The 46,823-nt window shown below is 72.6% G+C and carries 43 protein-coding genes and 1 riboswitch; of the genes, 19 read left to right on the top strand and 24 right to left on the bottom strand.

The annotated features are described in order from the left end of the window. The 9 genes from ACFWBT_RS14995 to ACFWBT_RS14955 all read right to left on the bottom strand — a co-directional run. Positions 1–335, bottom strand: a 335-nt coding sequence (locus tag ACFWBT_RS14995; protein WP_385699851.1) for an ATP-binding cassette domain-containing protein, incomplete at its 3' end; no start/stop codon positions are given. A 58-nt stretch (positions 336–393) separates the two neighbouring features. Then, the gene (locus ACFWBT_RS14990) at positions 394–1,236 is read right to left on the bottom strand and encodes a DUF4097 domain-containing protein (RefSeq protein WP_385699848.1); all 843 of its coding nucleotides are present in this window, start codon (positions 1,234–1,236) and stop codon (positions 394–396) included. Between the two features lie 82 nt (positions 1,237–1,318). Further along, positions 1,319–1,837, bottom strand: coding sequence for a hypothetical protein (locus tag ACFWBT_RS14985; protein WP_385699847.1), 519 nt, complete (start codon positions 1,835–1,837; stop codon positions 1,319–1,321). A 507-nt stretch (positions 1,838–2,344) separates the two neighbouring features. After that, complete coding sequence (locus ACFWBT_RS14980) at positions 2,345–2,764, bottom strand: transglycosylase SLT domain-containing protein (RefSeq protein WP_385699844.1); 420 nt, start codon at positions 2,762–2,764, stop codon at positions 2,345–2,347. Between the two features lie 376 nt (positions 2,765–3,140). Then, the gene (locus ACFWBT_RS14975; RefSeq protein ID WP_385699841.1) at positions 3,141–4,001 is read right to left on the bottom strand and encodes an ECF transporter S component; all 861 of its coding nucleotides are present in this window, start codon (positions 3,999–4,001) and stop codon (positions 3,141–3,143) included. After that, entirely contained in the window at positions 3,998–5,779 is a 1,782-nt protein-coding gene (locus tag ACFWBT_RS14970) for an ABC transporter ATP-binding protein (RefSeq protein ID WP_385699838.1), read from the bottom strand. Before ACFWBT_RS14970 ends, ACFWBT_RS14975 begins: the two co-directional genes overlap by 4 nt. Further along, positions 5,776–7,035 carry an energy-coupling factor transporter transmembrane component T gene (locus tag ACFWBT_RS14965; protein ID WP_385699857.1) on the bottom strand — a complete coding sequence of 420 codons (1,260 nt, stop codon included), beginning with the start codon at positions 7,033–7,035 and terminating at the stop codon, positions 5,776–5,778. Before ACFWBT_RS14965 ends, ACFWBT_RS14970 begins: the two co-directional genes overlap by 4 nt. A gap of 145 nt (positions 7,036–7,180) precedes the next feature. Beyond that, a complete protein-coding gene (locus ACFWBT_RS14960) occupies positions 7,181–7,837 on the bottom strand; it encodes an SCO2322 family protein (protein WP_385699835.1) in 657 nt (218 codons plus the stop codon). After that, a complete protein-coding gene (locus ACFWBT_RS14955; RefSeq protein ID WP_385699833.1) occupies positions 7,834–9,075 on the bottom strand; it encodes a prenyltransferase/squalene oxidase repeat-containing protein in 1,242 nt (413 codons plus the stop codon). Before ACFWBT_RS14955 ends, ACFWBT_RS14960 begins: the two co-directional genes overlap by 4 nt. A 133-nt stretch (positions 9,076–9,208) precedes the next feature. Beyond that, a riboswitch (cobalamin riboswitch) is annotated at positions 9,209–9,272 on the bottom strand. Positions 9,273–9,385: 113 nt separating this feature from the next. Here ACFWBT_RS14955 and ACFWBT_RS14950 point away from each other — a divergent pair. Next, a complete protein-coding gene (locus ACFWBT_RS14950; protein ID WP_385699830.1) occupies positions 9,386–10,048 on the top strand; it encodes a phosphotransferase in 663 nt (220 codons plus the stop codon). Between the two features lie 20 nt (positions 10,049–10,068). Here ACFWBT_RS14950 and ACFWBT_RS14945 read toward each other — a convergent pair whose 3' ends face one another. Next, entirely contained in the window at positions 10,069–11,178 is a 1,110-nt protein-coding gene (locus ACFWBT_RS14945; RefSeq protein WP_385699827.1) for a PP2C family protein-serine/threonine phosphatase, read from the bottom strand. Positions 11,179–11,338: 160 nt separating this feature from the next. Between ACFWBT_RS14945 and ACFWBT_RS14940 the strand changes: the two genes are divergently transcribed. Further along, complete coding sequence (locus ACFWBT_RS14940) at positions 11,339–13,417, top strand: ATP-binding protein (RefSeq protein WP_385699825.1); 2,079 nt, start codon at positions 11,339–11,341, stop codon at positions 13,415–13,417. Between the two features lie 17 nt (positions 13,418–13,434). Here the strand turns inward: ACFWBT_RS14940 and ACFWBT_RS14935 are convergent, their stop codons facing one another. Beyond that, positions 13,435–14,514 carry an MBL fold metallo-hydrolase gene (locus ACFWBT_RS14935; RefSeq protein ID WP_385699823.1) on the bottom strand — a complete coding sequence of 360 codons (1,080 nt, stop codon included), beginning with the start codon at positions 14,512–14,514 and terminating at the stop codon, positions 13,435–13,437. Between the two features lie 193 nt (positions 14,515–14,707). Between ACFWBT_RS14935 and ACFWBT_RS14930 the strand changes: the two genes are divergently transcribed. Further along, the gene (locus tag ACFWBT_RS14930) at positions 14,708–16,165 is read left to right on the top strand and encodes an aldehyde dehydrogenase (protein ID WP_356469517.1); all 1,458 of its coding nucleotides are present in this window, start codon (positions 14,708–14,710) and stop codon (positions 16,163–16,165) included. A gap of 2 nt (positions 16,166–16,167) precedes the next feature. Next, positions 16,168–16,401 (top strand): ferredoxin, encoded by a 234-nt coding sequence (locus ACFWBT_RS14925; RefSeq protein ID WP_261708451.1) that lies wholly within the window; start codon positions 16,168–16,170, stop codon positions 16,399–16,401. A gap of 205 nt (positions 16,402–16,606) precedes the next feature. Here the strand turns inward: ACFWBT_RS14925 and ACFWBT_RS14920 are convergent, their stop codons facing one another. Then, positions 16,607–17,308 (bottom strand): TetR family transcriptional regulator, encoded by a 702-nt coding sequence (locus tag ACFWBT_RS14920; protein WP_385699819.1) that lies wholly within the window; start codon positions 17,306–17,308, stop codon positions 16,607–16,609. 240 nt (positions 17,309–17,548) lie between these two features. Between ACFWBT_RS14920 and ACFWBT_RS14915 the strand changes: the two genes are divergently transcribed. From ACFWBT_RS14915 to ACFWBT_RS14905, 3 genes are read left to right on the top strand one after another with little or no spacing between them, the layout of a single operon-like run. Then, positions 17,549–19,021, top strand: a complete 1,473-nt coding sequence (locus ACFWBT_RS14915; protein WP_385699817.1) for a glycosyltransferase family 4 protein — start codon at positions 17,549–17,551, stop codon at positions 19,019–19,021. Beyond that, the gene (locus tag ACFWBT_RS14910; RefSeq protein WP_385699815.1) at positions 19,015–19,785 is read left to right on the top strand and encodes a class I SAM-dependent methyltransferase; all 771 of its coding nucleotides are present in this window, start codon (positions 19,015–19,017) and stop codon (positions 19,783–19,785) included. Before ACFWBT_RS14915 ends, ACFWBT_RS14910 begins: the two co-directional genes overlap by 7 nt. Beyond that, the gene (locus ACFWBT_RS14905) at positions 19,782–20,861 is read left to right on the top strand and encodes a prenyltransferase (RefSeq protein ID WP_385699813.1); all 1,080 of its coding nucleotides are present in this window, start codon (positions 19,782–19,784) and stop codon (positions 20,859–20,861) included. The genes ACFWBT_RS14910 and ACFWBT_RS14905 overlap by 4 nt, the downstream gene beginning before the upstream one ends. Positions 20,862–20,946: 85 nt before the next feature. Here ACFWBT_RS14905 and ACFWBT_RS14900 read toward each other — a convergent pair whose 3' ends face one another. Continuing rightward, on the bottom strand, positions 20,947–21,240 hold the full coding sequence (locus ACFWBT_RS14900; RefSeq protein WP_266758176.1) for a hypothetical protein: 294 nt from the start codon (positions 21,238–21,240) through the stop codon (positions 20,947–20,949). Between the two features lie 161 nt (positions 21,241–21,401). Here ACFWBT_RS14900 and ACFWBT_RS14895 point away from each other — a divergent pair, with 161 nt between their 5' ends. After that, a complete protein-coding gene (locus ACFWBT_RS14895; protein ID WP_385699811.1) occupies positions 21,402–21,965 on the top strand; it encodes a hypothetical protein in 564 nt (187 codons plus the stop codon). Here ACFWBT_RS14895 and ACFWBT_RS14890 read toward each other — a convergent pair. The 5 genes from ACFWBT_RS14890 to ACFWBT_RS14870 all read right to left on the bottom strand — a co-directional run bounded on the left by ACFWBT_RS14890 (position 21,962) and on the right by ACFWBT_RS14870 (position 27,687). After that, a complete protein-coding gene (locus ACFWBT_RS14890) occupies positions 21,962–22,972 on the bottom strand; it encodes an LLM class F420-dependent oxidoreductase (RefSeq protein ID WP_385699808.1) in 1,011 nt (336 codons plus the stop codon). The two genes, ACFWBT_RS14895 and ACFWBT_RS14890, sit on opposite strands and share 4 nt — an antisense overlap. Positions 22,973–23,088: 116 nt before the next feature. After that, positions 23,089–23,898 carry a hypothetical protein gene (locus ACFWBT_RS14885; protein ID WP_385699805.1) on the bottom strand — a complete coding sequence of 270 codons (810 nt, stop codon included), beginning with the start codon at positions 23,896–23,898 and terminating at the stop codon, positions 23,089–23,091. Between the two features lie 173 nt (positions 23,899–24,071). Further along, positions 24,072–25,037 carry an N-acetylmuramoyl-L-alanine amidase gene (locus ACFWBT_RS14880; RefSeq protein WP_385699803.1) on the bottom strand — a complete coding sequence of 322 codons (966 nt, stop codon included), beginning with the start codon at positions 25,035–25,037 and terminating at the stop codon, positions 24,072–24,074. A 22-nt stretch (positions 25,038–25,059) separates the two neighbouring features. After that, positions 25,060–25,710, bottom strand: coding sequence for a class I SAM-dependent methyltransferase (locus ACFWBT_RS14875; RefSeq protein ID WP_385699800.1), 651 nt, complete (start codon positions 25,708–25,710; stop codon positions 25,060–25,062). Between the two features lie 231 nt (positions 25,711–25,941). Continuing rightward, the gene (locus ACFWBT_RS14870; RefSeq protein ID WP_385699797.1) at positions 25,942–27,687 is read right to left on the bottom strand and encodes an MFS transporter; all 1,746 of its coding nucleotides are present in this window, start codon (positions 27,685–27,687) and stop codon (positions 25,942–25,944) included. Positions 27,688–27,985: 298 nt separating this feature from the next. On the opposite strand from ACFWBT_RS14870, the gene ACFWBT_RS14865 reads away from it, so the two are divergent. The 5 genes from ACFWBT_RS14865 (at position 27,986) to ACFWBT_RS14845 (ending at position 34,538) form a co-directional block, all read left to right on the top strand. Next, positions 27,986–30,235, top strand: coding sequence for an acyl-CoA dehydrogenase (locus ACFWBT_RS14865; RefSeq protein ID WP_385699794.1), 2,250 nt, complete (start codon positions 27,986–27,988; stop codon positions 30,233–30,235). A 7-nt stretch (positions 30,236–30,242) separates the two neighbouring features. Next, the gene (locus tag ACFWBT_RS14860) at positions 30,243–31,436 is read left to right on the top strand and encodes a lipid-transfer protein (RefSeq protein ID WP_385699792.1); all 1,194 of its coding nucleotides are present in this window, start codon (positions 30,243–30,245) and stop codon (positions 31,434–31,436) included. Positions 31,437–31,671: 235 nt separating this feature from the next. Continuing rightward, the gene (locus tag ACFWBT_RS14855) at positions 31,672–33,099 is read left to right on the top strand and encodes an MFS transporter (RefSeq protein WP_385699790.1); all 1,428 of its coding nucleotides are present in this window, start codon (positions 31,672–31,674) and stop codon (positions 33,097–33,099) included. A 51-nt stretch (positions 33,100–33,150) separates the two neighbouring features. Then, a complete protein-coding gene (locus ACFWBT_RS14850; protein WP_385699787.1) occupies positions 33,151–33,693 on the top strand; it encodes a SigE family RNA polymerase sigma factor in 543 nt (180 codons plus the stop codon). Further along, positions 33,690–34,538: a hypothetical protein gene (locus ACFWBT_RS14845; RefSeq protein WP_385699784.1), complete on the top strand. Its 849-nt coding sequence runs from the start codon at positions 33,690–33,692 to the stop codon at positions 34,536–34,538. The genes ACFWBT_RS14850 and ACFWBT_RS14845 overlap by 4 nt, the downstream gene beginning before the upstream one ends. Before the next feature lie 18 nt (positions 34,539–34,556). Here the strand turns inward: ACFWBT_RS14845 and ACFWBT_RS14840 are convergent, their stop codons facing one another. The 4 genes from ACFWBT_RS14840 to ACFWBT_RS14825 all read right to left on the bottom strand — a co-directional run bounded on the left by ACFWBT_RS14840 (position 34,557) and on the right by ACFWBT_RS14825 (position 38,248). Next, positions 34,557–35,189: a response regulator transcription factor gene (locus tag ACFWBT_RS14840; RefSeq protein WP_266765660.1), complete on the bottom strand. Its 633-nt coding sequence runs from the start codon at positions 35,187–35,189 to the stop codon at positions 34,557–34,559. A gap of 73 nt (positions 35,190–35,262) precedes the next feature. Further along, on the bottom strand, positions 35,263–36,573 hold the full coding sequence (locus ACFWBT_RS14835) for a sensor histidine kinase (RefSeq protein WP_385699782.1): 1,311 nt from the start codon (positions 36,571–36,573) through the stop codon (positions 35,263–35,265). Positions 36,574–36,587: 14 nt separating this feature from the next. Then, complete coding sequence (locus ACFWBT_RS14830; protein WP_385699780.1) at positions 36,588–37,307, bottom strand: ABC transporter permease; 720 nt, start codon at positions 37,305–37,307, stop codon at positions 36,588–36,590. Continuing rightward, complete coding sequence (locus ACFWBT_RS14825) at positions 37,307–38,248, bottom strand: ATP-binding cassette domain-containing protein (RefSeq protein WP_385699778.1); 942 nt, start codon at positions 38,246–38,248, stop codon at positions 37,307–37,309. Before ACFWBT_RS14825 ends, ACFWBT_RS14830 begins: the two co-directional genes overlap by 1 nt. 297 nt (positions 38,249–38,545) lie before the next feature. On the opposite strand from ACFWBT_RS14825, the gene ACFWBT_RS14820 reads away from it, so the two are divergent. From ACFWBT_RS14820 to ACFWBT_RS14810, 3 genes are all read left to right on the top strand, one after another. Then, positions 38,546–39,403, top strand: coding sequence for a MaoC/PaaZ C-terminal domain-containing protein (locus ACFWBT_RS14820; protein ID WP_385699775.1), 858 nt, complete (start codon positions 38,546–38,548; stop codon positions 39,401–39,403). 34 nt (positions 39,404–39,437) lie between these two features. Continuing rightward, positions 39,438–40,514: a Zn-dependent alcohol dehydrogenase gene (locus ACFWBT_RS14815; protein WP_385699772.1), complete on the top strand. Its 1,077-nt coding sequence runs from the start codon at positions 39,438–39,440 to the stop codon at positions 40,512–40,514. Between the two features lie 158 nt (positions 40,515–40,672). Further along, the gene (locus ACFWBT_RS14810) at positions 40,673–41,629 is read left to right on the top strand and encodes a 3-oxoacyl-ACP reductase (protein ID WP_385699769.1); all 957 of its coding nucleotides are present in this window, start codon (positions 40,673–40,675) and stop codon (positions 41,627–41,629) included. 102 nt (positions 41,630–41,731) lie between these two features. On the opposite strand, the gene ACFWBT_RS14805 is transcribed toward ACFWBT_RS14810, so the two are convergent. Together ACFWBT_RS14805 and ACFWBT_RS14800 are read right to left on the bottom strand one after the other, a co-directional pair. Continuing rightward, positions 41,732–41,905, bottom strand: a complete 174-nt coding sequence (locus tag ACFWBT_RS14805; RefSeq protein WP_385699766.1) for a hypothetical protein — start codon at positions 41,903–41,905, stop codon at positions 41,732–41,734. A 48-nt stretch (positions 41,906–41,953) separates the two neighbouring features. Continuing rightward, positions 41,954–44,350, bottom strand: coding sequence for a hypothetical protein (locus ACFWBT_RS14800; protein ID WP_385699764.1), 2,397 nt, complete (start codon positions 44,348–44,350; stop codon positions 41,954–41,956). A gap of 244 nt (positions 44,351–44,594) precedes the next feature. On the opposite strand from ACFWBT_RS14800, the gene ACFWBT_RS14795 reads away from it, so the two are divergent. The 3 genes from ACFWBT_RS14795 to ACFWBT_RS14785 all read left to right on the top strand — a co-directional run. Beyond that, complete coding sequence (locus tag ACFWBT_RS14795; RefSeq protein ID WP_385699761.1) at positions 44,595–45,446, top strand: Nif3-like dinuclear metal center hexameric protein; 852 nt, start codon at positions 44,595–44,597, stop codon at positions 45,444–45,446. Beyond that, positions 45,443–46,186 carry a zinc ribbon domain-containing protein gene (locus tag ACFWBT_RS14790; protein WP_385699853.1) on the top strand — a complete coding sequence of 248 codons (744 nt, stop codon included), beginning with the start codon at positions 45,443–45,445 and terminating at the stop codon, positions 46,184–46,186. Before ACFWBT_RS14795 ends, ACFWBT_RS14790 begins: the two co-directional genes overlap by 4 nt. A gap of 12 nt (positions 46,187–46,198) precedes the next feature. Beyond that, positions 46,199–46,823 (top strand): reverse transcriptase-like protein (locus tag ACFWBT_RS14785; RefSeq protein ID WP_385699758.1); only part of this gene is annotated, 625 nt, incomplete at its 3' end.

The following is a 46,823-nucleotide window of genomic DNA, read 5'->3' as shown; positions in this document are numbered from 1 at the left end:
TCCTCGCCGGTGATCAGGCCGTCGACGGCGGAGAACTGGCCGGTGACACCGATCGCGGCACGGACCGCCTGGGGGTCGGCGGCGAGATCGTGGCCCGCGACCTGGGCCTGCCCTCCGTCGGCCGAGATGAGCGTGGACAGGATCTTCACGGCGGTGGTCTTGCCGGCGCCGTTCGGGCCGAGCAGCGCGAACACGGACCCGGCCGGGATACGCAGATCGATGCCGTCGAGCACGGCCTTGTCGCCGTACGACTTGCGCAGACCGACCGCGGAGACGGCGGCCGGTGGCTGGGGAGCGCTGGTCCGGCTGGACGTGGGCATGACAGATGAAGGCATGGGGCCCTCCGGTCGAAGGCTGAAGTGGGTGAGGGTGGGCCGGTCGAGGCGGTGACGCTCAGGCCTTGGCGCGGCGGATGTCGATGTTGCCGTGCCGGGTGCGGGCGCGGACCTGGACGGTGTCCTCGCTCTGCTCCGGGGTCTCGGACGCGGTGAGCGTGTTGCGCACCTGGCCGGAGCCCGAGCTGACGTCGAGCCAGGCGGCCGTGCCCTCGCGGACACCGACCTCGATGGCGCCGTAGGAGGTCTCCAACTGGACGGTGCCGCGGGCCACTTCGCCCACCCGCAGGGTGCCGTGGGCGGTGGTGGCGGTGACCGAGTCCTCGGCCCGCCGGATCTCGATGTCGCCGTTGGCGCCGCTCACCCGCAGCTCGCCGGTCGCGGCGCCGACGGTCGTGGTGCCGTGCGAGTTCTTCAGGACGGCCGGACCGTCGACGAGGCCGACGCGCAGGCTGCCGGAGCTGGTGGTGATCTCGGCCATGCCCTCGACGCGGTCCACGGTGATCGACCCGTGCGACGCCTTCAGCTGCAGCGGTCCGGTCGTGTCGAGGCGGACGTCACCGGACGACGTCTTCACCCGGACCTCGCCGAGCCGGCCCTCGCCGAGCACCTGGGCCCAGGAGCCGGTCATGTCGACGCGCGAGCCCGTGGGAAGTTCGACCGTCACGTCGACGGTGCCGGTGCGGCCGAACAGATTGGACTTGGGCGTCCTGACGGTCAGCGCGCCGCTGGTGTACGTGACCTCGGTCTGCTCGGCCGTCCGCACGTCCAGGTCCTTCTTCGGGTCGCGGGGCCGCACCTCGACGACCGTGTCGAGCCGGTCGACCGCGGTGAACTGGATGGAACCGGCCTCCACGTGCGTCGTGGCCGAGATCGCTTCAGGAGTTTCGAAAGAAGGCATGGCTGTCCCGTCCTCTTGAGTCTCTGGGGCGTCCCCGCTGGTGGGACGTGGTGCGGATGAAGTGGAACGGGCGGAGGCGCGGCTAGCGCACCCAGCCCGTGAAGCTCTGTCCGACGGTGCGGGCCTTCTCCGTCGTACGCGGCCTGGTGTCGCCGTCGACCGCGGACGACACGGCGCGCACCAGCCACGCGTTGACCGACAGGCCCTCTCGGTTCGCGGCCTCCTCGGCGCGGGCCTTGAGGTGGGCGGGCAGGCGCAGGTTGACGCGGGCGGTGCCGCCCTCGTCGCCCTCGGCCGGGACCGGGGCCCTGAACGGTTCGACGGGCGGGGCCGGCTCCGCGGGGGCGCCGCCGTCGGTGGGCGGAAGTGTCACCACGAAGTCGGGGTCGAGCCCGCGCAGCCGTACGTCGACCGAGCCGGGGGCGAGTTCACGGGTGATCTCGTCCATCGCGGCGGAGAGCACGTTGAGCATGGTCAGCCGGGTCGCCGACTCCAGGGGAGCGGTGAGCCTCTCGGCCAGCTCGCGGGCTTCGTCGCCGCCGGCCTCGGCAGCCACCGCGAGTTCGCGGCGGAGGGTGTCGACATACGGGGTGAGGTCCATAGCGCCATCATGGCATCACTGTGGTGCCATACGCAAGCCTGAATGGTGCCGCGCGGCGTGAACTCGGGGGCGGTCGTTCTACCTGCGAAAATGCGGAGAGGTGACTCGGTTCGTTGGGGTGTCATGGGTGTGCGCGGGCTTTTGGGTGCGCGGAATGGCGTCAAGTGGCACCCGATGGCACCCGGTGGCACCCGGTGGCGCCAGGTGGTGTCAGATGGTGCCAGTGGAGGGTGTGTGCCATTGGGGGTGTCGCTCGGCTCGTGTGATGCCGCGTGGTGCCAAGTGATGCCGTGTGACGCCAAGTGGTGCCGTGTGACGCCAAGTGGTGCCGTGGGGTGCCACATGCCGGCAGGCGATGGCGGGTGATGGCACCGGAGGTGATCTGGCTCCACCTCGCGGTCCGCCACCGGCACTCGTCCGCCGCGGGGAAGTCCGGGTACGCCGAAGGCGGCGACCCCGGGGTGTGGGGTCGCCGCCTTGTGTGTGGCTGTGAGGCCTGTGGGCTGATCAGTACCAGCCGTTGGCCTGCCAGAAGTTCCAGGCGTCGGCGGGGCTGCCGTAGCGCGAGTTCATGTAGTCCAGGCCCCACTTGATCTGGGTCTTGGGGTTGGTCTTCCAGTCGGAGCCGGCGGTGGCCATCTTCGAACCGGGCAGAGCCTGGACCAGGCCGTAGGCGCCGGACGAGGAGTTCGTGGCGCTGACGTTCCAGCCGCTCTCGTGCTCGACGATCTTGCTGAAGGCGTTGAACTGCGCGGCGTCCGGAATCATCTTGTGCGCGATCGACTTCGCGGAGGAGGCGGCAGTGGGCGTGGCGGCCTGAGCGGGCGCCGCGGCCAGAACCATACCGGTGGTGGCAGCGGCCACGGCGACACCGGCGAGGGCCTTCTTCGGGGAAGTGACGATGCGGCGGATGACAGAGACGGACACGGAGAACCTTTTTCTTCGGGGACATGGAGTCGCTCGCATCCCGTGACCACGTGGTGTGTGGAGGGGGCGTACGTCGGCGCCGCGATCCCGAGTGGGCTCGTGGCGCCTGGCGACTGCTCCAGAGAAACAGGCTTGAGACGCGTCCGCAATGACCCCTTTTACTAGTCGTGGTCGCATTCGAGGCGAAAGCCCCTCATGTGACGTGGCTCTCAAACCCCAGGTCAGAGGGCATGACGACGCGTTCATGTCATGGCGTGAGCTCTACGAAGCCGCTTCGTATGTGACCTGGGTCCTGTGGCCCGGTTCACCCCGCACCTGACGGACGGTGCGGGGCGCCGCACGGAGTGCCGCCGGGCGATGTGACGTGGGTCCCGGATCACCGGGGGTCGAACGTGACCGGGCTCTCGAAAGCCGCCCGGCGCGTGGCCCGGCGCAGCGCCTTGAGGAGGGTTCCGCCGACCGTCAGGGTCAGGAGGACGGTGACGACCGCCCGGCCCAGGTCCCAGCCGAGGGACGTGGCCAGGCAGTACGCGAGGAAACGGGCGAGGTTGGCGGGGACCGCGGAGTGCGGGTCGAAGGCGACGTTCGAGGCCAGCGCGTCCATGAAGGGCCAGCCGGCCAGATTCATGGCGGTGCCGTAGGCGAAGGCGGCGAGGAAGCCGTATCCGGCGAGCATCAGCAGTTCTCCGCGGCCGCGCAGGCGGTCCGCGCCAGGCAGCAGTCCGGCGCCCATCGTGAACCAGCCCATGGCCAGCATCTGGAAGGGCATCCAGGGCCCCACCCCGCCGGTCAGCAGTGCCGACGCGAACATCGTCACGGACCCGAGCACGAATCCGAAGCCCGGCCCGAGGACTCGTCCGCTCAGCACCATCAGGAAGAACATCGGCTCGATGCCCGCGGTCCCGGCCCCGATCGGGCGGAGAGCGGCGCCGGTCGCGGCCAGCACGCCGAGCATGGCGACCGCCTTCGGGCCGAGCCCCGACTCGGAGATCGTCGCCGCGACCACCGCGACCAGCAGGACGAGGAGCCCCGCGAACAGCCACGGAGCGTCCTGGGCGTGCGCGCTGACCTGCGAGCCGGGCCCCGCGAAGAGCGGCCAGGCGAATCCCGCGACTCCGGTGGCGCTGACCAGGGCGAGGGCGGCGACGGAGCGCGGGCCGAGACGGATGGCCCTGGCCTGGGGATGAGGCCGGGAGTGGGGCCGGGAGTCGTGGACGGCGGTTTCGGGGGCGCTCATACGAGGGCCTTCCTGACCTGGGCGACGGTGAGCCACGGCTCGGGGGCCAGGATCTTGGCGACCTGCGGGGCGAAGGACGGAGACGCGACGACCACCTCGGCGGTGGGGCCGTCGGCGACGATCTCACCGTCCGCGAGGATCACCACACGGTGGGCGAGGTCGGCGGCGAGTTCCACGTCGTGGGTGGCCAGCACGATGGCGTGCCCCTCGGCGGCCAGTCCGCGCAGCACGGTGACCAGCCGGGCCTTCGCCGCGTAGTCGAGACCGCGGGTCGGCTCGTCGAGGAGCAGCAGCGGGGGGCGCGCCGTCAGGACGATGGCGAGCGCCAGCGCCAGCCGCTGCCCCTCCGACAGATCACGGGGGTGCGTGTCGTCCGCGATGTCCGGCAGCAGCCCGGACACCAGAGCCCGGCAGGTCCCGGCCTCGGCCCCGGCGTCCTCGTCGGCCGCCGCGCACTCGGCGGCCACCGTGTCCGCGTACAGCAGATCCCGGGGCTCCTGCGGTACGAGTCCCACACGGCGTACGAGGTCGCGCGGCGCCGTGCGATGCGGCACCGCCCCACCGACCCGTACGGATCCGGCCGTCGGCTCGACCAGCCCGACCAGGGCTCCGAGCAGCGTCGACTTCCCGGCGCCGTTGCGGCCCATCAGTGCGATGGTCTCGCCGGGCCCCGCGGTGAGGTCGACCCGGCGGAGCGCCTCGACGCGCCCGCGCCGGACGGCCAGCTTCTCCACGACGGCCACGTCCGCCGGGAGCGGCGCGGTCTCGGGGGTGCGCCTGCGGAGGAGACGGGAGAGGGAGAAGGGGGAGGCGACGGGAGGGGCGAGGGGGGAGGCGGGGTGCGCCGGTGCCGAAGGGAGGGGGAGGGCCGTGGCGGGCCGCGTGCCTCCGGTGCCGACGGCGTTCTCGGCGCGCCCGGTCGGCCCGGGGTCTGCGGTGACCGCGGTGGATTCCGAGGGTGTCGTGGAGAGCCGCTCGCGCAGTGGTCCCGCACGGCGTCGCGCGTCGCGCACGGTCAGGGGGAGCGGGGACCAGCCGACCAGGCGGCCCAGTTCCACCACCGGGGGGCAGACCGGGGAGACGGCCATGATCTCGGACGGGGTGCCGAGCGTCAGGGGTGCTCCCGGCGCGGGCAGGAGGGCGAGCCGGTCGGCGTACTGCACGACGCGTTCCAGGCGGTGCTCGGCCATGAGGACCGTGGTGCCGAGGTCGTGGACCAGGCGCTGCAGGACGGCGAGGACCTCCTCGGCGGCGGCGGGGTCCAGGGCCGAGGTGGGTTCGTCGAGGACCAGGACCCGGGGGTGCGGGGTGAGCACCGAGCCGATCGCGACCCGCTGCTGCTGGCCACCGGAGAGGGTGGCGATCGGGCGGTCGCGGAGGTCGGCCAGGGAGAGGAGGTCCAGGGTCTCCTCGACACGGCGCCGCATCACGGCCGGTGCCAGGCCCAACGACTCCATGCCGTAGGCGAGTTCGTCCTCCACGGTGTCCGTCACGAAGTGGGACAGCGGGTCCTGACCGACCGTGCCGACCACGTCCGCGAGTTCGCGCGGCTTGTGGGTGCGGGTGTCCCGTCCGGCGACGGTGACCCGGCCGCGCAGCGTTCCGCCCGTGAAGTGCGGGACGAGTCCGCTCACCGCGCCGAGCACCGTCGACTTGCCGACCCCGGACGGGCCGACGAGCAGGACCAGTTCGCCCTCCGGGACCTCGAAGTCCACGCCCCGGACGGTGGGTTCGGCGGCCCCGGCGTACGTCACGGAGACATCCTCGAAGCGGATCATGAGGGCTCCTCGGGGGCCGGGGTTCGCTGGGGGGTCGGGGCCACGAAGGCAGGGAGCAGACCGAGCAGGACCGCCGCCGCCGGCCAGAGGGGAAGGGCGGGGGCCACCAGGGGGATGACCCCGGGGCGCAGCGCGGCGGGATCGTAGGACGCGGCGACGATCATCAGGGCCGCCACCGCGACGCCCGACCCGGCGACCAGCCAGGCCCGTACGCCCCAGGCGTCCGGCCGGTACCGCGTCCGCGGTGAGCGGCGGCCGCCCAGCCACAGGCCGCCGAGCGCCGCGGCGAGACCGGCCAGCAGGACCGGCAGGCCGTAGGTGTCGCCCTCGGCGGTCAACAGCCCGTATGTGCCCGCGCACACGCCGATCAGACCGCCCAGGGTGAGGGCTCCGGTGGTCCGGTGGACGGCGGGCGGGACCTGCGCCGTCCGCCCGTACCCGCGTGCGTCCATCGCCGCCGCCAGCGCGACCGAACGTTCCAACGCGCCTTCCAGCACCGGGAGTCCGACGTGCAGCAGGCCGCGCAGGCCCCGGTCGGGGCGGCCGCGGAGCCGGCGCGCGGCGCGCAGCCGCTGGACGTCGGCGATCAGATGCGGGGCGAAGGTGAGCGCGACGACCACCGCGACGCCCGCCTCGTACAGCGCTCCCGGCAGCGACTTGAGCAGCCGCGCCGGGTTCGCGAGGGCGTTCGCCGCTCCGACGCAGACGAGGAGCGTGGCCAGCTTCAGGCCGTCGTACAGCGCGAAGAGCAGGCCCTCGGCGGTGACCCGGCCGCCGATGCGGACCCCCTGAGCCCAGTGCGGGAGGGGGAGCTCGGGGAGCGTGACGATCACATGGGTGCCGGGGATGGGGGAGCCGAGGAGGACGGCGAAGGCCAGGCGGATGGCGAGGACGGCCGCGGCCAGCTTGACGAAGGCGGTGTAGGAGCGCGCCCAGGGGGCGTCGGTGCGATGGGTGGCCACTACGTAGCCCGCTACTCCTATGAGGAGGGCGAGCAGGAGGGGGTTCGTGGTGCGGGAGGCCGCCGTGCCGAGACCCAGCGCCCAGATCCACCAGGCACCGGGGTGCAGGGCGTCCGCGCGCGTCCGCGCTGCGGGGGAGTACCCCGGTCGCCGGCCCGGCCCGGCCCCCACCGCCGACCACCACCGCACCACCCCGGCTCCCCGCCCTCGCCCGGGCACGCCCTGCTCGGACGCGCCCTGCTGGGACAGCCCCTGCTCGGGCACGCCCGGCTCGGAGGGCCCTGCCCCGGGCACGCCCTGCTCGGGCACGCCCTGCTCGGACGCTTCCTTCTCTGGCGTGCTCCGCGCGGGCAGGGGCAGCGTTCGGTGGGTCGTGGAGGGGCGGTCCGTGGCGGTGGTGGTGGGGCGTTCGTGGTCGCCCTTGTTCATGATGCGCGCCTCAGTGCCTGTTCCGGCGGGCCTGCCAGACGGCACCCGCGCCCAGCACCGCCACCGCGGCGGCGCCCGTCAGCAGGCCCACCGAGGGGCCGTGGTGGGCCGGCTCGGAGGGGTGCGGCCGGGCGGACGCGGTCGGCTCGGTGGCCGCGACCGGGTCGCCGCAGCCCGTTCGCGGATAGCCCGCTATCGCGCACAGAAGGGCGTTGGTGTCGTAGCGCAGGGGTTTGGCGACCGTGGCCAGGGCCTCGGCGGTGCTCGCGTCGGGGGCGACGCGGGCGCAGGCGGTGCGCGGGGACGGCGGCGTCTCGCCGGACGGCGCGTCGGCGGCCGTTCCGGAGTCGACGACCAGGGCCACGCGCTTCTTGCCCTGCTGGGCGGGCGTCCCGGCGCATATCGCGGCGAAGTCCCGCTTCCCGCGCGGCTGCACGGCGTGCTGGGAGTCCTCGCTCACCGCGAAGCGGAAGCCCTGGACATCGCCGTCGGACGGCCGCGCGGTCGACGGACCCTGGGTGGCGTACGTCCACTTCCCGCCGGTCAGGTCCCAGAAGGACCAGTAGCGGTAGCCGACGGCCCGGGCCTGCCCCGCGCCGCCGAGGACGAGGAGCAGAAGGGCCAGCGCGAGCGCCAGGGCGGGCGCGGTCGTCCGACGGCTGGTCACAGCTGCTGCTTCTTGTTGCGGCCGCTGATCAGGAAGCCGATGCCGATGCCGGCGACCAGGCCGATGCCGATGATCCACCAGACGCCGAGCCCGTTGCCGTCGTCCTTCTTCTCGTCGTTCTTCTTCTCGCTCGGGGTGGCCGAGGCGCCGGCCGCGCTCGGCGTCGGGCCCGTGGCGCCCAGCTTCGCGACCAGGTCCTGGCCGCCGAAGTCGCGCGGGTCGGTGCCGGTGGCGTGCGCGGCGAAGATCAGCTGCGCGTACGCGGCGGGGCCCGACGTGGCCGCCCAGTCGGCGGAGTTCTTCTCCAGCCAGGCGAGCGGCTTCTGCGCGTCCTTCGTCGCACCGATGGCCGCCAGGGCCACGACCGCGTCGGCCGTGTTGCCGTAGTCGGGCTGGTCCTTGGCGCCCGGGAGCGCGGACTTCAGGTACGAGGTCTTCGCCAGCGCCTTGGCGAGATAGCCGGCGCCGTTCCCCGCCGCGTCCGCCATGCTGGGGGTGTCGGCGACGACGCAACCCGTGAGGTCGAACGCGTTGCCGGTCTCCGCCACGAAGCCCTGGCCCATGCCGGCCGTCACGCCCGCCGCGGTCGCGTCCGCGTTCGCCGCCAGCTTGCCCTTCTTGTCGGGCTGGTAGGCGAAGGCGCCCGCGCCATCGCCCTCGCACGGCGTCGACAGCTTCAGCAGGGCGTCGTAGGGAGACTTGCCGTCCTTGGAGACGCCCTGGGGCTTCTCGCCGACCGCCTTCAGCGCGCCGATCACGACGGACGTCGAGTTGGCGTCGCTGGGGCCACCGGCCATGTAGCCCCAGCCGCCGTCCTTGTTCTGCGCGGACTTCAGCCAGGTCACGGCCTTGCCGGTGGCGTCGTCGTGCCCGCCGAGCGCGGCGAGGGCCTGGACGGCGGCCGCGGTGCTGTTGGTGTCGACCTGCGTCTTGGCGTCGCACGCGGCCGCGGCGTCGGCGCGGTACGCGGCGAACGCGCCGTTCGCGCACTGCTGCCCGGTCAGCCAGTCGACGGCCTTCTCGGCGGGCCGCACCTTGACGGTGTGCTGGGCGAGCAGCGCGAGCGCCTGCCGCCAGACGCCGTCGTAGGTCGGGTCGGTGGAGCCGTACAGGCCCGAGGGGATCGCCGTCGAGGGCGACGCCGAGGGGGACGAGTCGGCGGCGGACGCGGCCGGCGCGACGACCGCCCCGATCACGACGGTGGCGGCCAGTACCGCTGCGGTGCGGCGAACAATCATGACTCTCCCTGCGGGGAGCCGGGCAGCACCGGGCACGTTGAGGCATCCGGGCGGCTCCGGCTCCGTATCCCTCGACGGTGCCGGCCGTCGGCGGGCTGCCGAGGGCGCGAGCCGGTCACGTCCCGTCCGAGGCGATCCGGCTCACCACCGAAGTGGCTCACGGTTGCGGGTCAGCGCCGGATTTGCACCGGCTTCTCCTCGTACGGGTGTGATGACGACGCGCTCACTCTACCGGCCGCACGGAATCCGCCGAGTGTCGCCTGGGGCACGGGCTCGGAGTGATCCAGGCGACATCCGCTAGGTTCGGGCCATGCGAACGGGGAGACTGCTCGGCTCGGGGCGTTCGGCGGACGTCTACGAGATCGACGAGGCGTGGGTGCTGCGGCGGGACCGCGAGGGCTGGGGAGACGCGACGGCCGAGGCGGCGGTGATGCAGCACGTCCGCTCGCACGGCTATCCGGTGCCGGCTGTGCGGGCGGCGACCCGCGGCGATCTGGTGATGGAGCGGCTGTCCGGTCCGACCATGCTGGAGGCCTTCGGGCAGGGCCTGCTCTCCGCCCAGGAGGCGGGCCTCGCCCTGGCGCGGCTGCTGCGCAAGCTGCACGCCGTGCCCGCCCGGCTCTCCGCCGATCCCGCCGTCCGCGTCCTGCACCTGGATCTGCACCCCGACAACGTGATGCTCACGCCGGACGGCCCGAAGGTCATCGACTGGGCCAACGCCGAGGAGGGGCCGCCGGGTCTCGACTGGGCCATGTCCGCCGTGATCCTCGCCCAGGTCGCCGTCGGCGGCGAGCCGGTCGGGGACGTGGCCGCCGAGACGCTGGACGCGTTGCTCGACGGGAACGAGGACCAGGTGACCGAGGAAGGGCTCGTGGAGGCGGGGCGGCGCCGGGCGGCCAATCCGACCATGAGCGCGCACGAGGGCCAACTCCTGGGAGAGGCGGACGGGTTGATCCGCGCGCTGCTGCACTGAGCGGTGGCCGGAGCCGCGGGTCACCGCACGTGTGCGGGGACCGTGGCCTCCACCGGCTGGCACAGCACCAGGGCGAGATCGTCGGTGAGGGGCGCGCCGGTGTGCTGGAGCAGACGGTCGTGCAGGATGCCCAGGGCGTCCTCGGGGAGCGGCTCGCGCAGCGCGAGGGCGGCCTCGCCGAGCAGCGGGAACGGGATGCCCTCCGGGTCGCGGCCCTCGGCCAGGCCGTCCGTGTAGAGGAGCAGACGGTCGCCCGGCTGGAGTCGCACGCGGTACTGGCGGGGATCGGGGCGCAGCCCCAACGGCGGTGAGGGAACCTTGGGTTCGAGAAATTCGATGCTCCGGCCGGAGCGCAGCGGCGCGGGGTGACCGCAGTTGACCAGCCGCACCTCGCCGGGCGCGAACTCGGCGAGCAGGGCGGTGACGAAGTCCTCCGGTCCCAGCTCCGGTGTGAGGCGCGTGTCGAGGCTGCCGGCGAGGGACGGCAGGTCCGGTGCCGTGTAGGCGAGTTCACGGAAACAGGTGATCGTCTCGGCGGTCAGCCGGAGGGCGTCGAGGCCGTGTCCGCGTACGTCGCCCACCAGGACCCGCAGTCCGTACGGGGTCACCGCGACGTCGCACAGATCGCCGCCGACCGTCGACTCGTCGGCGGAGCAGTGGTAGCGGGTGCACACCTGAGTGCCGTCCAGGGTGCGGGAGATGGGCCGTAGGACCGCCTCCTGGGTGACCCGGGTGACCTCGCGGGAGCGCGCGAGCGCGGCGGTCAGGCGCTCGCCCCGGCCGGCGGCGTGCACGGTGACCGCGCAGCCGAGCAGCAGCCCGCCGAAACGGACGCCGAAGTCGAAGCCGGCCACGGTGTCGTCGCCGAGATCCGTCGCGAGTCCCAGCGCCGCCGCCCAGGCGCAGACCAGCAGGGTGCACCGCACCCCGAACCGCACGCACGCCAGCAACGGCCCGATCAGCAGCAGGGTGACCAGGGACGGCACCCGGTGGTCCACCAGATGCGGCAGGGCGACCGGCAGACAGGCGGCCGGCGGCACCAGCGTCAGCCAGGAGAACCCGGTTCTGACGTGCCCTCCGCCTCCGCCGTCGGCGGACATCCGCTCACCCCGCTGCTCGCTCTCGCGCATCACCCGACGATCCCCGAAAATCGCCCCCGCCACCCTCGCCGACGGAGACTTGATCGCATCTCGCCGCAAGGTGCCCGGAAGTGACGTCGTGCTGCGAGCTTTCTGTCCGAGTCGGTGGAGCGGCGCATCGCGCGCGGGCGATCCGGCCACACTGGTCCGCGTGTCCGACAAGACGGCCGGTGGACGGCCCGGCAATCTGCCCTCACAGACGCGGAGTTTCATCGGACGGCTGGAGGAACTCGGCCGACTGGAGCGAGAGCTGGACCCGGGCGCCGGGACCGGCCGGCTGGTGAGCGTGATCGGTACCGGAGGGGTCGGCAAGACCCGGCTCGCGCTGCGGGCCGCCGGCCGGATCGACGGCGCGTACCCGGACGGCGCCTGGCTGGTGGAGCTCTCCCCGCTGCACACCGCCGGCCTGGTGGGCCTCGCCGTCGTGGAGGCGCTGCGGCTCACCGACCGGTCGACACGGCCGGTCACCGAGGTGGTCGCCGAATGGGCCGAGGGCAAAAGGCTGTTGCTGGTCCTCGACTCCTGTGAGCACGTCCTCGCGGGCTGCGTGGACTTCGTCGAGGAGCTGCTGCCCCTTCTGCCGGGCCTGCGGGTCCTCGTCACCAGCCGTGAGCCGCTCGGCCTGCCGGGCGAACACGTCCTGCACCTGGACCCGCTGCCGATCGCCGACGACGCGGTGGCCCTGTTCGCCGACCGCGCGGCCGAGACCGGACGCACCCTCGACGACAGCGACCGTCCCGTCGTGGAGGCCGTCTGCCGTCGGCTCGACGGCATCCCGCTCGCCATCGAGCTCGCCGCCGTCCGGCTCGGCGGGATCACCCTGGACCAGCTGAGCGGCCTGCTCGGCGAGCGGCTGCCGTCCCGGCTCGACCTGCTCGCCGCGCGCGAGGGCGAGGGGCCGCCCCGCCACCAGACCCTGCGGACGGCCATCGGCTGGAGCCACGAGCTGTGCGCACCCCTGGAACGGCTGCTGTGGGCCCGGCTCTCGGTCTTCGCGGGCGGCTTCTGCGTGAGCGCCGCCGACGCCGTCTGCGCGGGCGGGCCGCTGCCCGCCGACCTGATTCCCGGCCTGCTCGCCCGGCTCGTCGAGCAGTCCATCGTGGGCCGCCACCCCACCGACCCCGCCCGCTACCGGCTCCTCGACACCGTGCGGGAGTTCGGCACCGACTGGCTGCGCGCGCTGGGCGAGGAGCACACCGTACGGCTGCGCCACCGCGACCACTACCGGTGGCTGGCCCGGCAGGGCTGCGCCGAGTGGAACACCGCACGCCAGGCGGCCTGGTGCGAGCGGGTCCTCACCGAGCACGCCAATCTCCGCGCGGCCATGGACTGCGCGCTCACCGGGTCCGACGGACGGGTCGCCCTGGCGATGGCGTCCGACATCGGCTTCCTGTGGCGGCACTGCGGCTATGTGCGCGACGCCCGGCACTGTCTCGACCAGGCGATGGCCGCCGACTCGGCTCCCGGCCCCGACCGTACCCGCGCGGTGTGGACCCGGGGCGCGGTCGCGCTGCTCCAGGGCGATCTGGAGGCCGCGGCCAACTGGGCGGTGCGTTGCGCCGACGCGGCGAGGGAAGAGGCAGACCCGGCGGCGGTGGTGGCCGCGCTGTACCTGCGGGGCGGGCAACTCGCCCTGAGCGGGCGCCTGTCCGAGGCGGTCGACGTCCTGGCCGGCGCGCCTCGGCTGCCCGTCCGGGGGGACTGGCTCGGGGCGGCACAGCTCCAGGTCCGGGTGGCGCTGTCGTACGCGTATCTGTTGCGCGGGGAGCAGGAACGGGCGCGCGCGGTGGCCGAGGAGGTGCGCGCGGCGAGCCTGGCGTGCGGGGAGTCGTGGGCGGGAGCCTTCGCCGACGGGCTCGTGGCCCAGATCGATCTGGCCCGCGGGGACATCGGTGCGTCCGTCGCCAACGCCCGCACCGCGCTGGCCGGGCACGGGCTGCTGCACAACACCGTGGGCGCGGCGATGGCCCTCGACGTGCTCGCCGCGGGGATCGGTGCGGCGGGCGACGGCCGTCGCGCGGCCCGCCTTCTCGGCATCGGCGAGCGCGTGTGGGAACTCACCGGGCGGGCCCAGATGGACTCACCCGATCTGATCGCCACCCGCCGCTCATACGAACTCCGCGTCCGCGGCGAGATCGGCGACCCGGCGTACGAGAAGGCCTACGAGGAGGGGCGCACGATGGCGTACGAGGAGGGGCTCGACTACGCGGCCCACAGCCACAGCCGCTGAGTTCCGGGGCGGGGGCGTCACACCGCCACGTACGTCACCGGGTCGCTGCCCGGCACGGCCTCCGCCCGTCCCAGCTTCACCAGTCGCCGTACATGTGCCTCGGCCTCGGAGACCGCGATGTTCCGTGATCCGTAGGGGATGTCGGCCCAGGGGCGGTTCCACTCCATGAGCTCGGCGAGCTGCCACGGCGTGAGCGGGACGGAGAGGAGGGTGAGCAGGCCGGTGAGCCGCTCCTCGTGGTGCGTGAGCAGCTCCGCGACTCGGGACGGGGCGTCGGTGAACACGTGCTGGTGGGCCGGGAGCACCTCGGCGGGGTCGAGGCGGCCGACGCGCTCCAGGGAGTCGAGGTAGTCGCCGAGCGGATCGGCGATCTCGCCGAGGCTCTCGATCCCGTTCGCGGAGGGGGGACGCCCGTGGGTGTCCGGGTCCTCGTAGAGGCCGATGTGCGGGGTGATCCTCGGGAGCAGGTGGTCGCCGGAGAACAGGCGTCCGTTCCCGGGCAGCCGGGCCGGGTGCTCCTCCTCCAGGTGGAGGCAGACGTGTCCGGGCGTGTGGCCGGGGGTCCAGACGGCGCGCAGCCGGCGGCCGGGCAGCGCGAGGAATTCGCCGGGGACGATCTCGCGGTCGGGGAGCGCGGGGGAGAAACCGGGCAGGGTGCTGGGGCGGCGTACGGACGTGCTTGCCTCGCGCAGCGGGGCGATGTGCTCCTCCGGGGCGCCGGAGGCCGCCAACTTGGCTGCCATGTAGCCGAACCAGCGCTCGGGCCGGTTCTCCCGGGTGCGCCGGACGATCGCCGTGTCGGCGGCGTGCATCGCGATCCAGGCGCCGGACGCCTCGCGGACCCGGCCCGACAGGCCGTGGTGATCGGGGTGGTGGTGGGTGATGACCACGCCGTGGATCTCCGCGACGGAGGTTCCGCAGTCGGTGAGTCCCCCGACGAGGGTGTCCCAGGAGGCGGGGTCGTCCCAACCCGTGTCGATGAGCACGGGTCCCGCGTCGGTGTCGACCAGGTACACCAGCGTGTGGCCGAGCGGGTTGTCCGGGATGGGGACCCTGATCGACCGTACGCCCCCGCCGTGATCGGTCACCTGCGTCATGCGCTTCCACCCATCGCCGAGTTGTCGCCACTATAACTAGAACGAGTTCCAATGGGAGCCCGAGTCGACTGTTCTGTCCGTGGAGGCGGCCGCGTCCGTGCCGTGGACTCATCCGGCCGGAACTGGTATCAGTTCTCGTATCTGATGAAGCGTCAGAAGTGGTGGCAGAGAGCGTCCTTGGAGGCAGTCGGCCATGACCGAGCTCGTGGAACACGGACAGCTGTTCATCGGCGGGGAGTTGACCGACCCCCTCGGCAAGGACGTCATCGAGGTGATCTCGCCGCACACCGAGGAGGTCATCGGCCGGGTGCCGCACGCCTCGGCGGCCGACGTCGACCGGGCCGTCGCCGCCGCGCGCGAGGCGTTCGACCAGGGCCCCTGGCCGCGGATGAGCCTCGACGAGCGGATCGCGGTCGTGACGCGGATCAAGGACGCGATCGCCGTACGCCACGAGGAGATCGCCCGCGTCATCTCCTCCGAGAACGGCTCCCCCTACTCCTGGAGCGTCCTCGCGCAGGCCCTCGGCGCGATGATGGTGTGGGACGCGGCGATCACGGTCGCGCGCGGCTACACGTACGAGGAGGCGCGCGACGGAGTCCTCGGCAGGATTCTGGTGCGCCGTGAGCCGGTGGGCGTGGTGGCGGCCGTGGTGCCGTGGAACGTCCCGCAGTTCGTGGCGGCGGCCAAGCTCGCGCCCGCGCTGCTGACCGGCTGCACCGTCGTCCTGAAGCCGTCGCCCGAATCGCCCCTGGACGCCTATCTGCTCGGGGAGATCGCGAAGGAGGCCGGGCTGCCCGAGGGGGTGCTCTCGATCCTCCCGGCGGACCGCGAGGTCAGCGAGTACCTGGTCGGACACCCCGGCATCGACAAGGTCTCCTTCACCGGCTCGGTCGCGGCGGGCAAGCGGGTGATGGAGGTCGCCGCACGCCATCTCACCCGCGTGACCCTGGAGTTGGGCGGCAAGTCGGCGGCCGTGGTGCTGCCGGACGCGGACCTCGACACCTCGGTCCCCGGGATCGTCTCGGCGGCCTGGATGAACAACGGCCAGGCGTGTGTCGCCCAGACCCGCATCCTCGTACCGCGCTCGCGCTACGACGAGTTCGCGGACGCCTTCGCCACCGCGGCGAACGCGCTGGTCGTCGGCGACCCGCTCGACCCGGCCACCCAGGTCGGCCCGCTGGTCGCCGAGCGGCAGCGGCGGCGCAACCTCGACTACATCCGCATCGGCCAGGAGGAGGGCGCCAAGATCCTGGCGGGCGGTGGACGTCCGCAGGGCCTCGACCGCGGCTGGTACGTCGAGCCGACCCTCTTCGGCGACGTCGACAACTCGATGCGCATCGCCCGGGAGGAGATCTTCGGCCCGGTGATCTGTCTGCTCCCCTACGGCGACGAGACCGAGGCCGTGAAGATCGCCAACGACTCCGACTACGGGCTGAGCGGCAGCGTCTGGACGGCGGACGTCGCCCATGGCATCGACATCGCCCGCCAGGTCCGTACCGGCACCTACTCGGTCAACACCTTCAGCCTCGACATGCTGGGACCGTTCGGCGGCTACAAGAACTCGGGCCTGGGCCGGGAGTTCGGGCCCGAGGGATACGGCGAGTTCCTGGAGCACAAGATGATCCACCTGCCGGCCGGCTGGGAGGCGTGAGGATGGGCGACCGCTGGCAGGTCGAGGTCGACCGCTCCGTCTGCATCGGCTCCGCCCAGTGCGTCCACCACGCCCCGGACGCCTTCCGTCTCGACGCCGGCATGCAGTCCCACCCGGTCGAACCGGAGACCGACGCCAACGAGAAGATCCTCGAAGCCGCCGAGGGCTGCCCGGTCGAGGCCGTCATGATCTCCCTGCTGGGCAGCGGCGAACCGGTGTTCCCGCCGGAGGAATAGGGGCGGGGCCGGACGCGGGGACTTCCCCGTCCCGGATACCCTCCAGCCGATCCGACGGATCGACCGGAGAGATCGAGGGGCGCTTCGGCGCCGCCTGCGTACGGCTGGACTCCGACGGAGAGCGGGAGGTCCTGTGGATCGAGCGGTCGTGCCCGACTCCCGGGCGCGTGGTGAACGTGCCCGGGACGGGCGGGCGGACCGGTTTCTACCGGCCCTTCGGGTCGGTCAGGTCGATCAGGCGGCACACCGTCTCGATGTCTATCTTGACCTGGGCGATCGAGGCGCGGCCCGAGAGCCAGGTGATCAGGGCCGAGTGCCAGGTGTGCTCGATGACGCGGACGGCGGAGAGCTGGGCCGGCGTCGGGTCGTCGAGGCCCATCGCGTCCAGGATGATCACCGTGGTCTGCCGCGAGACCTGGTCGACCTCGGGGCTGACACTGCGGTCCGCGAAGGTGAGCGCGCGGACCATGGCGTCGGCCAGATGCGGCTCCCGCTGGAGGGCGCGGAACGCCCGCATCAGGGTCTCCGCCACCCGCTCCGCGGCCGTGTCCCCGGCCGGCGGCTTCTTGCGCAGCGTGCCGTGCATGTGCTCCAGCTGGTCCTGCATCGTGGCGACCAGCAGGTGCACCTTCGAGGGGAAGTAGCGGTACAGCGTGCCGAGAGCGACCTGCGACGACTCCGCGACCTCACGCATCTGAACGGCGTCGAAGCCGCCCCGGCTGGCCAGCTGCGCGCTGGCGTGCAGGATCCGGCGTCGGCGCGCCTCCTGCCGCTCGGTGAGCGGGGGAGAGGCGGGATGCGCGATGGAGTGCGGGGTGGAGCGCGCGGAGGTGGCCGGCGTGGCGGGCGCGCTGGCCCCCGGCGCCGGTCGCGCGTTCTTCGAGTCCGCCTTGGCTTCCGCAGGCATGGGTCCGTTCCGTGACATCAGCGAGAGGGAGCGACGAGCCGGCACGGCAAGGTGTGGCACCACCGAGCCGACCAGCCGACCCCGCCGCGCCGTCGTGGCGTGAATCACCTGATCCACCGCTCACACTGGCGCTACCTGCCGGTAGATTCAATGCTCCTTGAACGATCAAGTCTGAAACTTGTTCTAGGTTAGCGTCCCGGCGTAATCTCGCGGGAAAGTGCAGGGAGAAGGGGACCGGAAGTGACCGCTGAGGCCATGGAGGCGGGCCCCGGTAAGGGTGCGGCTGCCGACGGGGACCGCCCCCTGCGCATCGCGCTCCTCACGTACAAGGGGAACCCGTTCTGCGGCGGCCAGGGTGTGTACGTACGGCACCTTTCGCGCGAACTCGCCCGACTCGGTCACCGCGTCGAGGTCATCGGCTCCCAGCCCTACCCCGTGCTCGACGAGGGCCTTCCCGGGCTGAGCCTCACCGAGCTGCCCAGCCTCGACCTGTACCGCCAGCCCGACCCCTTTCGCACCCCCGCGCGCGACGAGTACCGGGACTGGATCGACGCCCTCGAGGTCGGCACCATGTGGACCGGCGGCTTCCCCGAGCCGCTGACCTTCTCGCTGCGCGCCCGCCGCCATCTGCGCGCCCGGCGCGGCGAGTTCGACGTCATCCACGACAACCAGACCCTCGGATACGGCCTCCTGGGGGAGGTCGGCGCCCCGCTGGTGACCACCATCCACCACCCCATCACCGTCGACCGGCAGCTGGAGCTGGACGCCGCGGAGGGCTGGCAGCGCCGCGCGTCCGTCCGCCGCTGGTACGCCTTCACCCGCATGCAGAAGCGCGTCGCGCGCCGTCTGCCGTCCGTGCTCACCGTCTCCGGCACCTCCCGCCAGGAGATCGTCGAGCATCTGCGGGTCGAGCAGGACCGCATCCACGTCGTCCACATCGGCGCGGACACCGACCTCTTCTCGCCGGATCCGTCCGTGCCCCAGGTGCCCGGCCGGATCGTCACCACGTCCAGCGCGGACGTGCCGCTCAAGGGCCTGGTGTTCCTGGTCGAGGCGCTCGCGAAGGTACGCACCGAACACCCCGGCGCGCACCTCGTCGTCGTCGGCAGGCGCGCCGAGGACGGACCGGTAGCCCAGGCCATCGAGCGGTACGGCCTCGACGGCGCCGTCGAGTTCGTCAAGGGCATCTCCGACGCCGAACTCGTCGACCTCGTCCGCTCGGCCGAGGTCGCCTGCGTGCCCTCCCTGTACGAGGGCTTCTCGCTGCCCGCCGCCGAGGCGATGGCCACGGGAACGCCGCTGGTGGCCACCACCGGCGGAGCGATCCCGGAGGTCGCGGGCGCCGACGGCGAGACCTGCCTGGCGGTTCCGCCGGGCGACTCGGGGGCGCTGGCGGCGGCCCTGAGCCGGCTCCTCGGCGACCCGCAGCTGCGGGCGCGGCTCGGCTCCGCGGGGCGCGAACGCGTCCTCGCGCGCTTCACCTGGGCCAAGGCGGCCGAGGGCACGGTGGCCCACTACCGCGAGGCGATGGCCCTCACCGCGTCCCGGTCCCGCTCGCGGGGGGCGAACCCCGTCGCGGACCCGGCCGGGCGCGGCATCACGCCCGGCCCCGAACACTCGGCGGCCCCGGGCCCCGACCGCTCCGAGGCCGCGGAGACTCCCGCCGCCGAAGAACTCGTTGCAGCCAACCGCGAAAGCAGGGCCACGTGCTGACCGTCGACTTCTCCCGGTTCCCGCTCGCCCCGGGCGACCGCGTTCTGGACCTCGGATGCGGTGCCGGCCGGCACGCGTTCGAGTGCTACCGGCGCGGCGCGCAGGTCGTGGCGCTGGACCAGAACGGCGAGGAGATCCGCGAGGTCGCGAAGTGGTTCGCGGCGATGAAGGAGGCCGGGGAGGCACCCGCCGGTGCCACCGCGACGGCCATGGAGGGCGACGCGCTCGCGCTGCCCTTCCCCGGCGAGTCCTTCGACGTCGTGATCATCTCCGAGGTCATGGAGCACATCCCGGACGACAAGGGCGTTCTCGCCGAGATGGTCCGCGTGCTCAAGCCGGGCGGCCGTATCGCCATCACCGTGCCGCGCTACGGGCCGGAGAAGGTCTGCTGGTCGCTGTCCGACGCGTACCACGAGGTCGAGGGCGGCCACATCCGCATCTACAAGGCGGACGAACTGCTCGGGAAGATCCGCGAGGCCGGTCTGCGGCCCTACGGCTCCCACCACGCCCACGCGCTGCACTCGCCGTACTGGTGGCTGAAGTGCGCGTTCGGCGTCGACAACGACAAGGCGCTGCCCGTGCGGGCGTACCACAAGCTGCTGGTCTGGGACATCATGAAGAAGCCGCTGGCCACCCGGGTCGTCGAGCAGGCGCTCAACCCGCTGATCGGCAAGAGCTTCGTGGCGTACGCGACCAAGCCGCACCTGCCGAAGCTCGCCGAGCCGACCGCTGCCGGGACCGCCTCCGAGGCGGACGCCACGTGACCACTCCCCGGACAGAACACCTCGTCCTGCCCGGGGTCCTCACCGACGAGGAGGCCGCCGCCACCGTGCGCGGGATCCTCGCGGTGCAGCGCCCCGACGGAGCCATCCCCTGGTTCCGCGGCCACCACCTCGACCCGTGGGACCACACCGAGGCCGCCATGGCGCTCGACGCGGCCGGGGAGCACGAGGCGGCCGAGCGCGCCTACGCGTGGCTGGCACGGCATCAGAACGCGGACGGATCCTGGTACGCGGCGTACGCCGACGGGGACTTCGAGGACGTCACCGACCGCGGCCGGGAGACCAACTTCGTCGCGTACATCGCGGTGGGCGTCTGGCACCACTACCTGGCGACCGGCGACGACATGTTCCTGGACCGCCTGTGGCCCGCCGTCTACGCGGCCGTCGAGTTCGTGCTGCGGCTCCAGCAGCCGGGCGGGCAGATCGGCTGGAAGCGCGAGGACGACGGGACCGCGGTCGAGGACGCGCTGCTGACCGGGAGTTCGTCGGTCCATCACGCGCTGCGCTGCGCGCTCGCCATCGCCGAGCAGCGCGAAGAGCCGCAGCCCGACTGGGAGTTGGCCGCCGGAGCACTGCGGCACGCGATCCGGCGCCACCCGGAGCGGTTCCTGGACAAGGACCGCTACTCCATGGACTGGTACTACCCGGTACTCGGCGGCGCGTTGACGGGCGCCGAGGCCAAGTCCCGCATCGAAGAGGGCTGGGACCGCTTCGTGGTGCCCGGTCTCGGGGTGCGCTGCGTGGTTCCCAACCCGTGGGTGACCGGTGGTGAATCGGCCGAACTCGCCCTCGCCCTCTGGGTGGTGGGCGAGTCCGACCGCGCCCTGGAGATCCTCCAGTCCATCCAGCACCTGCGCGACCCGAAGACCGGTCTGTACTGGACGGGTTACGTCTTCGAGGACCGGGCCGTCTGGCCCGAGGAGCTCACCACCTGGACGGCGGGCTCCCTGCTGCTGGCGGTCGCCGCACTGGGCGGCGACGAGGCCACCTGCGCGGTCTTCGGCGGCGAGCGCCTTCCGACCGGCCTGGACCCCGACTGCTGCGACCTGACCCGCTGAACCGTCCGGACGGCCCGGAGCCGCCGGGCCGTCCGGAGGCTCCGGGCCGTCGGCACGCTCCGGCCCGCCGGGACGCCTCGGACCGTCAGTGCCGGTGCATGCGGTTGGCGATCGCGTGGCCCACGAACAGGTAGACGACGGCGGCAAGACCGTAGCCGGCGACGACACGCGCCCACTGCTCGTCGAAGGTGAACAGGTCACGCGACCAGCCGGCCAGCCAGCTTGCCACGTCATGGATGAACTGCACGAGATCGTTGCCGGGGTTGGCATCGAGCAGATACATCAGAATCCAGAGACCGAGGATGACGGCCATAACATCCGCGACGATCGCGATGACCGTCCCCGCAGAATTCGAGCCGTTGCGATATCGAGGGGACATGACCAGCGTGTTGCCCGTCAATCCTGGATGAAACCCGAACGGGTGGGCTCAAGTGGCGTTGCCGCCGGGGCCGGGTGAGGCTGCCGGGGAGCGCCGTGTTCCCCCGAGACCGGGGAGAACCGGTGGACCGGGGAGAACCGTTCCCTCATCCGGAGGATCCCGTGCCCGTACCGATGCGGCGCCTGATGATGGCGCTGACCCTCTGCTGCGCCCTGCTCGGCGGTACCACAGCCTGTGGTGGCGGCGGCTCCGGGCAGGACGGCGCCGCCACGGTGCAGGCGGCCGCCACCCCGACCCCGACCGGTTCCGCGGAGAAGCAGAAGTTCGCCAAGACCCGCTTCGTGGCGAACGCGGGGCTCGCGGCCGGCGCCACCTACCAGTGGATCGTCAAACCCTGGAAGGCGGGCAAGTTCAAGAAGGACGCCAAGGGCCGCAGGGTCGCCCTGGTCAAGGCCGGGCTCGCGGGCGCCTTCGCGTACAACCGCCTCAAGGCCGCCACGAGGAACGCGCAGGGCGACCCCACGCTCTCCAGGGCCCTCGCTCCGCTCGCCGCGGGCATCGAGGCGCTCAAGGACCTGCCCGCCAAGCTGCGCAGGGGCGACTCCACCGACGCCGTGGCGAACTCCTTCGACGACATCATCAACAAGGTGAAGGCGGCCGGGAAGAGCGCGGGCGCCGAGGTCCAGGACCAGGTGCCGTCGGCGTCCCAACTCAGCGGCGGCTAGGAGTTCAGCTCGGCCAGGACGCGGAGCGTGTGCGGGTCCGGGGACAGGACCAGCAGGTCGGTCACCGGGCCCTTGCGCCACAACTCCAGCCGCTCGGCGATGCGTTCACGCGGTCCGACGAGCGAGATCTCGTCCGCGAAGGCGTCCGGCACGGCCAGAACGGCCTCTTCCCGGCGCCCTTCCAGGAACAGCCGCTGGATCCTGCGGGCCTCTTCCTCGAAGCCCATCCGGGCCATCAGGTCGGCGTGGAAGTTGCGGGCCGCGTGCCCCATCCCGCCGATGTAGAAGCCGAGCATCGCCTTGACGGGCAGCAGTCCTTCGGCGACGTCGTCGCAGACGTGCGCGCGGGCCATCGGTGCCACGAGGAAGCCGTCGGGCAGATCGGTGAGGGAGGCCTCGTAGGCCTGCGGACGCGTCGGCGACCAGTACAGCGGCAGCCAGCCGTCCGCGATCCGGGTCGTCTGCGCGATGTTCTTCGGGCCCTCGGCGCCGAGCAGGACGGGCAGTTCGGCCCGGAGCGGGTGCGTGATCGGCTTCAGCGCCTTGCCGAGCCCCGTGCCGTCGGCGCCCCGGTACGGGTGGGAGTGGAAGCGTCCGTCGAGCTCGACCGGCCCCTCGCGCCGGAGGACCTGGCGCACGACATCGACGTACTCCCGGGTCGCGGTCAGGGGTGACTTGGGGAACGGCCGCCCGTACCAGCCCTCGACGACCTGAGGTCCCGACAGGCCGAGCCCGAGCATCATGCGCCCGCCTGAGAGATGGTCGAGGGTGAGCGCGTGCATCGCGGTGGTGGTGGGCGAGCGGGCGGCCATCTGCGCGATGGCCGTGCCGAGCCGGATACGCTCGGTGTGCGCGGCGATCCAGGTGAGCGGGGTGAAGGCGTCCGAGCCCCACGACTCCGCGGTCCACACGGAGTGGTAGCCGAGCCGCTCCGCCTCCTGGGCGAGCGGCACATGGTCCGCCGAGGGGCCGCGCCCCCAGTAGCCGAGCGCGAGACCGAGCCGCATGTCGCCTCCAGAAGCAGAGTTCTGACGGTCCGTCAGTTCGTGGGGTGCTGCGACTGTACGACAACGGCCCCCCGCCGGAAAGGGCGAGGGGCCGTTGCGACGGCGATGAGGCGGGGTCAGCCGCGCTGGATCCCCGAGGTGTCCTGCAGCACGCCACGACGGCCGTCCTGCGTCTGCGCCACCAGGGTCGCACCGCGCTGCTCGACGGCCAGGTACCAGGTGCCCGGCGCCAGTTCGGCGATCGGCGCCTGCGCGCCGTCCTCCGAGAACAGCGGCCGCGCCACCGGCACGGCGAACCAGAACGGCGAGAAGTCCTGGGCGGGCTGCTGCGTCTGCGGAGCCGACGGCTGGCTCGGCTGCCCGCCGAACGGCTGGCCCTGCTGCTGCGGCTGCGGCGGCTGGGCGCCGTAGGGCTGCTGACCGGGCTGACCCGGCTGCGGGGCGCCCGGGTACCCGTAACCACCCGGCGGCTGACCACCGTAGGGCAGGGGGGCCGGCGGCTTGGGGGCACCGACGAGGGCGACCTTGAGCGCGGGGACGAGCGGGGTGGCCACGGCGGCACCGGCCAGGACCAGGGCCGCGAGGAAGCCGATGATGGTTCCGGCGGCGGCGTCGGCGCCATCGCCGACGTCCACGAGCGACCAGAACAGGATCCAGGCGACGAGCACCGTGAAGGCCACGCCGATCGTGCCCAGGTCGAGCCCGGCGACCTTGCGCGGCTGCGGCAGGCAGCGGTTGACGACGATCAGAGCGGCGCCGATGACCCCACCCATGTAAATACCGAGGCCTTGGCCGAGGCTGTCCCACGCGGTCGCGTCGTAGTTGAACCCGGAAACGGAGTAGAGCTTGAGGAACGACGCGATGAACAGCAACACCGCTGCTCCGATCACCACGCCGTCGCCTCGAGTGAGGGAGCGGATATTCACTTCAGGTCCTTCGTCAGTCGTCTCGTCATCGATGGAGGCATCGCTGCTCGCCGTGTCGCCGTCATGGTGTCGCCGTCGGGACTCGGTGTGAAGCTCGGGGGTGGCCCTTTATCGTACGGACGACACTATCGTCCGTACGATCCGGGTGTCCGCCGGGTTCGGTCCGTAGATCACTACCCGTGCAGGAAACTCACGATTCCCTCAGAGATCCCCCGTGCCGCCTTCTGCCGCCATGCGCTACTGGTCAGCAGCGCAGCGTCCTTGGTATCGCGCATATTGCCGCACTCGATGAACACCTTCGGAACCGTTGACAGATTGAGACCGCCGAGGTCCTTCCGGACCACCAGTCCGGTGCCGTCGCCGATGTAGTTGGAGGGCGCGCTGCCCGTCTCGCGGACGAACAGACCCGCGACGCGCTCACCCAGGTCGCGGGAGGAGCCGACGATCGGGCGGGTGTCGGCGGCGTTCGCGTGCACCGATCCCGGAAGGATCACGTGGAAGCCGCGGTTGCCGGCCGCCGATCCGTCGGCGTGGATGGAGACGACCGCGTCCGCGTGCGCCGCGTTGCCGATGCGGGCCCGCTCGTCGACGCACGGGCCCCAGGAGCGGTCGCCGTCCTGGGTGAACTTCACCGTGGCGCCCCGCTCTTCGAGGATCGTCCGCATCCGGTGCGCGACGTCGAGGGTGAACCGGGCTTCCGTGTAACCCGCGTTGGTCGACGTGCCGGTGGTGTCGCACTCCTTCGAGTTCGTCCCGATGTTCACCTGGCGGTTGATCTCGGACGCGTGCTGGAAGTTGCCGGGGTTGTGCCCCGGATCGATGACGACGACCTTGCCCTTGAGGGAGCCGGAGGCGGCGGGCGCGGAGGAGGAGGGCGCCGGGGCCGACGACTTGCTCGGCCTGCCGTCGTCCGTCGCCGAGGCGGACGGCCGCGCGGAGGGGGAGGCGGAGCCGGGCGCGGAGGACGACGACCCGGGAACGGCCCGGTCGGACCCGCCCCCGGAATCGTCCCCCACCGCCTGCCACACCAGCCATCCGGCCAGTGCGCCCGGTACGAGCGCGGCGAGCGCGACGGTGAGAGGTCCGCGCCGGGAACGGCGCGGCTGGGGCGGATCGAAGTCAGGGCCTACGTACGACACGTCAGCGACTCTAACCGGGCGCTCAGATCCCTGCTCCGGTTCGCCGCAGGACACGCAGCGACTCGGTCACCGCGATCTCGGTGAACGCGCCTGATTCCAGGGCCCGGAGGTAGACGCGGTAGGGGGCCTGGCCGGTGAACTCGTCGGCGGGGTCCGGGAACACGTCGTGGATGACCAGGAGGCCGCCCTCGGCGACATGCGGTGCCCAGCCCTCGTAGTCGCCGCTCGCGTGCTCGTCGGTGTGGCCGCCGTCGATGAAGACGAGACCGAGGGGCGTGCGCCAGAAGGCGGCGATCTGTGGGGAGCGGCCGACCAGCGCGACCACGTGCTCCTCCAGGCCCGCCCGGTGGAGGGTGCGGCGGAAAGCGGGGAGCGTGTCCATGAGGCCGATCTCCGGGTCCACCGTGGACGGGTCGTGGTACTCCCAGCCCGGCTGCTGCTCCTCGCTGCCCCGGTGGTGGTCGACCGTGATCGCGGTCACCCCGGCCTCGCGCGCCGCGTCGGCGAGCAGGATCGTGGAGCGGCCGCAGTAGGTGCCGACCTCCAGGAGCGGCAGCCCGAGCCGGCCGGTCTCGACGGCCGCCTCGTACAGCGCGAGTCCCTCACCCCGGGGCATGAACCCCTTCGCGGCCTCGAAAGCGGCGAGGATCTCGGGCTTGGGTGCCGCGGGCATGGGGTCTCCTCCATCGGGTGTGAACAGTGCGTGCGGATGTCCGGCGCGGATGTCCGGCGCGGATGTCGGGTGCGGACGTCGGGTGCGGACGTCCGGTGTCGGCATCCGGTGTCGCCATCCGGTGCGAACGAACCGGACGTACGGGTCCCTGGCCGCCGCCCCATCGTGCACCACACCCCCGCCGCGTGGGCGGCGGGGGTGTCGATGGTCACTCGGCCGAGACCCTCGGCGTCAGGCGGTGACCTCGGCGTTCTCGCCCGGCAGCGACAGGTCGAGGGCGACCGGCCGGTCGTCGCCCGCGTGGGTCGCCGACGAGGCGAGCGGGCCGTGGCCGGTGGCCCGGGCGGCGAGCACGTACGGGCCCTGGGCCGGCACGGCGAGCGCGTAGCTGCCGTCCTCGGCGGAGAGGGTGGCACCCGCCTGGCGGCCGCGCCGGTCGATCAGGGTGACCTTGGCGCGGGGGACCGGGGCGCCCTCGGCGTTCAGGACCCGGCCGCGGAAGCCGCCGAGCACCTCGTGCGCCCGCTCCAGCGCGGCGTCCTCCTCGCTGCTGGCACGCAGCTGAGGCTTGGTCGCCGGGGGCCGGCCGGGCAGGAACAGGGCCATGAGCAGGCCGACCGCGACCGCGCCCGTGGCGATCAGGAAGGACACGCGGAAGCCGTGCATGGTCGGGACCGCGACCCCGCCCACGTGGTTCGCCGTGTTGGCGAGCACCATGCCGATGACGGCGCTCGACACGGACGTACCGATGGAACGCATCAGCGTGTTCAGGCCGTTCGCCGCGCCCGTCTCCGAGGCCGGGACGGAGCCGACGATCAGGGCGGGCAGTGAGGAGTAGGCGAGGCCGATGCCCGCGCCCAGGACGACCGCGATGACCAGGGACTGCCAGGCGGCGCTCATCAGGCCGAGGCCCGCGCCGTAGCCGATCGCGATGATCACCATGCCGATGATCAGCGTGACCTTCGGGCCGTACTTCGCCGACAGCCGGGCGTACACGGGGGCGGTGATCATCATCGTCAGGCCGAGCGGTGCCACGAGCAGACCCGCGGTCACCATCGACTGGCCGAGGCCGTAGCCGGTGGACGTCGGCAGCTGGAGCAGCTGCGGCAGGACCAGCGAGACGACGTAGAAGGAGACCCCGACCATGATCGAGGCGAGGTTGGTGAAGAGGACCGCGGGGCGGGCCGTGGTGCGCAGGTCTACCAGCGGAGCCTTCAGGCGCAGCTCCATCACGCCCCAGAGCAGGAGCACGGCGACCGACGCGCCGAACAGGCCGAGCGTGGTGGGCGCGGTCCAGCCCCAGTCGCTGCCCTTGGTGATCGGCAGCAGGAAGAGCACGAGCCCGACGGACAGGCCTATCGCGCCGAGCACGTCGAAGGTGCCCTCGGCGCGCATCGGGGACTCCGGCACGAGGACGAGGGTGAGGACGATCGAGAGGACTCCGAGGCCCGCGGCGCCGAAGAAGAGGGCGTGCCAGTCGGCGTGCTGGGCGACGAGGGCCGCGGCGGGCAGCGCGAGCCCGCCGCCGACGCCGATCGAGGAGCTCATCAGGGCCATCGCGGAGCCGAGCTTCTCGCGGGGCAGCATGTCGCGCATCAGGCCGATGCCCAGCGGGATCGCGCCCATCGCGAAGCCCTGGAGCGAACGGCCCACGATCATCGGCACCAGGGCGCTGGTCAGCGCGCTGATCAGGGCGCCGACCACCATCACGGCCAGGCTGGTGAGCAGCATGCGCCGCTTGCCGAAGAGGTCGCCGAGGCGGCCCATGATCGGCGTGGCCACGGCGCCCGAGAGCAGGGTCGAGGTGAGGACCCAGGTGGCGTTGCTGGGCGTGGTGCTCAGCAGCGCCGGCAGGTCCTTGATGACCGGGACGAGCAGGGTCTGCATCACCGCGACAACGATGCCCGCGAAGGCGAGCACCGGCACGGTAGCGCCGCTCGGCCTCCGCGCGGGCTGGTCGGTCGTCGTGTGCGTCATCGCGTGGGGCCTCCAGGCCGTAAGAAAAAGGGGGCGCTCGGGAGAGAAGCGAGCGCTGATCCGTGCGGGCGGATGCGGGGACGGTCGGTCGGGTGATCCATGCGGATGCGGGGACGTCGGTCGGGTGATCCGTGCGGGATACGTGCAGGGGGAACCCGGTGCGCCTGGGCAACTATTCCGATGCTTCGGCGTACTAACGAATTCTTGACCGATCCATGGGTATCTGACCTACCGTCAGAATGAAACGTGTTCTAGTCTGGCGCGGATCCACGCACCTTGGGCCTTTGGGGAGGCACGCATGGGCATCGCGATCACGCCGGAGCAGCGAGAGCTGGCCGAGGCCGTACGCGGCTGGATCGCCCGGGCCGTGCCGCCCGAGGAGGTCCGCAAACTCCTGGACGCCCCCGGCAGCGGCCGACCACCGTTCTGGGACGCGCTCGCCGCACAGGGACTCCTCTCCGCGCACCTTCCCGAGGCGTACGGCGGTGGCGGCGGCGACCTCGTCGACCTGGCTGTCGTCGTGGAGGAGGCCGCGCGGGCAGCGCTGCCGGGACCGTTCGTCGCGAACGTCCTGGCGTCGGCGGTACTGGCGGCGGAGGTCGCCGGCGGAACGGGCGATGCCGTACGAGCGGCGGGGCGCGGAGATCTCGTACGGGCCCTGGGCCGCGGGGAGCGCATCGGCGCCGTCGCGTTCGGTGTCGGCTCCCTGACGGCCCGCGCGGCGGACGGCGGGTACGTGCTCGACGGGACGGCACCACCCGTGCTGTCCGGCGCCGACGCGGACGTGCTCGTCCTGGCGGCGTCGGGCGGGGGCGCGGCTTCGGGTGACGGCGCGGTGTCATACGGAGACACCGTGTCCGGGGGCGTTCTCTGGCTGGTCGTGGACGCCGCCGATCTCGTCGTCCGGGCGCACGAGAGCGCCGATCCGACGCGGGCGACCGCCGAGGTCCGGGCGGAAGGGGCGCGGATCCCCGCCGACCGCGTCCTCGCGGTCGACCCGTCGCTGGTGCGGGACCTCGCCGCCGTCGTCCTCGCCGCGGACGCCTGCGGCACCGCGGCATGGGCGCTGGACACGGCGGCCGGGCACGCCAAGGTCCGCGAGCAGTTCGGCCGGCCCATCGGACACTTCCAGGGCGTCAAGCACCTGTGCGCCGACATGCTCGTACGGCTGGAGCAGGCGCGGGCCCTCACCTGGGACGCGGCACGCGCCGGTCAGGCCCCTCGCGGAATCGGGCAGGAGCCGTCCGGCGTACGGGAGTTGGTGGCATCCCTCGCCGCGGGAGCCGCCCTCGACGCCGCCTGCTCCTGCGCCAAGGACTGCGTCCAGATCCTCGGCGGCATCGGGTTCACCTGGGAGCACGACGCCCATCTGTATCTGCGCCGGGCCCTGGTGGCACGGCAGCTGCTCGGGGCGGGAAACGGACACCTGCGGCGGGCCGCGCGGCTCGCCCGCGGCGGCGTACGGCGCGAACTGCGCCTGGAACTGCCACCGGAGGCGGACGCGTACCGGGCCGAGGCCCGTCGGGTGATCGACCGGGTGCGCGGGCTCGATCCCGCGGCCGTACGCCGGTCCCTGGCACCCACCGGACACGCCGCCCCGCATCTGCCCCCGCCGTACGGACTCGGCGCGGGACCCGTCCAACAGCTCGCCGTGCAGCAGGAACTGGCGGCGGCGGGTGTGCGGATCAGTGATCTGGGGATCGCGACCTGGGTCGTGCCCTCCCTCATCGCGTACGGCACCGGCACGCAGCAGGAGCGCTATCTGCTGCCCACCCTGCGCGGCGACCTGCTCTGGTGCCAGCTCTTCTCGGAGCCGGGCGCCGGCTCCGACCTCGCCTCGCTGCGGACCCGCGCCGAGCGGACGGCCGACGGGCGGTGGCGGATCAACGGGCAGAAGGTGTGGACGAGCGCTGCGCAGTGGGCCGACCACGGCATCCTCCTCGCCCGGACGAACCCGGAGGCCCCCAAGCACAAGGGGCTCACCTACTTCGTCGTCGACATGAAGAACACACGCGGCATCGACATCCGCCCCCTGAAGGAGATCACCGGGGACTCCCTCTTCAACGAGGTCTACTTCGACGACGTGCTGCTGCCCGCGGACGCGGTCGTCGGCGAGGTCGACGACGGCTGGCGCGTCGCCCGCAACACGCTCGGCAACGAACGCGTCCACATGGCCGACCAGTTGACCTTCGACACGGGCCTCGAGGCACTGATCTCCGCCGACGCCGACGACTCCCGGCTGGGAGCCCTGCTCGCCGAGGCGCACGCGCTGGCCTGCATCGGACTGCGCACCACCCTCCGGCAGGTCTCGGGCGTGGAACCGGGCGCGGGCGCCTCCGTGCGGAAACTGGTGCAGACCGCGCACCAGCAGAAGGTCGCCGAACTCGGACTCGAACTCCTCGGCCCCGCAGGCGCGTTGCGTGAGGGCCCGGGCGAGCGGGCCGTGCACGGGTTCCTGCTCTCCCGCTGCCTGACCATCGCGGGCGGCACCACCCAGGTCCAGCTCAATGTCGTCGCCGAGCGCATCCTCGGCCTGCCACGAGACTAGGAACGCCATGAAGACGTACATCGTCGGTGTCGGCATGACCAGGTTCGAGAAGCCCGAGACCCGGGACTGGCAGTACTGGGACATGGTCCGGGAGGCCGGCTCCAACGCCCTGGCCGACGCGGGGATCTCGTACACGGACGTGGAACAGGTCCCCGTCGGCTACTGCTTCCAGGCGTCCACCGCCGGTCAGCGCGCCGCCTACGAACTCGGCCTGACCGGCAGGCCCGTCTACAACGTCAACAACAACTGCGCCACCGGGGCGAGCGCGTTGATGCTCGCCCGGCAGTTCGTGGAGGGCGGGATCTCCGACTGCGTCCTCGCGCTGGGCTTCGAGAAGATGAAGAAGGGGGCCCTGGGTTCGGGCGCCGACGGAGGGGACTTCAAGACCTCGCCCGTCGCCCGCCACTACGGGATCATGGCCGCCCGGCACGGCTTCGAGATGTCCCCGCCCACCGCGCAGATCTTCGGTGACGCGGCCCGCGAACACATGGAGCGGTACGGCACGACGGAGGCCCAGCTGGCCGCCGTCGGCGCCAAGAACCACCGCCACTCGGCGAACAACCCCTACGCCCAGTTCCAGGACGTGTACTCCGTCGACGAGGTCCTCGCCGCCAAGGCCGTGCACCGGCCGCTGACCAGACTCCAGTGCTCGCCCACCTCGGACGGAGCCGCCGCCGCCGTCGTCGTGTCCGAACGGTTCGCCGAGCGGCACGAGTTGGGGGACAGGGCGGTCGAGATCGTCGCCCAGTCGATGACCACCGACACCGAGGAGTCCTTCGCCTCCGGCTCCTGCATCGACGTCGTCGGACAGCCGATGTCGCGGGAGGCCGCGCGCCAGGTGTACGAACGCTCCGGACTCGGCATCGAGGACGTGGACGTCGTCGAACTCCACGACTGCTTCTCCGTCAACGAACTGCTGACCTACGAGGCGCTCGGCATGTGCGGGGAGGGGGAGTCGGGCGAACTCGTCGAGTCGGGCGCCACGACGTACGGCGGACGGTGGGTGGTGAACCCCTCGGGCGGGCTGATCTCCAAGGGCCATCCCCTGGGAGCGACCGGGATCGCCCAAGTGGCCGAACTCGTATGGCAGTTGCGAGGTGAGGCCGCCGCGCGGCAGGTGCCGGGGGCGCGCGTCGGACTCGCCCACAACATCGGACTGGGCGGCGCCGCGGTGGTCACGCTGCTGCGCGCGGGTGCCTGAGCCGCGCCGCCCTCAGCCGACGTGGTGCCCTTCCCGGTCTCCGGTCCCTGGTCTCCGGTCCCCGGTCTCCGGTCCCGGTTCCCGGTCCCTGGTCTCCGGTCCTCGGTCCCGGAGTCGGGCCGGAGCTGGTGCCGGGGCGCGGGGCGCCCGCCGACCCGTGGGAGGTCCTAGGTCCTGTGACGCACGTTCGCCTGCGTCGAAATCCCGATGCAAGGGGCGTAGGCCGCTTGAGAGCATGACATCCATGCTCCGAGCCGCTGAAGACACCCGCGTAACCGCACAGAGCCCGCCGCCCACCTGGGTGGTGGTCGCGCTCGCGTGCGCGGGGCAGTTCCTGGTCGTCCTGGACGTGTCCGTCGTCAACGTGGCCCTGCCGTCCATGCGGACCGACCTGGGACTGAGCGCGCCGGGGCTGCAATGGGTAGTGAACGCCTACTCGATCGCCTTCGCCGGCTTCATGCTCCTCGGCGGGCGGGCCGGGGACCTGTACGGGCGCAAGCGGATGTTCCTGGTGGGCCTCGCGCTCTTCACGCTCGCCTCGGTCGGCGGCGGCCTCGCCCAGGAGGGCACCCAACTGCTGGTCGCGCGGGCCGTGCAGGGGCTGGGAGCGGCGGTGCTCGCGCCCTCGACCCTGACGATCCTGACGTCGGCCGTCCCGGAGGGCGCCGCACGCGCGCGGGCCATCGCCACCTGGACCGCCGTGGGCGCCGGTGGCGGCGCGGCGGGCGGACTCGTCGGCGGGCTGCTGGTCGACGGGCTGTCGTGGCGCTGGGTGCTCCTCATCAACGTGCCCGTCGGCGCGGTGGTGCTGGCCGGCGCGGCCCGCTGGCTGGTCGAGAGCAGGGCCGGGGACGGGCGACGGCTCGACCTGCCGGGCGCGCTCCTGGTGACGGCGGGACTCGCCACCCTGGCGTACGGGATCGTGCAGACGGAGGCCGAGGGGTGGACGGCGGCGGCGACGCTCGTGCCGCTCTGCGCGGGTGCGGCCCTCATCGGCTTCTTCCTGGTCGTCGAGGCGCGGACCAGGGCGCCGCTGATGCCGCTGAAACTGCTGCGGCTGCGGTCGGTGTCCTCGGCGAACGCGGCCATGTTCGTCTCCGGCTCCGCGATGTTCTGCATGTGGTTCTTCATGACGCTGTACGCGCAGAACGTGCTCGGCTACTCGCCGCTGGACGCGGGCCTCGCCCTGGTGCCCAGCTCGCTCGCCGTGGTCATCGGCTCGAAGCTGGCGCCGCACCTCATGCCGGTGATCGGGGCGCGCACCGTGGCGGTCCTCGGCACGCTCCTGGCCGCGGCCGGCTTCGGCTGGCAGTCCACCATGACGGCGGACGGCTCGTTCCTCACGGCGGTCATGCTCCCCGGCGTCCTGATGATGGCCGGCGCGGGCCTGGCCGCGACCCCGCTGGCCGCGATCGCGACCTCGGGGGCCGCTCCGGAGGACGCGGGACTGGTGTCGGGCCTGGTCAACACCTCACGGGTGATGGGCGGTTCGCTGGGGCTCGCGATCATGTCCACGATCGCGGCGGCCCGTACGGGAGGCAGCGTCTCCGGGGAGGCGCTGACCGCGGGGTACGCCCTGGCGTTCCGCGTCAGCTGCGTGCTGCTGCTGGTCGGGGCGGTCCTGATGCTCGTCTGGCTGCCGCGGAGGAACTCTCGGATGTGAGGCAACGAAATCCGATCCTCGCGGACTCCTTCAGACATCTAGGAGGTGCTCATGGGGGATCGGAAACAGGCTCGGGACGAGGAGTTCCAGAGCTTTGTCGTCGGCCGCTGGCCGCGGCTGATGCGGACGGCATTTCTCCTGACGGGGGAGCAGCACGCCGCCGAGGACCTGGTCCAGACGACGCTGGAGCAGGTGTACGTGGCGTGGCGCAGGGTCGGCGCGGCCGACGAACCGGAGGCGTACGTCCGGCGCGTGATGATCAACGCGCACGCTCGCAAGCACCGCAGAAGACTCAAGGAGATCCTCGCGCCGAAGGACGACTCGGGCCTGACACGCGAGCTCCCCGACAGCGGTGACCCGATCGCCCGGGCCGACGACCGCGGAGCCCTGCTCACGGCACTCGCCCAACTGCCCCCGCGCCAGCGCGAGGCGGTGGTCCTCCGCTACTGGGAGGACCTGAGCGAGAGCCGGACGGCCGAGGCGATGGGCTGCTCGGTGGGCGCGGTGAAGAGCAACACGGCCAAGGGGATCGCGAAGCTCCGCGTCATACCGGGCCTGGCCGACACGGTGACGCACGGAGGGCGGAAGCGATGAGCACGAACCGGGAGACGAACCACGACATGGCGACGGACCGGGACATCGCCCTCCTGCTGGCCGAGGCGGCGGACGGGGTCGAGATCGGCACAGCCCCCTACCAGGCGGTGCTGCGCGGCGGCCGTCGGCGCAAGGCGCGCCGCTGGGCGATGGCGGCAGCGGCGGCCCTCGTCATCGCCGGTTCCACGGGCACGCTGGCGCTGGCCGGGGGGACGGGGGGCGACGGCAGCGGTGTCGAGCCGGCCGCCACCTCGCCGTCGACGCCGGAGAAGCGGCATGTGTACGCGCCGCAGGGCACGCCCCTGGCGCGGGGAACCGACCACGGCAGGGGCTGGACCATCCTCGTCCAGATGTGGGGGGCACCGCGGAACGCGGCGGAGGCGCGGATTCAGCGGACCAGGATGAGCGACTACGACGTCACCCCGACGGGAGCCCGCCACGCCTCCGACCTCGTGGGCAAGGAGTGGTTCTTCGTCCGCCTGCTTCCGGAGGGAGGGCCCCCGGCGACGCTGCTGAACGGCCCTGTGGAGAAAGGCGACTCTTATGCGGGCAAGATCATCGAGGCCGCCTCGGTACCACTGAGGATCGTCGGATCCGCGGGGGCCGACGCATCCCTGCGGCTCGTGATCGGCAAGGTCGCTCCGACCGCCCAGGAGGTCACCTGCACCTGGGACGACGGCACCACGGTCAAGGCTCTCAGGGACACCGCTCCTGGCACCATGCTCACCTCCCGCCTCGTCGACCTGATCCGGCCGGTCGCCGGCTCCCGGCCCGACTGGTTCGTGTGCCTGGCACCGGACGGCGGACATCACCGGCCGGCGCTGGCGGAGGTGACGAAGGGCTGAGGGCTCCGGGACGGGCCGCTACAGCCAGCCCTGTTGGCGGGCCTCCCGCATCGCCTCCATGCGGTTGCGGGTGCCCGTCTTGCCGATGGCGGAGGAGAGGTAGTTGCGGACGGTCGACTCGGAGAGATGGAGCTTGCCGGCGATGTCGGCGACGGTCGCGCCGTCCGCCGACGCCTTCAGTACGTCGCACTCACGGGCGGTGAGCGGATTGGGCCCGGCGCTCAGCGCGGCGGCGGCGAGCGCCGGATCGATGACGGTCTCCCCGGTCAGCACCCGCCGGATCGCCTCGGCCAGTTCCTCCACGGGGCCGTCCTTGACCAGGAACCCGGCGGCGCCGGCCTCCATGGCCCGCCGCAGGTAGCCGGGGCGGCCGAAGGTGGTGAGGATCAGCACCCGGCAGTCGGGCGCCTGCTCGCGCAGTTCGGCGGCGGCGTCCAGTCCGCTCATCCCCGGCAGCTCGATGTCCAGCAGCGCCACATCGGGCCGGCTGATCAGGGCCGTGTCCACGATCTCGTCCCCCGCGGACACCTGCGCGACCACCTCGATGTCCGCCTCCATCCCGAGCAGCAGAGCGAGTGCCCCGCGCATCATTCCCTGGTCCTCGGCGAGCAGGACACGGATGGACTTGGCGGGCCGGTGGTCCCGGGGCATCTCGTTCACGGGGCAAGGGTAGGCGGCGGGCGCCGGTAGCGGCCCGTGCCACCGGCCCTTCGGCCGGCAATCTTCAGGACGCACCCGAAGCCCGCGCCCGGGTGGGAGGGCTCGCGCCGGGCCCCGAGGTCGCCTGGATCGACGCCTCCGTCAAGTCCACCGCCTCCACCGGAAGTTCGGCTGCCACCTCGAAGCCGCCGTGGGGAGCCCGTCCCGCCCGCAGGGAGCCGCCTGCTGTGGCGAGGCGTTCGGTCAGGCCCTTGAGGCCGGTGCCGCCGATGCCCGGCTCGGGAGCGGCCGGGGAGGCGTCGGAGCCGTTGTCCGAGACGGTCAGGCGGACGAGGTCCGGCGTGCCGTCGACGGTGATCTTGCAGCGGGTCGCGTCACTGTGGCGTACGACGTTGGTGACGGCCTCGCGGAGCACCCAGCCGAGCAGGGCCTCGGCCTGCGGGACGAGGGGCGGCCCCGACTGCCGTACGACCGGCTCCACCCGCGCCGCGGACAGCGCCGAGCGGGCGCGGTCCAGCTCGGTGGCGAGGCTGCCCTCGCGGTAGCCGGTGACCGCCTCGCGGATCTCCGTGAGGGCCTGCCGGCCGACCGACTCGATGTCCGTGACCTGTACGAGGGCCGCGTCCAGATCGCGGGGGGCCAGCCGGCGGGCCGCCTCCGACTTCACCACGATGACGGAGAGCGTGTGCCCGAGCAGGTCGTGCAGGTCGCGGGAGAAGCGCATACGTTCCTTCTCGACGGCCCGGCGTGCCAGCTCCTCGCGTGCTTCGCGCAGTTCGCGCACCGCCTCGGAGAGGGACAGGATCGCGGCCGTCACCATCGTGGACAGGAAGGTGCCGTAGGCGACGTTCACCGCGTCCCAGCCCGCCCGGGCGACGGAGACCGCCGCGGCGAGCGCGGTCAGGCCGAGGCCGATCTGTCCGAGCCGGGGGCCGCGCAGGACCGCGCCGGTGGCCAGCCCGAGCAGCGGGAAGAAGTACAGCCAGCTGCCGCCGTACCCGAGGGCCAGCGCGCAGGTGACGATGCCCATCAGGACGAGCGCCACCCGGGTGGAGCGCGACTCCCGCTTCTTCTTCACGAACGCGCGGAACGTCACGTAGATGTAGAGGGAGTTGAAGACGAACAGGCCCAGGCCGCCGATCCAGGGCTGCTCCGTCCTGCCCTGGAAGAGGTTGGAGAAGGCGCCCATCCCCAGCAGCAGCCACGGCAGCAACGCGAAGCCGGTGGGCGGCGGGCCCGGGTTCTCGGGCAGCCGGCCGCCGCTCCTGCGCGCGGCCCGCTGCTCGGCCTTGAACCGTGCCATGTCCGCCTTCCAGCGGATCCGCTCGGCCCGCCACACACGGATCTGGCAGCCGACGCCTCGCATCCAGGACATGTCCCGCTCCCCGCTCAGACGGTTCGTGCTGATCGACGGTACGAGACCACGGCGTACGAACCGAACGCCAGCAGCCAGGCGGTGAGCACCGCCACCGCTCCGAGGGCCGGCGCCCGGCCCTCCGTGACCGACACACCCAGCTGCGCGAAGCGGTTCGTGGGCGTGTACGCGGCGATCGAGCGCAGCCAGCCGGGGAAGAGGGCGAGCGGGAACCACAGGCCGCCGACCACCGAGAGCCCCAGATTGCACACCATGTTCACGACACCCGTGGTCTGCGGGGTCAGCCGGTAGCCGTTGCCGAGGCCCAGCAGGGTGAAGGGGACCGAGCCGAGCCACAGGAGCACGGCCGTGACGGCCCACTGCCAGGCGTCCAGCCGTACGCCGTTGACCAGGCCGCCGGCCGCCAGCACCGCGGTGATCGCGGGCAGCACGGTCACCGAGCCGGTCAGCGCCCGCCCGAGCACCACCTCGCGGGGTGTCATCGGCGTCACCCGCAGCTGCCGCAGCCAGCCGGTCACCTTGTCCTCGGCGACCCCGCCGCCGGTGTTCAGCGCCGAGCCCACCGCGCCGTACGCGGCCATACCGACCATCGACGCCGTCTTCCACTCGCCGTCGTCGCCACCGCCGAGGTTGGTGAACAGCAGATACATCATCACCGGCATCGCGATCCCGCCGATCACGAAGCCGGTGTCGCGCAGCGTCCGGCGCACTTCGAGCCGCAGATAGTCGATCATCACACCTTCTCCGGAGTGCGCGAGGTGAGGGCCATGAACGCGTCGTCCAGGGACGCGGGGGCGACCTCCAGGCCGCGTATCGCGCCCAGTCCGGCCAGCGCGATCACCGTCGCGTCCGAGTCGACCGTCCGCAGCCGGGCGCGCTCCCCGCGCACCTCCACGGCCACCACACCGGGCAGCAGCGCCAGGTCCCGCGCGCCGCGTCCGGCCAGGTCGAGGGAGACCAGGCTGCCGCCCGCCGACCGCTTGAGCTGTTCCCCGGTCCCGTCCGCGACGATCCGCCCGCGGTCGATGACGACGATCCGGTCGGCGTGCGCGTCCGCCTCCTCCAGATAGTGCGTGGAGAAGAGCACGGTGTGACCGCGCCGGGCATACGCCCGCATCGATTCCCAGAACGCGCGCCGTGCCTCCACGTCGAGCGCCGCGGTCGGCTCGTCGAGGACGATCAGCGCGGGGTTCCCGGCGAGCGCCACCGCGAACCGCACCCGCTGCGTCTGCCCGCCGGACAGCCGGTCGACGCGCCGTCCGGCCAGTTCCGGGATGCCCGCGAGCCGCAGCGCTTCGGCCACCGGCAGCGGTGCGGGATAGCGCCCCGCCACGAAGGAGACCAGCTCCTGGACGGTGGCGCGCGGCACCGGCCGGGTGTCCTGGAGCATCGCGCCGACCCGTCCGGCGCGCACCGACTCCTCCGGGGGGCCTCCGAAGACGGCGACCGAGCCCTCGTCCGGCTCGTTCAGGCCGAGCAGCAGCGAGATCGCGGTCGACTTGCCCGCGCCGTTGCGGCCCAGCAGCGCCACCGTCTCGCCGCACGCCACCTCGAGGTCGAGACCGGCCGCGGCGCGCACGTCGCCGAAGGTCTTGACGGCCCCCGTGAAGGACACGGCCGGTGGTGTCCCTGTCGTCCGCGTCCCCGAAGTCCGCGTCCCCGTCGTCTGTGTCATGAGGACGACGCTAGGGCCCCGGGGGTCCGCCCCGGCAGATGCGATTGTCGGCGATCGGCCGGGACAAATGTCACGGCCGGCCGTCGCGGCACGCGCCCGCCCGGGGCCGCCGCACCTCTTGGATCTGACATGGCGTCAGTAGTCTTCACAAGTAATGGGCGCTGGGCTATACAAGGGTTCGCCGGACTGGAACGCGTTCTAGAACGAGCGGGTTCCACGGCCCAGTGTCGACCTCGGTGCGGCCGACGGTGCGGACGGTCGCACCGAGGTCTTTCGCGCAGTCGAGTCAGGAGCCCCATGCCCATTGACGCCGCCAAGGCCGTCGCAGCGGAACCGCGGACCGGAGAGATCGCCTGGAACCACAAGGACGTCCAGCTCTACCACCTGGGCCTGGGCGCCGGAATCCCCGCGACCGACCCCGACGAGCTGCGCTACACGCTCGAATCCCGGCTGCACGTCCTGCCGAGCTTCGCCACGGTGGCGGGCGCCGGATCACCGGGCGTGATCAGCGGCCTCTCCATGCCCGGCGTCGACGTCGACCTCGCCCGCGTCCTGCACGGCGGCCAGACCGTCCGGCTGCACCGCCCGATCCCCGCCGAGGGCACGGCCACCGCCACCGGCCGCATCGCCGCGGTGTACGACAAGGGCAAGGCCGCGATCCTCGTCATGCGCACCGAAGTGGCCGACGCCGAGGGCCCGTTGTGGACGAACGACGCCCAGATCTTCGTACGGGGCGAAGGCGGCTGGGGCGGCGACCGCGGCCCCAGCACCCGCCTCGAAGCGCCGACGGGCCCACCGGACCGAACCGTCGAACGCCCGATCCGCGAGGACCAGGCCCTCCTCTACCGGCTCTCCGGGGACTGGAACCCGCTGCACGCCGACCCCGAGTTCGCCAAGCTCGCCGGATTCGACCGGCCCATCCTGCACGGGCTGTGCACGTACGGCATGACGCTCAAAGCCGTCGTCGACACCCTGCTCGGCGGCGATGTGGCCCGCGTCCGCTCGTACACCACCCGCTTCGCCGGAGTCGTCTTCCCCGGCGAGACCCTGCGCATCCGGATGTGGCGGCGCGACGGCGGGGTCCGGGTGGCGGTGAGCGCGGTCGAACGGGACGACGCGCCGGTCCTCGCCGACACCGTCGTCGATCACACCTGACTGTCGTACGAACCGTCCTGAGGGGAGCCGCACCATGCGCGCAGCCGTACAGCACGAGATAGGCCAGGACAAACTCGAAGTCCTCGACGACGTCGAGGCGGTGGGCTTCGGACCCGGCAAGGTGCGCATCCGGGTGCGGGCCACGGGGCTGTGTCATTCGGACCTGTCCGCGATGAACGGCGTCCTGCCGCAGCCAGCGCCGTTCGTGCCGGGACACGAGGGCGCCGGCGAGATCACCGAAGTGGGTGACGGCGTCACCCACGTGAAGCCCGGCGACCGCGTCGTCATCTGCTGGCTCCCCGCCTGCGGCGTCTGTCCCGCCTGCAAACGCGGCCAGACGGAACTGTGCCTGGCCGGATTCATGAACGCGGGCACCCCCAACTTCAAGCGTCCCGGCGGCGACGTCTTCGGCTTCGCGGGCACCGGCACCTTCGCCGAGGAGGTCGTCGTCGACGCGGGCTGCGCGGTCCCCATCCCCGACGACGTGCCCTTCGACATCGCCGCCCTGATCGGCTGCGGCGTCACCACCGGACTCGGCGCCGCCCTCAACACCGCCGATGTGGAGGCCGGTTCATCCGTCGCCGTCATCGGCTGCGGAGGCGTCGGCATCTCCGCGATCCAGGGCGCCCGGCTCAAGGGAGCCGCCGAGATCGTCGCCGTCGACCCGGTCGCCTCCCGCCGGGAGGCCGCGCTCGGATTCGGCGCCACGAGGGCGGTCTCGCCCGACGAACTCGCCGACGCCAAGCAGTCGGTGACCGCGGGCGAGGGCTTCGACTACGTCTTCGAGGTCGTCGGCAGGTCCGCCACCGCACGCACCGCCTACGACCACACCCGCCGCGGCGGCACCCTCGTCGTCGTCGGAGCCGGCGCCATGGACGACTTCCTCCAGCTCAACATGTTCGAGCTGTTCTTCGACGAGAAGCGCATCCTGCCCTCCATGTACGGCGGCGGGGACGTCCTGCGGTCGTACGAGCGGACCATCGCCCTGTGGCGCGCGGGCCGCATCGACCTCGAAGGCCTGATCACCCACCGGGTGCCGCTGGCCGAGATCAACGAGGCGCTCGACCAGATGCGTTCGGGCACCGCGCTGCGGACGTGCATCGAGATCTGACACCGCCCGGCCGCCGAAGGGCCGGGACCCGACAGGGCGCCGGGGCCGGGCCCGGTGGACGGCCGGGACAACGGCCGGGCCCCCGGGGTGGCTGAGGTCCCGTCCCCCCGGGTGTCCGCCGAGGGCCGGGGCCTCCACCACAACCGTTAAGGACCCTGATGTCACTGCCACTTGAGGGGCTCACCGCGCTCGTCACCGGCGCCGGGCGCGGGCTCGGCCGGGCCGAGGCGCTGGAACTCGGCCGACTGGGCGCGGCCGTCGTCGTCAACGACTACGGGCAGCCCGGACGGGACGGCTCGGGCGAGGCCTCGGCCACCCCGGCCGAGGAGGTCGCCGCCGAGATCCGTGCGGCGGGCGGCCGTGCCGTCGCCCACACCGGAGACGTCGCCGACCACCAACAGGCCCGTGAACTGGTCGGCCTGGCGGTCGCCGAGTTCGGGAAACTGGACATCCTCGTCAACAACGCGGGCATCCTGCGCGACCGGATGGTCTTCTCGATGACCGAGGACGAGTGGGACTCGGTCATCCGGGTGCACCTCAAAGGCCACTTCAACACCACCCACTTCGCGTCCGTGCACTGGCGGGCCCGCTCCAAAGCGGCCGACGGACCCGTGTACGGGCGGATCGTGAACACCTCGTCGGAGGCGTTCCTCGCCGGATCCGCCGGACAGCCCAACTACGCGGCGGCGAAGGGCGGGATCGTCGGTCTGACCACCTCGACGGCACTGGCGCTCGCCAAGTACGGCGTCACCGCGAACGTCATCTGCCCGCGCGCCCGGACCCGTATGACGGAGGACGTCTTCGCCGGATTCGGGCGGCCCGACGACGGCCTGGACCCCCTCGCCCCCGAGCATGTCGCCCCGCTCGTCGGCTACTTGGCATCACCCGCCGCCGCGCACGTCAACGGCCAGCTCCTCGTGGTGCACGGCGGCATGATCGCGGTCGTCGAACGGCCGCGTGTGGCGGCGAAGTTCGACAGCAAGCAGGAAACCTTCAGCCACGACGAACTCGACGCGCTGCTCACGCCGTACTACGCGGACCGGCCGGGCGGCGAGACGTTCGCGGCGGCCGAGGTGCTGGGGCTCAGGCGGGACCGGGAGGACTCTCCCCGCTGAGCGGCCGGCCGTCGGCGAACAGGGGGAGTCTCACTCGGGAACGGCCCCGCTCGCCATGGTGCGAGCGGGGCCGTCCACCGGCTGGGCGTGCCGTCTGCCTTGTCAGGCCGTCGCCGTGCCCGTCTGGCCGGACGGCTTGCGGTGGCGGCCCTGAGGGGTCGCCTCGCCGTCACGGCCGGAGACCGGGCCGCGGTGCTTGCCGTGGCCTTCGGACCGGATCGTCGACGTGTCTCGGACGTCCGTGGCCTGCGCTTCCATGGTGCTGATGTCGTTCATCGAACTGTTCACCCCGTTGACAAGATTCTTCTTTGCAGCCGGGGGATTTTAACGTGCCGTCATCGCGCGGGAGTCGGAGGGTGACGTTTCTTCGCCCTCGCCGCCCCTTTCCGTCCCGGCCGCGGGGGCTGCCGCTTCCGCACTCACGACGGGGGGTGCGGGCTCGTCCCCGGACGCCGGACCGGCCGACTGGAGCGGGCCTGTGTGGAGGGGCCTTCGGTGAGTCGGCGGCGTCCGTGGTCCGACGGGCTCTGGCTTCTCCGCGGGCGCCTGCGGGCCTGCGGGGGGCAGCGGGGCCCGCTCGGCGGGGAGCAGGGAAGCCCGTTCGGAGGGGAGCAGCGAGACCCGCTCGGCGGGGAGCAGGGAGGCCCGTTCGGCCTCGGCCCCGAACCCCGGGCCACTCGTCAAGGGCCTCAGGGCCACTTCGCCCCTGAACTCCCCGAAGACCGACGGCCCTTCGGGATGCGCGTTGCCGGCCCCGAGCCCCGTGCCGACGGGGAGGGCCGCACGGGTCCTGGTGCCGAGGCTCATGCCGGGCGGGGGTGTGTCGGCGACCTTGGTCCAGAGAGACGGCTCGGGCGTGGGCGGTTCGGTGATCTCGATGGGAAGGCTCCCGGCCGGCACGACCGGCGCGACCGGCGCGACCGCCGCGACCGCCGCGACGGGCGGGAGGGGTTCAGAGGGCGCGGTCCTGCCGGCACCGGCACCGGCACCGGAACCGGCGTCGGTATGGGCACCGAGCCTCGCGACGGGCGGGAGCGGTTCGGCTGCCACGGTGTGGTGGCCCGTGAAAGGCGGGAGTGGTTGGGCCGTCTCGGTGTGGTGGCCGGTGAAGGGCGGGAGTGGTTGGGCTGCCTCGGTGTGGTGGCCCATGACGGGCGGGAGTGCTCCACCGATCCTGGTGCCGAGGCTCATGCCGGGTGGGGGCGTATCGGCGACCTTGGTCCAGAGGGGCGGCTCGGGCGGGCGGGGTTCCCCGGCCGAGATGCGGAGACCCCCGACGGCTGAGGCCGCTGCGGCGGGCGGGAGCGGTTCGGCCGTCACGCTGCCCGGGTCCATGTCCGCCCGCCGCGCTTCGGCGGGTGCGGTCCTGGCGGTGAGGCTCGTCACCGTCGGCAGCGGCTCCGCGTGCCTGAGCGCGTGACCCGCACCCGTGCGCGCTGCCTCGGCGGCCTCGACATCCAGGACCGTGTCGGTGCCGGGCGCCCTCGTCGTGTCCGTCCGCAGGGTCAGATGCACCGAGGGCGTCCGGTCCTGGCCCGATCTCGGGTCCGTCTGGTCGGGCGACGCGGCCGACCGGCCCTTCAGGGGTGCCTGCTGGAGGGGGACAGGGCGCGGCGCGGGACGTCTCGGGGGAGCCGGATTCCCCAGGTCCGGCTCCCCCGCCCCGTCGGGTGCTTCCAGTCGTGCGACGCCGCACGGTACGACCCCCGTCGCGTACGGCAGTTGGAGCACCCCCTCGGTGGTCCACAGCCCGGTGCCGGGCAACCAGCCCTCGGGCGCCTGACGATGGTGGATCCGGCGCTCGGACGGGCGCCAGACGCCCACCCAGGTGCCGCCCGGCCCGTCGATGCGCAGGGCGACGGCGCAGGACTCCGGGGTCAGCACCTGTCCCGGCTGGATCGCGAACGGGGTGATCGAGCAGCCCGTGGCGCTCAGGCAGTCCGGGAAGCGGACGGGCAGGGTGCTCCCGAGCACGCCCCAGCCCAGCCGTTCCCGGCCGGGGGACGGCGCGTCGGAACGGATGAGGAGAAGTCCGCTGTCCGCGTCCGCGAGAAGCAGCCGGTCGTTGCTGTGCTCGGCGATCTGGAGGAGCGGCGACACCTCTCCGCCGCGCTCCAGGTCGACGACCACCGTCTTGGTGCTGCCGTTCTGGAAGCGGTCCAGCGCGAGCAGGCGGCCCGTGCCGTCCAGCCACACCCCTCCCGAGCAGTGGCCCGGTACCTCGGCCAGGTGCTCGGGGCCGAAGGCGCCGCCCGCCACCAGCCACACCGCCGTGGATCCCCGGCCCACGGCGAGGGCGTACGCGCGCTCCCCGTCCGGCGCGGGCGGCAGCAGCCGCATCCGGGTGCCGGCGTCGGGGCACTCCACCGCGCCGAGCGGGAGCTCGCCGGTGCCGGGACCGGTCGGGTAGAGGAGGGAGAAGGCGTGGCGTCCGTCGGCCACGCGATGGATCAGCACCCGTCCGTCGGCCAGCGGCAGCACCTCGGTGCCGGGTTCCTCCGGCTGAGGGCCGGGCAACGGCACGGCGTACGGCTCGGGGCCGTCCAGCGTCCAGCGCTCCGGGTACCAGGACTCGCCGTCGCGCGCGAGCCGCGCCCCGTAGGCGCCGTCGACGGTGATCACGCAGAGGGGACGGGCAGGCCACCGGCTCGCGTCGTCGCCGTACTCGCCGCCGTTCTCGCGTTCGCTCTGCACCACGGGCTCCGTCGCACCGGCCGTCATCGTTCGGTCACCTCCGGCGACGAAGGTAGTTTTCGCACGCACAGACGTGGGACCGACGGGCTGCCGCTTCACACATAAGGGTGGCCATGTCGGGATTCGCCTGAGGGAACGGGGGCGGATGTGCTGAACGATGGTGGGGAGACCGGGCCGGGAGCGGCGGGAACGCGTTCGGTCCGTCGTCCGGGTGACGGTCCCGTGGTCCGCGACCGGTCGGACCGGGACGTAAGCCAGGTAGCCTTTCCCCGTGCCCCGTCTGTCTGAAGTCATCGCCGCGCTCGACGCCCTCTGGCCACCGGAGCGGGCCGAGGGGTGGGACGCGGTCGGCACCGTCTGCGGCGACCCCGACCAGGAGGTCACGCGCGTTCTGTTCGCCGTCGACCCGGTCCAGGACATCGTCGACGAGGCGGTGAAACTGGACGCCGACCTGCTCGTCACCCACCACCCGCTGTATCTGCGCGGTACGACGACCGTCGCGGCCGGCACCTTCAAGGGCCGCGTCGTGCACACGCTGATCAAGAACGACATCGCGCTGCACGTCGCCCACACCAACGCCGACCGCGCCGACCCGGGAGTCAGCGACGCCCTGGCCGGGGCGCTGGACCTGCGCGTCGTACGGCCTCTCGTGCCGGACGCCACCGATCCCGAGGGGCGCCGGGGCCTCGGCCGCGTCTGCGAGCTGGACCACCCGCTGACCGTGCGCGAGCTCGCCGCCCGGGTCGCCGAGCGGCTCCCCGCGACCGCGCAGGGCATCCGTGTCGCGGGCGACCCCGAGGCGCTGGTGCGCACCGTCGCGGTCAGCGGCGGCTCCGGGGACAGCCTCTTCGACGACGTGCGCGCCGCGGGCGTGGACGCCTTCCTCACCGCGGACCTGCGGCACCACCCGGTGTCCGAGGCCCGCGCCCACAGTCCTCTCGCGCTGCTCGACGCGGCGCACTGGGCCACCGAGTGGCCCTGGTGCGAGCTGGCAGCAGCCCAGCTCGACGAGATCTCCGACCGGAAGGGATGGGGACTGCGCGTCCACGTCTCCCGGACGGTCACCGACCCCTGGACCGCCCACGCGGCCTCACACAACGACACATCAGGAGCCCCCAACTGAACGCCGCGCCCGCCGACCAGATCCGACTTCTCGACGTCCAGGCCCTCGACGCCCGTCTGCAGCAGCTTGCGCACCAGCGGAGGTCGCTGCCCGAGCACGCCGAGATCGAGTCGCTGAACAAGGACCTCACCCAGCTGCGCGACCTGCTCGTCGCCGCGCAGACCGAGGAGAGCGACTGCGCCCGCGAGCAGACCAAGGCCGAGCAGGACGTCGACCAGGTGCGTCAGCGCGCCGTCCGCGACCAGCAGCGCCTCGACTCGGGTGCCGTCACCTCGCCCAAGGACCTGGAGAACCTCCAGCGCGAGATCGTCTCCCTCGCCAAGCGCCAGGGTGACCTGGAGGACGTCGTCCTCGAGGTCATGGAGCGCCGCGAGTCCGCCCAGGAGCGGGTCGCCGAGCTGACCGAGCGCGACGCCTCCGTCCAGGCGAAGATCGACGACGCGACCGGGCGTCGTGACGCCGCCTTCGAGCGGTTCGACGGCGAGGCCGCCACACTCACCAAGGAGCGCGAGGTCATTGCCGCCTCGGTGCCCGCCGATCTCCTCAAGCTCTACGACAAGCTGCGCCTCCAGCAGGGTGGCGTCGGCGCCGCCCGGCTCTACCAGCGCCGCTGCGAGGGCTGCCGCCTGGAGCTCAACATCACCGAGGTCAACGATGTGAAGGCGGCCTCCCCCGACACCGTGCTGCGCTGCGAGAACTGCCACCGCATCCTCGTGCGTACGTCCGAGTCCGGCCTGTAGGGAGTTCGGCGCGTGCGGGAGTTCATCGTCGAGGCCGACGGAGGTTCCCGGGGCAACCCGGGGCCCGCGGGCTACGGCTCCGTGGTCATCGACGCGGCCACGGGGGAGACGCTGGCGGAGCGTGCCGAGTACATCGGCGTCGCCACCAACAACGTCGCGGAGTACCGGGGCCTGGTCGCCGGGCTGCGGGCGGCCCGCGACCTCGACGCGACCGCACGGGTCCGGGTCCGGATGGACTCCAAGCTCGTCGTCGAGCAGATGTCCGGACGCTGGAAGATCAAGCACCCGGACATGAAGCCCCTGGCGGCGGAAGCCGCCCGTGTCCTCCCGCCCTCCCAGGTCACCTACGAGTGGATGCCGCGCGAGCGGAACAAGCACGCGGACCGGCTGGCCAACGAGGCGATGGACGCCGGTAAGCGCGGCGAGACGTGGTCGCCGTCGGCGTCGACGGCGGAACTGGACGCTCGGGCGGCACGCTCCGCGGCGCCCGAGCCGACGACCCCGCCCGGCGACGCGAAGGCAGGCGCGGCGAAGGCGCGAGCAGCACTGTCCACCACCCGCGGCGGCGACGCGGCGCCCCGGGAGGGGCGCGAGGAACGGCGCGACCAGCCCCCGGCGGGCGGCACTCGGACGACTG

The sequence above is a fragment of the Streptomyces sp. NPDC060027 genome, from assembly GCF_042737005.1.
In the GTDB taxonomy this organism is placed as follows: Bacteria; Actinomycetota; Actinomycetes; order Streptomycetales; family Streptomycetaceae; genus Streptomyces.
Note: the sequence above shows the minus strand (reverse complement) of the source record. Positions and strands in the feature narration are given on the sequence as shown.

Bases quoted from the DNA above. Each gene is read 5' to 3' on its own strand.
- ACFWBT_RS14845 (WP_385699784.1), top strand. From the start codon at position 33,690: ATGAGCACGAACCGGGAGACGAACCACGACATGGCGACGGACCGGGAC.
- ACFWBT_RS14855 (WP_385699790.1), top strand. From the start codon at position 31,672: ATGACATCCATGCTCCGAGCCGCTGAAGACACCCGCGTAACCGCACAG.
- ACFWBT_RS14945 (WP_385699827.1), bottom strand. From the start codon at position 11,178: ATGCGCGAGAGCGAGCAGCGGGGTGAGCGGATGTCCGCCGACGGCGGA.
- ACFWBT_RS14875 (WP_385699800.1), bottom strand. From the start codon at position 25,710: ATGCCCGCGGCACCCAAGCCCGAGATCCTCGCCGCTTTCGAGGCCGCG.
- ACFWBT_RS14890 (WP_385699808.1), bottom strand. From the start codon at position 22,972: ATGCGGCTCGGTCTCGCGCTCGGCTACTGGGGGCGCGGCCCCTCGGCG.
- ACFWBT_RS14955 (WP_385699833.1), bottom strand. From the start codon at position 9,075: ATGATTGTTCGCCGCACCGCAGCGGTACTGGCCGCCACCGTCGTGATC.
- ACFWBT_RS14805 (WP_385699766.1), bottom strand. From the start codon at position 41,905: ATGAACGACATCAGCACCATGGAAGCGCAGGCCACGGACGTCCGAGAC.
- ACFWBT_RS14925 (WP_261708451.1), top strand. From the start codon at position 16,168: ATGGGCGACCGCTGGCAGGTCGAGGTCGACCGCTCCGTCTGCATCGGC.
- ACFWBT_RS14800 (WP_385699764.1), bottom strand. From the start codon at position 44,350: ATGACGGCCGGTGCGACGGAGCCCGTGGTGCAGAGCGAACGCGAGAAC.
- ACFWBT_RS14835 (WP_385699782.1), bottom strand. From the start codon at position 36,573: ATGTCCTGGATGCGAGGCGTCGGCTGCCAGATCCGTGTGTGGCGGGCC.
- ACFWBT_RS14950 (WP_385699830.1), top strand. From the start codon at position 9,386: ATGCGAACGGGGAGACTGCTCGGCTCGGGGCGTTCGGCGGACGTCTAC.
- ACFWBT_RS14850 (WP_385699787.1), top strand. From the start codon at position 33,151: ATGGGGGATCGGAAACAGGCTCGGGACGAGGAGTTCCAGAGCTTTGTC.
- ACFWBT_RS14920 (WP_385699819.1), bottom strand. From the start codon at position 17,308: ATGCCTGCGGAAGCCAAGGCGGACTCGAAGAACGCGCGACCGGCGCCG.
- ACFWBT_RS14870 (WP_385699797.1), bottom strand. From the start codon at position 27,687: ATGACGCACACGACGACCGACCAGCCCGCGCGGAGGCCGAGCGGCGCT.
- ACFWBT_RS14810 (WP_385699769.1), top strand. From the start codon at position 40,673: ATGTCACTGCCACTTGAGGGGCTCACCGCGCTCGTCACCGGCGCCGGG.
- ACFWBT_RS14990 (WP_385699848.1), bottom strand. From the start codon at position 1,236: ATGCCTTCTTTCGAAACTCCTGAAGCGATCTCGGCCACGACGCACGTG.
- ACFWBT_RS14935 (WP_385699823.1), bottom strand. From the start codon at position 14,514: ATGACGCAGGTGACCGATCACGGCGGGGGCGTACGGTCGATCAGGGTC.
- ACFWBT_RS14970 (WP_385699838.1), bottom strand. From the start codon at position 5,779: ATGATCCGCTTCGAGGATGTCTCCGTGACGTACGCCGGGGCCGCCGAA.
- ACFWBT_RS14865 (WP_385699794.1), top strand. From the start codon at position 27,986: ATGGGCATCGCGATCACGCCGGAGCAGCGAGAGCTGGCCGAGGCCGTA.
- ACFWBT_RS14830 (WP_385699780.1), bottom strand. From the start codon at position 37,307: ATGATCGACTATCTGCGGCTCGAAGTGCGCCGGACGCTGCGCGACACC.
- ACFWBT_RS14900 (WP_266758176.1), bottom strand. From the start codon at position 21,240: ATGTCCCCTCGATATCGCAACGGCTCGAATTCTGCGGGGACGGTCATC.
- ACFWBT_RS14815 (WP_385699772.1), top strand. From the start codon at position 39,438: ATGCGCGCAGCCGTACAGCACGAGATAGGCCAGGACAAACTCGAAGTC.
- ACFWBT_RS14975 (WP_385699841.1), bottom strand. From the start codon at position 4,001: ATGAGCGCCCCCGAAACCGCCGTCCACGACTCCCGGCCCCACTCCCGG.
- ACFWBT_RS14930 (WP_356469517.1), top strand. From the start codon at position 14,708: ATGACCGAGCTCGTGGAACACGGACAGCTGTTCATCGGCGGGGAGTTG.
- ACFWBT_RS14825 (WP_385699778.1), bottom strand. From the start codon at position 38,248: ATGACACAGACGACGGGGACGCGGACTTCGGGGACGCGGACGACAGGG.
- ACFWBT_RS14820 (WP_385699775.1), top strand. From the start codon at position 38,546: ATGCCCATTGACGCCGCCAAGGCCGTCGCAGCGGAACCGCGGACCGGA.
- ACFWBT_RS14860 (WP_385699792.1), top strand. From the start codon at position 30,243: ATGAAGACGTACATCGTCGGTGTCGGCATGACCAGGTTCGAGAAGCCC.
- ACFWBT_RS14840 (WP_266765660.1), bottom strand. From the start codon at position 35,189: ATGCCCCGGGACCACCGGCCCGCCAAGTCCATCCGTGTCCTGCTCGCC.
- ACFWBT_RS14985 (WP_385699847.1), bottom strand. From the start codon at position 1,837: ATGGACCTCACCCCGTATGTCGACACCCTCCGCCGCGAACTCGCGGTG.